Below are 51,037 nucleotides of genomic sequence, written 5' to 3' on the forward strand. Positions count from 1 at the left end.
GGGCGGAGGGGCATAAATGCCCCTAAAGGAATTGCCTTTCGGCAATTCCCGCAGGGAATTCCCCTTCGGGGAATTCGGGGTGGTGTATGCCAACCCCCTTCGGGGGTTTTGTTGGGCGGGTTCGAATTGCCTTTCGGCAATTCTTGGTTGGTGGGTTTTTGAAGCCTTTTCAGGCTTTTTCGGTTTCCCGCGTTGCGGGAATTGGTGGGGTGTTGGTTGTGGGGTGGGGCCCGCCTGCCGGCGGGTGGGGTGGTGGGTGGTGTGGGCCTCTTCGAGGCCTTGGGGGTGTGGGGGTGTTTTGTTGTGGGGGTGTGGCTAGGGTTTGGGGGTTGGTGTCATGTGTGGTGGCTGGTTGGTGGGTTGGTGGGGGCTGGGTGGGGGGTGTGGGCCCCTGTCGGGGCCTGTGGGGGTGGGAGGGGGTTGTGTGCGGGTGTCGGGTGGACGGGTGGGGGTGTTCGGGGGTGGGGGTGGTGGTGTCGTTTCCTGAGGGGGTTTCAGCGCCCTTCCGGGCGCCATGGCCGGGGTGGGCCGCCCTTACGGGCTTCCGAATTTATGAGGGCCGGGGCGTGCTCGAATTCAGGGGCGGTCTTACGGCCGGAATCGGCGGGCTTCGAATTCCATTTCCTTGACGCGTGCGACCCCGTTCCGGGATCCCTCGCACGCCTCACGGACGGGCCGTCACACCCTCAGAATCTGATGACACTTCAGAGAATACGTGCGAGAAATGCAGACCGCCCGGGAATCGAAAAGAACACCACCCCGGAAAAGAAGAAGAGGCCCTTCCGGGCCTCCCCCACACAGCAATCACACCGTCAAAACACCGTGCACCCCGGCCACTTCCGCCAGCCAGCGGGGCCCGGCTACCCCCAGTAGACCGGCAGTCCCCTCGCGCGCGCTTCCTCGGCCAGTCCCCGCAAGTCCTCCAGCCGCTCCTGGATGTACCCCGCCCTGCGTCCGCAGTCGACGAAGCGGCCTTCGGTCGTCGCCGGGCGTCCAGCATCCACCGGGACCAACGCGAGAGCCACCAGCACCCTTCCCAGGAAGTCGCCAGCCTCTGCATCACCCGCCAACTCGTCGTACCCAAGCACGCCCAGCACACGGGCCGCGTTGGCGTTGGCCATGTTGACTTCCTCGGAAGCGACGTCAGCAAAGAAGGTGACAGACATTCGGGGGCTCCATTCCTCTCGGATGCGGCATTGGCAGGTGGCTCGCCCAGGGGGAGCAGCGTTCCGGCTGCTCCCCCTGGGGGTGCCGTCAGAGGTCGGCCAGCGTCGCCAGCATGGCGAGCACCTTGTCCCTGTCGAGCGGCAGGGTCTCCCCCTCGTCGTCCGCTCCGCCGGTCAGCAGAACGGGGCCGTGGTAGTTCTGGTAGGTCCGGCCAAAGCGCCGTGCGAGCAGCGTGGCCATCGGGTTGACCGGCTGGGTGTAGAGGCCGTTGTCGTCCAGCCACATGTCCAGCTGGTCGGTCAGCGCCACCACATCCACCTGGTCACAGCGCATCAGGGAGTACATGACCGTAAGTCGGTCTCCGGAGTCGCCGGGCAGGTCGACCGGAATGACCTCGGCCTCGGGCGTGATGAGCAGGGCGGTCGGCGCGATCGTCATGATGGCTCCATCTGTCGCAGTGTGAGTTTTCGGTGTTGGCCGGTTGCCACCCCGACCAACAAGACAACTATAACACAGACTCATCACTTTGGGGGTGCCTGCTGCGCCCATTCCCTCGGAATCGGCCCCCTGTGTCACCGTCCGCAGGGCCCTCCCGTAACGGCCGGCCGAGCGGGGGGAGCCGGCGCCCCCTGTCCGCACACCGCGCAGGGGACCGCCAGACGGGGCCGGGCGGGAGCGGCTCCGGGGCCGGGCGTAGCGCCCGGCCCCGGAGCCCCCTGGTTCAGACCGTCAGGCGGGGTGCGGCCACGTACTCCACACCCCACTCCGGCGGGATCACTTCGCCGGTCTCCGCGTCCGTGCAATAGGCGTTGAAGATTTCCGATGCGCTGAGCGGCTTGGCATAGAACTCCATCAGCTTCCAGCCCATCACTTCGGAGGCCTGGTCGACGGTCGAGCGGATCACCGCGCCGCCGCCAACCATGGCGGCGAGGGTGAGCACCATCATCGCTTCAAGAGCGTCGTCCGGGTCCAGGTCGCTCGTCTCGCCGTCGTTGTGAAACGGCACGGAGACCGAGAGGGTGGCGCCGTTCGCGGATGCCGCGACGACGAGATGGTGACAGCCGTCCCCCACCGCATTGAGAAAGCCCATCAACAGCGCAGCGGAGCGCTCAACCTCGTACGGGGTCCGGTCCTGCGACGTGATTGCCATGCCGATTCCTCTCGGTCTGCTTCCGGTTTCCTGGTCGGCTGCCACCACCAACCAACAAGACAACTATAGCTTACATTCATCACTTTCGGGGGGCTTCGTGGATCTTTCCCGGAGGAATTTCCGCACGTGAGAGGCGCTGCGAACTCGCGGCACCCCACCTCTTGCCGGGTGGGGCGCCGCATTCGCCGGTCAGTCCTCGCCGGGCAGGGAGATCGTGAGCACGGGCTCCATCTCGTCGCCGGGCCCGCACGTGGCGAGCAGCCATGCCTGCTCGCTCTCGCAGCTCTCTCCGTCGCGGGGAACGCGGTAGAGCTCGACGGTGCAGGAACTCCCGTCGTTCGAGCGCCTGATGGCGTAGTGGGTCATTCGGAGCACGTCCCAGAGGCGTCCGGACTCGTCCTGGTAGGTCTGCCGGTTGTCCTCGTCGGTCCAGGCGACGCAGTCGGCCCACGCGGCCGCGGTGAGGGCCACGGGGACCGTGAACCCGGCCTCGCGGGCGATGTCGTCGCCGACGGCGACCAAGGCCCCGTCGGCAAGGGCGTTGGCGCGGCTGTACGCGTGGATGACTCCTCCGAAGAGGTCGGCCACGGAAACGGCCGGCCGCTCCGGCTCGGGGGCCGGGTTCGCGGTGCCGCTGATGAGGGTCCTGTCGGTCATGGTCTGCCCTTTCGTGAGCGGTGTTCTCGGCGGCGGCGGGGTGCCACTCCCCGCCGCCCGGGGCGGGGCGCAGCCGGTGGCTGCGCCCCGAGGGAGGGTCAGGCGTTGGCGGCCGAGCGGGTGACGGATGCGCGGCGCACGTGGTGCACCACGCAGGCGTCCGCGTCCTCGGCAAACGGGTCGGTGAGGTGGTAGCGGGTGTCGGCGCTCCCGAGGTGGTCCGCACGGCCGCAGTAGAAGCAGTCGCACGGCCGAGCCAGGTAGAGGCCGTGGTGCTCGGGCTTGCTGCCGTGGTAGAGAACCAGGTCGCCGGGCTCAACGAGGTCGAGGGTGCGGAGCAGGGTGTCGGACATCGGTGTCTCCTCACGGCTGTGCGTGGATTCGGTTTGTGATCGACTGCCACCGCCGACCAACAAGACAACTATAACACACTTCAATCACTTCCGGTGCCCCCATTAGCCCGCCCACCTGGGTGAATCGGCTCTCGCTCGCCTTCCGCCGGCAGTGAGGATCCGCCGGCACTTCTCACGTGGCCGGCACGGCGGGAGCATGCGGCGTCCAGCGCGCCGGGGTGCGGGAGGGAGTCCGCTGCGGGTGCGAGCGTCTCGGCCCGGTGCACCCACCGACCGGAACGCGAGTGCGCCCCCACCGTGCGACAGGGCACGGTGGGGGCGCGGGACGGGAGGGCGTCTAGCCGGTCGTGACGCTGGCGCGTACGGCCGCGACGGCGGCGGCGGTATCGGCGGCCAGGTCGGGGGTGTGGGAGTCGTACAGGACGGTGAACTCGACGCCGTCCTCGTCGTAGGCGCAGGCGAGCCAACCGGCGTGGTCGGTCAGCGGGTAGTCCGCCTCGGCCTCGTGCCGGTCCTGGCCTGTGAGCAGGACCTCGCCGCCGTCGGGGGTGGGGACGGCGATCCAGGAGCAGCCGGATCCCGGGTGCGCGCCCCTGGTGGCTTCAATGCCCGCCTCGGCCAGGACCCGCTGGAGGTACTCCCCTGCGGTGTCTTCCTCGGCGTAGCCGAAATCGCGGCAGAACGCGTAGGCCAGGTCCGCGGCAGTGTCCGGGCCGGGGGCGTTGAACTCCTCGGCCCACCGGGTGAAGTCCTCCTCGCTGGTGGCCATCAGCTCGACCTGGTCGGCGACCGCGCCCGCGACCACAGCCGCGATGAGCAGCTCCGTACGGTCGACGTCGAGGGTCAGGCCGATGACGGTGTACGTCTGCGTCTCGGTGGCGGTCATGCGATCAGCCGGAAGCTCGCGGCGTCGACCGTCTGGGCGCCGAGGTCTCCGAGGAAGGCCGCGACGACGTAGGCGCCGTTGTCGCCTCCCCAGAGGGTCTCGGGGGTTTCGCCGTCCTCCTCGGCGCGCCACGGGAAGGCTTCCAGCACCGCGGCGGCCGCGTTCGCCTTGGCCTCCTCGTAATCCGCGCCCTCGGCGACGACCGCAAACGAATCGGCGAGATCCCAGACTTCGTACCAGTCTCCGATGATGGTGTATTTCACGGGTTTTCCTTTCGTCGAATTCGAGGGCCCCGGAATTCAGTTCCGGGGCCCGGGGGTGACCTGCGTTTAGCGGCGCGGCCGAGGGACGTCGCGCTGACGGCTGAAGTAGCGGTCGACGAGCATGAGCGCCTGGTCCTCGGTGAGGCCGAGCAGCGCCCCGCCGCGCGTGGACCCGGTGAACACGGCCACGCCGCAGACGGGGTTGGGGTTGGCCTGGTAGGCGTGGAGGAGCTGGCGCGCGGGGGCGTTGGCGGGCAGGCCGAGCGGGACGGCCAGCTCGTCGGTCCACATGATCAGCTGGGTGGTCAGGTCGACGGATCGGACCTGCTCGGCGCCGAGCGCGTCCTGGGGGCAGGTGTCGGCGTCCCAGTCGAGCAGGCGGAATCCGCCGGTGGGCTCGACCCGCAGGGCGTAGCCGTTCTGGAGGAGGGTGGGCATGGGGGTCCCCTTTCCTGGGAGTTGGTTTTCGGTGCGGGTCGGCTGCCACCACCGGCCCACAACACAACTATACCCGCCACTCATCACTTTGGGAACGGCGTAGGCCCTCATTTCCCCTGTTCAGCGGCATGCCCGCGGGGCGCCGGCGGAGCCCGCGCACGTGCCGCCGGCCCGTCCCCTGCTCCAGGGCGCCGGCGTCCAGGCGGCCGGCTGCGCGGTCCGGCGGCGGCCGCGGCAAAGGTTCCCCGGCCGGCCGAGGGCGCGCCGGCCACGTCCACGGGCCTGGAGGGAACGCCCGGCCGCCCACGGCCGGCGGGATACACCCGGGCGGCCGGGCATGGCTGCGCCCCGGCGCGGCTGGTGGGCCGTGCCGAGGCGCGAGGAGGTGCGGGGGGGCTATGCGGTCAGGGTCCAGGGGCCGCTCAGTCGCGGCGGGCCCGGCTGGTGGGGGTTGAGGTCGACGACCACGTCACCGTCGTCCGTGTGGACGGTGAAGACCGTGGCCCAGGACGTGGGGTCGCGCTGGAGAGCCAGCGCCGCGAAGGCGGCGTGTACGGGCGTGTCGGCGTCGATCTCGACGTTCCAGCTGATGCTGTACTCCGGCATGTGCTTCGTGCCTTCCTGGGCGCCCTCAGCGCCCGTGTGGGCTCGTGGGAGGTCTAGGCGGCGAGGGTGAGTTCGATGTCGTCCAGGCTGCGCTCGTTGATGGTGACGCCGCTCAGGGGGTCGAGGTCGTCGAGCCAGAGGTCCTCGTTGTCTGCGAGGTAGTCGCGCAGGGTGTTCGGGTTGTTGACGATGTAGGCGGGGAGCTGGACCTCGACGGTGAACTCGTAGGTGACCTCCTCGCTCACGGTCAGGGCGAGGTGTGCGGTTACTTCCCGGTCGTGGCCCTCGGGCTCGGGCGCATCGGCGTTGACCACGAGGCACAGCAGGTCCGCCGTGTCCTCGTACGGGTCGGCATAGGCCTGCGCCGAGTCGGGGAGCCGGCCGAACGGGGCGCCGAGGCGGTCGAGGTCGCTAAGGACCTGGAGCAGGGCCTGGGGATCGCGCGGATCGGTCCCGCCCCAGGCCGTGCGCAGTTCGGGGTCGGTGAGCTCGGGGAGCGTGTCGAGGTCGCCGCAGACACCCTGTGCGCCGCCGGCGGTCCGGAGGCTGTCGAGGTGGAGTGCGCCGGAGCGGGGGTCGCGGCGCAGCACCAGGTAGGCGGCGTGGGGGTACATGTGGGCGAGGGTGGCTGCGAGGGTGCGGGCCAGGCCCTGCGCCTGGTCCTGAGCGGCTTCGAGTGCGTCCTGGCACTGCTGAAGGGTGGTATGCATCGTTCCTCCTGGGTGTGTGGAGGGCCGGCGGTACGGGCCGGCCGTCGGCTGGGAACCCCTCCCCCGGCGCCGGGCCGGGGAAGGGGGCGGGTCAGGCGGGAAGGAGCTGGTTGCCGGTGCGCTGCCAGTACCCGGCGGGGGCGCGGTCCGCGCGGCACTCGTAGGTGCCGTAGGCGGTCACCGTGAACTCGTCGTCGCAGACCAGGACGCGGGCGTCCGGGATGAACTCCAGCGTCTTGCTGTCGGCGGGGAAGTCCCTGAAGTGCTGGAAGCGGTGGGGGGTGTTCAGGAACCAGTAGACGTCGCCGCGTTCCAGGTCGGTGTAGCGGACGCTGACGGTGTCGCCGGGGTGGAGCTTGCACCAGGTGCGGACGCCGAGGTCGGCGCAGATGTCCTGGACCCTGCCGTACATGACGTCGAAGGCGTCCGGTGCGAGGCCCAGGGCGCGGTCGGTCTCGCCGCTCGGGCCGGTGAAGTGGACGGGGCCCCGGATGTCGAGGCCGTCGAAGCCGTAGCGGGCGGCGAGGTGCTGCGCCACGGTGTTGGTGGCTCCCGAGTCGCCGGGGAGGTAGTGCATGTCCGTCTCGGCGTCGAGCGGGACAGTGGTGTAGGTGCCGGGGCTGGAGAAGAGGCCGGTGAGCTCCCACTCGATGTGGGCGTCTCCGAAGGACCAGTTCACGAGCCGGTCGGGGTGGAGCGTGCCGAAGCAGCTGAATTCGTGCGGGTTGGTGAAGTCCAGGGGCATACGGGTCTCCAGGGTGTTCGCGTGTGTTTCCGGTAGTGGTCGACTGCCACCGTCGACCACAAGACAACTATACCACTCACTCATCACCTTCGGGAGAATCCTGGACCCTGTTTCCGCTGCTCAGGGGCTCATCTCCACCCGTGCCCATCACGCAGAACTGGCCTCGCCCCGTACGGGGCGAGGCCAGTGGATTGCCGGCGTTCAGGCCGTTGGTGCGGCCGCGGTGGCCAGCCGGTGGAGAACGTCCAGCGGCTGCTCGGATCGGATCAGCCGGGCGAGGCGGGCGCGCTGTTCACCGATGCCGCGGCAGCCGGCGAGCGGCTGCAGGGTGTCCGGGCGCAGCTGCGTGACGGCCTGGACGTAGGCGCGGCCGCCGAGGGCGACGACCGGGCGGGGGCCGGGGAGGATGCCGAGCTGCGCGGCCTGGGCGGCGAGCATCTCAGGCGCGGCGGAGCCGGGCTGGCCCATGCGGAGTTCGTACGGGAAGAGCGGTTCGTCGAGGGTGACGAAGCCGTTCCGCGCGGAGAGGACCACGACGTCGCCGGTGGCGCCGGCGAGGCGCTCGGCCGCTTGGCGGCACAGGAGGTGATAGCTGCCGGTGTAGAGCTGGCGGGCGGGCAGGGCCGTCCTGGTGGCCGACTTGGCGCCGCTGCACGGTACGACGACGACGGGCCCGAGCGGGCCGGGCGTCGTCGACTGGGCGGTCTCGCGGACGTCGAGAGCGGCGCCGGCGCTGCGGCTGCTGTTCACCGGTACGAGCCCCTCGTGCTCGGCCGGCTGCCAGGGGTAGGGGTCGCCGACGTGGCGGCGGGCCCAGGCCATCGTGCGGCCGGTGGCGGGGTCGACGACGTCCCAGCCCGCGGCGGCGTACGCACGCAGGGTGTCGTCCGTGCGGTCTGGCGCCGGGACGGCCCTGCGGTCGAGCCGTACGACCGCCTGGGCGACGGCCTCGGCGAGGGTGGGGGCGCAGCGCACGACGCCTTCCCGCGGTACGGGGGCGGTGCGGGGCATCAGCTGGTCGACGTGCCACTGCCGGCCGGTGCGGAAGGCCTCCAGGTGGGCGGCGGCATAGCGGAAGCGGTGGACGGTGCTGTAGGCGCGGTCGCGGTAGACGACTCGGCGGCGCGTACGGGGCAACGCCGGGGCGGAGATGAGGCCGGTGGACATGTGAGGTGCTCCTGAAGTCGGGCGGTGCCGGCGCGCGACGGCGCAGGCCGGTCGCGGACAGGGCGGCGGGGACAGGGGTGACGGCCGTTCCGTCGGCCGTCACCCCCGCTGCTGGTCGGTGCTCAGGCGTTGGGCGGGAGGAACTTCCGGTCCGGCTCGACGCTCCAGGTCAGGTCCGGGAACAGGCGGCGGACCTGCCGTTCGGCCCAGGGACGGACGGTGTCCCAGGCCTCTTGTGTCGGTTCGTTGGCCCAGTGGTGCCAGCCTTCGGCGCAGGCGGCGGTCTGCTCGCCGAGGTGGCCGAGGAGGGTCTCGGCGGTGATCTCGGCGGGGAGTTCCTCGCCGTTCTCGGTGGTCATGGCGTAGGCGTCGTAGAGGCGCTCGGCGAGGGTCTCGCCGTCGAGGTGGTGCACGGAGGTGACCTGCAGCACGGAGCCACGGCCGTCCGGGTCGACGACGAGGCAGGTGGAGGGCCGGGGCGCGATGTTGATGGGCACGGCGTCAGGCCGCCAGCTCGTACTCGGCGGGGCGTTCCCCGCCGCAGTTCGGGCAGGGGTCGGTCTCGTGGTCGTACCAGCTGCTGCACGCGCAGTCCCAGGTGGAGATGGACCACGTCCACTCCCAGCCGCCGATGCCGTAGAGGCCGTCCTCCTCCCGGGGGTTGATGATGGAGGTGACCTGGGCCGGTCCCTCGTCTTCGAGGTACATCCAGCGGATGTGGAGAACAACTGCTCGGGGCGCGCCGTCGCTGTCGGTTCCGCCGTCGATGACGTGGATGGTGTCGGAGCAGTCGTAGCCGTACTTGGTGGCCACGTCGAGGGTTTCGGCGGCGAGCGCGCGGACGGTGTCGAGGGTGAAGAACGGGCTGACGAAGCCGTTCCAGCGGTTGGCCGGGTCGAGGACGGCCGGGTAGTCGGGGGTGCCGTCGATCGTGACGCGGGTGCGGACGGAGCCGGATTTCGGGGAGGGCTGTCGGGTCATGACTCTCCTGGGTGTGTGTTCGGTTGGGTGGTCGGCTGCCACCACCGACCATGAAACAACTATACCACACACACATCACAATCGCAGGTGAGAACGCACGCCCGACCCGGGGACCGGCAGCTCAGCAGCGCCCCGGTGGAGGGCCACCGCATCCGGGCCACCACGGTGGTGGCGGTCCGGCCGCCGGCGGCGCCGCTCGACCCGGGCTGGACTACGCGGCCAGCGCCAGCAGGTCCGCCGGGGCGCGCAGGCCGCGCTGCTGTGGCACGCCGACCGGCGCCGGAAGCTCGGCGCCGCCGTAGACCCGGCCGAGGTAGTCCACGACTGGCCGGTGCCACGGGCGCCCGGTCAGGGCGCCCAGGACGACCGCGCCGACGGGAGGGCACACCACGTCGCCGATGCGCTGGAAGGCGCTTGTGCGCGAGTCCTTGCGGGCCGTCGGCTCCGAGGCGCGCCAGGGGTAGGTCGCAAGGAACCCGACCAGCTTTCCGGCCTCGGCCTCGGTCAGCCGGTAGCCGTCCGACTCCCGGTACCAGGTCCGGGCCTTGCCCGTGAGGCACCAGCCGGTCTTGTCTGCGGAGAAGGTGTTCCCGCCCTTGGGCCGTCCGTTCGCGTCGACTCCCCGGACGCCGCGGGTGTTGACGCGCTCTCCCGGGGCCCACCCGAGGGCGGCGGCCAGGGTCTGCTCGGCGAAGGGCATGTCGGGCCGGACGGATCCGGGGATGCGGCCGTAGCGCACCGCCATGAAGAACACGCGGCGCCGGTGCGTGGCCACCCCGTAGTCGGCGGCGTCCAGCTCGACCCACTGCTGCTGGGACCAGCCGGCCAGGGCCAGCTCGAACGAGACGGCTTCCCGCACGTCTTCGGGGAGGTTCGCGGACTGCTCCATGGCGACCCACCGCAGGGCCTCGCCGTGGAGCTGGAGGCCCAGTGCCCAGATCAGCACCTCGGCGACGAGTCCGGCTTCCGGGTCGGGCATGGCGGCCGCCATGGCGCGGACCTCGGCCCAGGTCGCCCCGGAGCGCTCGGCCCGTCCGCCGTGCCCGGAGGCCTTCCCGGCGGCGCGCAGCATGGCGGTGAGGACCTGGAGGGACTGCGCGGTGAGTCCGGCCCGCTTGCCTGCGGTCGACCAGGCCGGGCAGGGCGGGGAGAGGATGATGCCGACGGTCCAGCGCAGCGCGGGGTGTTCGGGGTCGAGCAGGGTGATGTCGATGACGATGCGGCGGTGCCCGGCGCGCTCGGCGGTGGCGCAGGCGTCGCCGGAGAGGTCGAGGCCGACGGCGTCGTAGCGGGCGCCGAGGGCGGTGAGGCCTTCGTCCCAGCCGCCGGGGCCGGCGAAGACGCCGACGACGCGCTCGCGGTCGCCCTCGCGGGGGCGCAGGAGCCAGCGGCCGGGCCAGGGTGCGGCCATCTCGTCCAGTTCGGCGAGGACGTCCGCGGGGATCTCGGCGCCGAGGTCGAGCGCGAGGTCGGCCAGGCACACCGGGCAGGTGCGCTCCTCGAACCAGTCGACGCAGGTGACGTAGCTGTGCCAGTCCGTGAAGCCGCAGCGGGCGGTGGTGTCGCCGTGGTCGGGCAGGAGGTGCACCAGGCCCTCGGCGTCGGTGCCGAAGCCGGTGTGACTCGGATGGGTTCGGCGCTGCGTTCGGCGGTCTGAGCGTCCGTCATGAGCTGCTCCCCTCGGTCGGCCGGTGCGGCGGCCGGGTGCTGTGCCTTCGGTCGCCGGTCGGGTGCCACCCCCGACCGGCAAAATAACTATAACTGCGATACATCACTTTCGGTAGTGAGGGAGCGCATTTTCCTCTCGCGTGTCGTGTCGACGGTCAGGCGGCCAGGACCAGGGCCAGCCGGCGGAGGTAGTCGGCCGCGGCCTCCTCGCCGACGTGGCGCCGCAGCGCGTCCCCCCGAGCCCAGAGCAGCGGGCCTTCTTCCGCCTCGGCGCGGGCGGCCTCGGCAACGATCTCGGCGACGCTGAGCTTCTCCCGGAACTTGTGGCCGATGTGCTCCTCCAGGGCGACGTACCGGGTGGGCAGGTCCAGGCTCAGGGCCCAGCACAGCCGTACGGCGCGCACCAGGACGTCCCGGCCGGCGAGCACGCAGAAGACGCAGGACAGCCGGGGGATGAGGGCGTCGTAGACGGGGTGGTACTCCAGGGCGGCGTCGGCGATCTGCTGCCAGACGTCGGCCTCGGAGAGCTCCAGGATCGGGTGCCAGGTCAGGACCATGCGCTGCCCGGTGCTCGCGCGCATGTCGATCGCGAGCGGGAGCTTCCGGGCCCGGGCCGGCGATTCGGCAGCCCGGATTCCCAGGGCGGAGAGGATCAGGGCCTGCTCGTCCAGGCCGAGGGCGTCGGTGATCTGCTTGAAGAGCGGGGCGATCTTGTCCCGCTTCAGGGTCGAGGTGCACAGCCGGCGCGCCGCGTCGGGCCACATGCCGCGCTTCTCGACGAGGCCGAGAAGGCCGCGGTCGGCCTTGACCACGATGAACTCCACGCCCCAGCGCTCGGCCTGGCGCTGCGCGAGCTCGCGCACGCCCGGCCATTCGGACTCCTCCCCCAGATCCGCGTGGACCATGACCACCTTGTCCAGGCAGCCGGCCTCGGCGGCCAGGGTGACCACGCGGTACGCGCAGACGAGCGAGTCCTTGCCGGCACTGGTCGAGACGAGGATTTTGTCCGCGGCGAGGACGAGCTCGCGGGGTGTCTGGGCCAGCTCGCCGAGGAGGGCGGCCGCGACGTCGGACCGGCGCCCGCCACCGGTTCCGCGGCCCGGGGCGTGCGGGGTGTAGAGCGCCGCGAGGGCGCGGTTGGCCGCGCGGGCCGCGGTGAAGGTCCGGCGAACCTTGGCCCGGGCCTCCTGCTCGCGGCGTACGAGGCTGGCGTGCGCGGCCTGGGCGGCCGCCAGCTCGTCAGCGTCGGCCTGCAGTTGCTGATCGTGGGCGATACGGGCGCGGTCGGCGGCGGTGGCCTTGGCGGCCCGGGTGCGGGCGCGGTCGGCGGCGGTGTTCGCGGCGTCGGCCTGGTGGGCGCGCCGGATTCCCTCCAGCAGCCGGCGGCGGGTGGGCATGTCCATGGGACTCCTCTGGGTGCGGGGTGGTGTGTTCGGCGCCGGGCGGCTGCCACTGCCGCCCGGCCAGGGGGTGGTTCAGAAGGTGCAGAACCGGCGTGCGACCGGCGGGAAGTTCCCGCGGCGGCGCCGGCCGAGCCGCTCGGTCACCTCACGGGCGCACCGGGCCGCGTCGGCGGCCGCGTCGAGCGGCGTGGGGGAACTGCCGACGAGGGTGGCGAGGTAGGTACCGTCGGCATCGTGCAGGTGCGCGGACCAGGACTCGCGATGGTCGGCAGCGGGCCGGTCGGCACGCTCGCCGGCGTACATCAGGACGTGCAGGACGCCGTAGACGGAGCCTTCGTCGTCTGGGGCGTCCGGGTCGGCGGCCATGATCAGGAAGGTCACGCCGCCCTCCTCGCCGGGGAAGGCGTGGCGGCCCAGGGCGGCCAGTTCCGCGCGCAGCAGGTCGCCTTCGGTGGGTTCCTTCTGGTTGGTCATCTCGTTCCTTCGCATCGAGCAGGTAGGGGCGTTGTGCCGTGCGGGCCGGTGTCGTGCGCCAGGGGGCCGGACCCCGGCGCCCGGCCTCGGGTGGGCCGGACGCCGGGTGCGGGGCGCTGTACGTCCCGCGAGGTCCTACTGAGCGACGGTCGGCCGGTTGCAGGGGCGGGCGTTGTCCACGGCTACGGCGGCGGCGAGGCGCCCCCACTTCAGGTGGAGGCTGAATGCGGCTTCCAGGTAGAGCGCCGCCGCCTCCGGGCTCTCACCGGCTCCCGTCAGGTGCCTCTCGTGCAGCAGTTGGAGGGCGTCGCGCAGCCTGGTCTCCTGGGAGGCGAGCTGGCTGCTGACGGGGTGCAGGGGCCGGGGCAGTTCGAGGGTGCCGAACACGGCGCTGGTGACGTACTGGCCGAGGCAGGCGGGGAGCCCGGTCGACCCGTTCTGGACGATGACGTCTTCGGCGATGGAGAGGAGCAGGGAGGCGTCGAAGGGGATCGTGTTGGTGATGACGACACCGTCCAGGACCGGGGGGAGGTCGGTCTCGAAGGCCAGCGCGACGTCGTCGAGGAGTTCGGCGACCGTGGTCAGCGCATACCAGGCCGGGTGGTTGAGCACGCTCCTGCGTCGGGCGATACCGGCGATGGCGCGGGCCCGGGCGGCGGCGTGCAGGGCGTTGGGGAGCGGCGTGCTGATGATCATGACTCTCCGAAGGGTCTGAGGATGCGTGCGTCCGGTGTGGTCGACTGCCACCGTCGACCACAAGACAACTATACTCACCATTCATCATCACGCAAGGGTTCGCCCTTGCCCCTCGACAGAAATCCGCAGTCGGCACCGGCGTTGCTGCGGGCGGCCATTGGCAGGGCGCCGCCTGGGCGCAGCGCTCCGGACGCGGGAGATGGCGGCGGAGGGGAAGGGGAGCTGCCCGGCCCCCTGGGGCCGGGCGGGGCCCGTCAGCAGGCAGCCTCGGGGTCCTCGGCCGTCGCCAGGGGCTCCCATTCCAGGGAGCGCGCGGTCTTGCGGGAGCGGCCGTCAACGGCGACGGTCACGCCGTCCCGGTACGCCCGGGCGCCGGTCATCCGTACGTCCACTGCTTCGACGGTGCCGGTCTGGCCGCTGGCCACGTGCCGGACCCGCTCGCCGACGGTGCGGGCCAGGTCTCCTCCCCTCAGGCGCCGCGCGGTGAGTCGGCGTCCGGCCTGGTGGACCAGGCGGCCGGCGCGGGTGGCCAGGGCGGTCGCGAAGGCCGCGTCGGAGTCCGGGGCCTCGACCCTCAGGAAGCAGCGCCCTTCGGGCAGGCCGGTGTGGGTGATGGTCCAGGTGTCGGTGATCGCGCCCCGGGCCTGGTCGGCGGCGGCGTCCTGCTTGGCCGCGGCCTCCAGGGTCGGCACGTGCCAGACGTGCAGGGAGGAGTGCTCACCGGGCTCGACGACCCAGCCTTCGGTGCGCTCGAACAGCTCCTTCGCAACGCTCAGCCGGGCCAGGGGCGGCCGCCCGTCGGCGCTGTTGGTCAGCCTGCCGCCCTCGACCCAGGCGACGGCCAGGCGGCCGCTGGTGCCGTCCGGCCGGACCCAGTAGCCGGCCACCTCGCCGAGGTCGTCGGGGCCGGTGACGTCGGCGAGCGGCTGCCCGAACAGGGTGGTCACCGCGGCGGCGGCCACCGGGTGTTCGGCGTCCTGGGGCAGTACGCCCGCACCGGCCGCCGGAGCGGCCTCGGCCGGGCCGGCGGCGGGCGGCGGGACGAGGGCGGCAGTCCAGGAGCCCGCGCCGTACTCGGTGAGCTCGATGAGGCCTGCGGCGTGCAGGCTCCGGACGGCGGTGAGGTTGTGGCCGTATCCGGCGCCGATCGAGCCGTCGCGCTTGACCACGGCGTACACCCGCCGCTGCGGTTCGGTCAGGGCGCCCTCGGCGCGCTTGTGCCTCTCCTGGGCGTTCAGGTGGTCGGCGCGCTCCTGGGCGCCGGCCTCGGTCTGCCAGTCGCCCGAGACGATCAGGCCCGAGGTGTTGACGACGTCGAAGCCTCCGCCCGCGGCCGGACGGACGGCGTAGAGGGTGAGCGGCTCGCGCTCGGCTGCCGGGGCCGGCTGGACGGCGGCGGGCGCCTGCTTCGGGGTGGCCTTGCGGGTGCGGGCCGGCTTCTCCTGGACGGCCACTTCCTCGACCGTGACGTTCTTCCAGCCCGCGCGCTCGGCGGTCCGGGCTGCCCGGGCGACGTTGGCCGCGGACATGGACCAGGTGTGCACGATGCGGCCCTCGCCGTCGCGGCGGTCGGCGATGACCGCGTGGGTGTAGTGGCGGGTCTCGCTGGTGCGGGTGCAGCCGGTGGAGGCGATGAAGGTGACACGGGCCATGACGGGACTCCTTGCGTATGGGGTGTGTTGTCGGTGCCGCTCGGCTGCCACGGCCGAACAGCGGGGTGGAGCGCCGGGGGCGGTTGTCCCGCCCCCGGCATCGGGCCTAGCGGCCCAGGCGCAGCGCGCGCCGCCGAAGGCCTGCCTTCTGGACGCGGTACCGCACCTTGCCGAACTGGTCGAGGTCCCGCAGCCACTGGTAGAGGCGGATCAGGGTGCGCTCGGACATGTCGTCGACCGTGCCGACCACGACGGGCTCGTTGACGAACGCCATGCCCAGCGTCCTCGGCGCGAACGAGGGTGCGCCGAGCGTGTAGAACCACACCCGGTACCCGTCCTTCGGCGCGTCCTCGTTCAGAAGACCCAGGACGATGGCCCGGCGGACACCGGTGTTCTTGCCCTCGTCGTAGCGGGGGGTGCGCACGACCGTGCCCGGCTCCAGAACGGTCTGGGTGGCGGAGGCGGTGGCGACGGTCATGTGGACTCCTTTGGAGAGGGGTGGGGGTGTCGGCGGGAATCCCCCGCCGACAAGAAAACTATACCCATCATTCATCACTTTCGCAAGGGGGCCCCTCCTCAGGCGCGCCGCAGGCGGGCCCAGACGCTCACCGGCGATCAGACCTGCGCCGCGCCGCCGCCGCAGCGGGGAGCCGGGGGCGGCCGTCAGAACAGGGCGTACTGCGCTCCAGCGTTGTCCGGAGGGCCTTGGCGCCGGCGGATGCCTGGCGAGGCTCCAGCCGCCCTCGCGGGCTCCTCCCGTACGGCCTCGTCCTCAACGGGCGCCGCAGGACCCTCCGGGGTCGGCTCGCTCTTCGGGCACGCGCACCGGCACCACCACACGCACGGCTCGCCACCGGGCCGCACGATGAACGGGGCGACGCACCGGCCCCGGATGTCGCGCACCCAGTCGATGTTGTCGTCCACGTGCGGGCCGCCCTCCTGGCGGTGGACGCACAGGTCGCAGCGGCGGGCCAGGCAGTTCCAGCAGGTGCCCCGTTCGCACATGGCCCATCGGGCGAATCCGAAGGGGTACTTGCGCTCGATCTTTTCGAGGTGGGCGGGCCACACCTGCTCGCGCACCCACGCGCCCTCGTCCTCCCCCATCGGCGAGGGGTTGGGGACCGGGTCCACGATGCCCATGATCAGGGCGCCCTGGAAGTTCAGGTTGGAGATTCCCCGTACGATCTCCCGCTCCTCGGGAGTGAGCGTGCGCTGCGGGCGGCGGATGACCGGGTGCGCGAGCAGCCCGGCTCCCGGCCGCGGGCCGGCAGCGCCTCGGGTCTCGTTCATGCAGATCCCTTCGATGCTGGGCGTTCGGCAGCCTTCGCGCTCGCGGGGCCGGGGGCGGAGGTCCCGCCCCCGGCCGCGTGCGGCGAAGGTCAGTGCTCGGTCCGGGCGTAGTTGTGGCGGTCGTCGGTGGCGGCGAACTCGACCAGCTCGGGGGCGTGCGCGCCCACCCAGGTGTCCAGCGGGCCGGGGCTGTCCTGCTGGCCCGTGAGCCAGCGGTAGACGTCCGGCTTGAGTTCGAAGAGCCTGCACTCCTCGTCCTCGGCGTAGAAGTCGGCGTTGCCGCCGAATCCGTAGTCGTCGGCGATGTCCCACACGCAGACCAGGTACGGGCCGCCCGCGTCGCTGATGCGCCCGAAGACGCGCCGGATGTCGTCGGCGCCGTATCCGTGCTCGAACGCCCCGTGCAGCTCGGCGAGCTCGGCCTCCAGCTCCTGGGCGGCCTCTCCGGCCGCGTCGCCCTCGGCGCTGGGCGCGGGGTCCTCGCCCTCCTGGTCCTCGTGTTCGCCGCCGTGCTCGGCGATCAGGTCGCGCAGCGCCTCGGTGGGCACGTCCAGGAACGTTCCGGTCTCCGCGCCGAGGTTCCCGCCGGTGAGCCATTCCTCCCACGAGTCCTCTTCGGCCCAGGCGTCGGTGTCCGGGGCGGTGAGGCCCGGGGAGAGGAGCACCTCGTCCGCGGCGCGGGCGCCGGGCCGGGCCTTGACGAGGAGGGCATGGCCGTCGGCCAGGCGGATGCGGGTGAAGCCGCGGTCGGTCCCTTCGGCGATGACGGCGTCGAGCCGGGTCGTGCTGAGGGTGTGGGTGCTCATGAGGTGCCTCCGAGTTGAGCGTTTCCGGGTGGTCGGCTGCCACTGCCGAACCATGAGACAACTATACACGCTATTCATCACTTTGCAAGGAGGTGCGGTCAGGCGATCAGGAGCACGTCCCCGATGACCCTGGCTCGGTGCAGCGGCGCCGGGCCGCCGGCGGACCTCTTGCGCGGGGCCGACTCGGGCAGGTCGCGCAGCGGCCGGAAGACCGGCCTCTTGCCGGTGTGGTTCTTCCAGCGCTTCTCGAACCCCGGCCGCTGTTTGTCCGCGACGCCCGCGGGTGCGGCGACGATGAACGCCTCGGCGTGCGGCAGGCCTTCGGGGTCGTCCAGGTAGTGGGCGCGCCGGATCCCGGAGGCCTCTCCGTCGACCAGGCGGACGCGGTGGGGGAAGCGCCCGGCGAACCGGGTGACGAGTTCCTCGGCCCGCTCGCGGGGGCCCTCGTACACGGTGCGCACCGATCGCCAGGTCGGGCCCTTCTGCTGCGCGCCGCGGCACCGCTCGTCGTCGCCGGGGCACTGCGGTTCGGTGTCGACCGGCGCGCCGTCCTGGTCGACGACCGCGTGGATGCGGCGGCAGCGGGGCTTGCGCAGCCGGCTGCACCACCACTTCGGCTCCGCGCAGTCCTTGCCGTGCCAGCGCCGGCAGTCCTTGGTCCGGCCCAAGCCGGTGAGGCGGCGCACCTCGTACACGGCGTACGGCGTCTGCTCCAGGTCGGCCTGGAAGGCGTCCAGGACAGGCTGGTTGCGGCCATCCTCGGCCAGGCGCTGGTGGAGCGATCCGCCGGGCCCGTAGAGGGACATCCGCTCGTTCAGTGCCAGCGAGATGTACTCCATGCGCAGGACCTGCGCGGCCTCGGCCGGGTGGGCGCGCAGCCGCTCCTCGTAGAGGTCGCGGGAGGAGCAGACCCCGGTGAACGGACACATGGTGCAGTGGCTCTTCAAGATCATTTCGCCGAGGTTGTCCAGGACGTACTGCTCGACGGTGGCCCTGGCCATACCTGCGCGGATCAGGGGGTAGTCCGGTTCGCAGATGATCCGGCCGGCGTCGGTGTTCAGCTGGTCCTGGATGGCGGAGTCCTTCTGGGCGCGGCCGGTTTCGTCGGCGTGGTAGCCGATCACGCGGCGGAAGGGCTCGGTGCCGAACTCGTGGGCGGCCCAGGTGTCCAGCACCCAGCCCTTGAACCGGATGCTGCAGCGTCGCTGGCCCGAGGCGAGCATCGGGACGGTGCCGGCGGTGCGCAGCTCGTCCGACAGGCGCCAGGGGCCGGCCGCGTGGATGCGTCGTGGAGCGCGGGAGTCGTCGAGGACCAGGACGCCGTCGGCGTCGCGGGGGCCGCCGCGGCAGACCTGGACCAGACGGATCCGCCAGGCGCGCAGGAGCGGCAGGACCAGGCGGTCGGCGTAGGACAGGGAGTCGCTGAACTCGTCGCCCGTGACAGCGTGCACGATCACGAGGTCGGACAGGTCCGGCTCCAGGCCGTGGGCGATCGGGTCGTTGAGGAACATGAGGATCTCGGCCGTCGAATCCGCACCCAAACCCCACGTGAGGACCGTCCTGCGCTTGCGGGCGGAGCGGGGGCCGGAGTCACGGTGTCGGGCGGGGAAGTGCGGGTGATGCGCGGGAGGGTGCAACACGGTCTCCTTCAGGGGTGCGTGTTCGGTGGTGCGGCTGCCACTGCCGCGAGGTGCTGGGGCGCGCCCGGGCCCGGGTGGACGTGCTGCGGGGCCGGGGCGCGGGACGCGCGGGCGGGGCGGCGCTGCCGAAGGACTCCGCCCGGGGGGCGCCCCCGCTGGAGGGCCGGGCGCGCGTGGATCAGCGGCCCGGCCGGAGAGGAGCGGCTATCGGGTGATGGCGCCAGCCGCGACCCAGGCGGCGCGGGGGCTCACCGGGTTGTGCTTGACGATGGAGCGGGCAAGGGCGAAGAGGCGGTATCCCTTCGGGGCTCCGGTGGCCAGCTCCAGGTTCCGGACCGACACGTCGTACTGGAATCCGAAGAATTCGCGCATGAGCTCGGAGCGGCCCATCTCGCGGCGGTAGTCGAGGACGTCGTGTGCTGCCTGGATGGCCTGCTCGCCGATGCCGGTCCAGACGCGGCCGTTGAAGACGTGGTCCCCGGCGGTGCGGTCGGCGTCGGTGACGTCGAGGGGCCCGGTGTGGGTGATGGTGAAGTGCTGGGGCCAGGCGGATCGGGGGCCGAAGGCCCGCGCCGCGTACGCCTCGGCGGCGCCGTCCAGGGCCGCACGGACGGAGCGGACGGTGAAGCCCGGGAGCGTCCGGTCGCGCTCGGTGTCTGCCTTGAAGGCGTCCAGGTGGGTGGTCCCGCCGTAGTTGTAGACGTGCACGGTCGCGGCCCCGGGGTACAGGCGGCGGGCGGTGTCGAGGACGGCGTACGCGGCGCGGGAGGTGTTCACGAGGATCTCCTTGGGGTGGTGCGTTTTCGGTGTGCGGCTGCCACTGCCGCCTCGGGACCCCGTCCCGATGAGAAAACTATACCCACGTTTCATCACTCGCGCAACTCTGCCCCCTCCCCTGATCACTCGTCAGATTCCTGGGCCAGGAACGGCCGGCGGCCACTTCCGGGCCCGCCGGCCCCGAGGGCCGACGCCACCCGGAACAACCGCTCCGCAACCGTCCGCCGCACCCGGCACGCAGAGGCGCGCCACCAGTTGACGGACGGCACGCGACCCGGCGGCACAGACCCCGGACGCACTGCGCCCATGCGGGTGGACTGTGGCGCGAAGGATCCTCCCCGAGCGGGCGCCCACCTCCATCCACCCCCAGGCGCCCCGGGGGTGGCGCGGCCAGGATCGCGCAGTGGCGGCCGGATAAGGGGGCCGGGCGGCGCGGCGCCCGGCCCGGGGCGTTCAGATACCGGCGCTGTTGCAGTAGTGCGCGATGAGGGACTGACCGACGGCGGTGACGGCATCCTTGGGCGTGGCACCCTGGGCGATGCGGCGGCTGTAGGCCGTGCGGATCGTCCGCAGGACCGTGTCTGAGGTGATGATCTGGCCGACGGCTTCCAGGCCGTGGCCCGGGTGACCGGCAGCGGCGATCACGCGGGTGGTGTGGGCGGCAATCACGGCCACGGCGTCTTCGGTGTTGCGGATGCGGATGATGCGGCTCATGACTGGGCTCCATCTCGGGTCGGTGGTGCGTTTTCGGTGTGCGGCTGCCACTGCCGCCTCGGGACCCCGTCCCGATGAGAAAACTATACCCACGTTTCACCACTCGCGCAACTCTGCCCCCTTCCCTGATCACTCGTCAGATTCCTGGGCCGGGAACGGCCGGCGGCCGCGAGGGGCGACGTCGCCCGGGGATGTCAGCGAGAAGCCGCCGCAGCGTCCGGAACAACCGCTCCGCAATCGTCCGCCGCACCCGGGACGCAGAGGCGCGCCACCAGTTGACGGACGGCACGCGGCCCGACGGCGCGGATCCCAGACGCACTGCGCCCGTGCGGGTGGACGGTAGCGCGCAGGATCTTCCCGGAGCGGGCGCCCACCTCCATCCACCCCCACCCGCCCTCGGGGCCGGGCGCAGCCAGGGTCACGTGGTGGCGCCGGATGGAGGGGCGCCACACAGGCAGGAGCCCGCGCTCCGTGGCCAGCGCCACGACCGAGCGCGTGTACGCGTTGAGGCCGTGCGGTACGGCGGGGACGCCGATGCGCAGCGCCCCGCCGCGCATGGCGAGCAGGACGCCGAACGGGAGGCGCGCGCGGATGTCGGCGGGGTCGCGGTACGGAAGCCGCCCATTCGCGGGGCAGCGGGTGCACAGCCGGATGTCGGCGCGGTCGCTGTCACCGGGCACGAGGCGGGCAGCGGGATCCGCACACTCGGGGCAAGGCGCGGTTCGCCATTCGTACGAGTCGGCAGCGGGCATGGGGACTCCAGGGTGGAGAGGGTGGATCGCCCCGGGGAGGGGCGCGGGTGGGCCGGGTGGCGTGGCATGGGGCGCAGCGGGAGAGGTGTCGGGGCCGGGCGGGCGGGGCGGTTCCGCCCGCCCGGCCCGCCGGGGCTAGAGGGGGATCCTGGGGGATTCCGCGTCCAGGCGCGCCATGTGGCAGTCGGGGCAGAGGTTGGCGGTCCCGGCGGTCTCGTTGCCGCAGGGCTCGCCCCATCCGGGGCAGACGGGCGTCTCGGGCTGCGTGTCGCGCTGGGTCATCCTCGGCTCTTTCGTGCGGGTGGGTGACCGGGGCCCGGGCTCGGCCCCCGGTGGGGCGCGGTGACGGTGGGCCCGCCCAGAGGGGCGGGCCCCGCTCGCCTATGCGGCGAGCTTCAGCTTGGGCGCCGGGTAGTCACGCTCCAGCTCGATGTCGATCATCTGCTCAGGGGTGAAGACGAAGTGCGCCATCGGGACCACCTCGGCCGCCTTCTCCTCCGGGACGGCGAGCACGAAGCGCATGCGGTGGATGGTGTACGCCTTGATCTGCTCCAGGGTGAAGGTGCGCATCTCGCCCCGGGCGCGGCACATCGCGCGGACGATGATGCCGCCCTTGCTGGTGGTGAGGATGTCGTGGATCTCGATGGTGCGCACCGACTCCTCACCCTTGCTGTCGACGTAGGTGATGGTCGTGGCGCGCTGGCCGTCCATGGCGCGGATCAGGTCGGTCAGGGTGCGGGTGGTGGTCTGACCGGCGGTGATCTTCATGGAGTTCGACACGGGTTTCTCCCTGGAGCGTGTGAGTTCGGTGGGGGTGTTGGCCGGGTGCCACTCCCGACCAACAAGACAACTATAACTCACACACATCACTTTCGGGAAGCCGGAACGGCCTTTTTCTCGCCCCGATTTCGCGTTCACCCATTCGGTCGCCCGCATCGCGCCGTGCGGCGACGCCGCAACACCCCCACTTGACTAGAGTGATGAGTGATGGTTATAGTTGTCTCAGTTGATCGGCGGTGGCAGCCGGTCAGCGACCGCGAAACGCGCACTACGACAAATCCACAGCGAGGAGCCCCGAGATGGCCCGTACCTACAACGACCGCCCCGCGCATCTGCAGTCCCAGGAGCGGCCGTGGATCTCCCACCTGAAGGACGGGAGCAGGAAGTGGCACCAGCAGGCGGCACACAAGCGGGACCGCGCGGCGGTCCGGCTGGCTCTGCGCCTCGGCGTCGAGCCGCCGCTCCCCCAGCGCCGCTGCGTCGACTGGGAGATGCACTGATCAAGCTCCAGACGAAGCGGCCCCGCCTTCCGGCGGGGCCGCTTCGGCATGTCCGGGCACAGTCTTCGCGCCGGAGCGCACGCGGCGTTCCAGGCCGGGGCGGGCGGCGGCGGGTGCAGAGCGGGCGCCGGCGAGCGGGGCCGGGCTGCGGAGCGAGCCGGGGGCCGGACCCGTGCTGGCCTGAGCTGGGCTGGGCTGGGCTGGGCTGGACCGTGGTGGTCGAGGCCGGCCCGGCCCCGAGAAGAATCAGGCCTCTTCCTCCGGCTATCGCGGAGAAAGAGGTGTCGTCGTGGCGAGGGGGCTTGCCCACGGGGCCTGACCAGGCACGATGCTCAAGATCAAAAAAGTGGGGGTCCCACTCACGGTCACACCTCCGGTGCAACTCCTAGTGCACCTCTGCAAGCAACCCTCCAGCCCCCTTCCGGTGCAACTGCCGCGGAGGCACCGCGGCATGGGCTTGCCCACCACTGCAGCGCACCGGTCGGGCCGGCTCCTTCCTACCTCTGGCGGTGGTAGCGGAGGTCGTGGCGGCCGGGCTCGCCGGACATCACGTCGTAGCAGTCGGGGCACGACAGCCCGAGGGAGGCGATCATCCAGCCGCCGATCGCGACGGTCGTCCCGCAGTTGCCGCAGTGGTCGACGTCGGGGGTGGGGCAGGTTGCCGGGAGCGGCGCGGAGGTCCTGGTGCTGGGGTAGGCCGGGAGGTCCGCGGTCCAGCTGTGCCGCTGGTACTCGGCTCGGGCGTCCTCCAGGAGGTAGAACCGTCCGGGGGCGTCCGCGAATTCGTCGGCCTGGGGACCCTGCACCTCGACGTCCCACGCGGTGACCGACTGCCCGTCGCCGAGGGCCAGGGCGCGTTCCACGATCCGCATGCGGGTCGCCGTCGGCCCGGATCCGCGGACGCCCTTGTCGTACGGGGTCTGCACGTCCACGGCCGAGATGACGCCGTGCTCCTCCACCGCCCGCGCGTTCGCGGCGGCGGCTTCCCTGGCCGCGGCCGCCCTCGCGGCCTTCCTCTCGTCGGCCCGGGCCTTCCGCTGCGCCGCTGCGGCCTTCCTCTTGGCCTCCTGTTCCTGCTCGGCGGCCCGCTGTCCGGCCAGGGCGGCCCGACGCTGTTCGTACTGCTCCCGGGTGGGCTGCTGGTCGCAGGTCCCGACGTGCTGCACCTCCCAGCGGCCGGGGCCGGGGGCCTGCCGGATCTGCACGTAGTGGGCCGTCTGCGGGGCCGTGGCCGCCTGGCACAGCGCGCAGGGCGTGCCGGCGGTCACCGGGCCCGGGGCGGGGCAGCTGCCTCGCCGGTGTTCGACCACGGCGTCCGGGCCCCGGCCGAGAAGCCGGCCTGCCCGGACGGCCACGGTTGTCGCGCACCAGACGCACGGCTCCGCCTTGATGTTCGGCCGGCCGGGCCCGGGGGTGATCTCCTCGACCTCGAAGTCCGCGGGCTGCGGGTGTGCGGTCAGGTGCTTGTCGAGCATCTTCCGGGCGGCGGCGCCGAACATCGACTTGGCCTGGGCGAACCGCCGCTGCCACAGCGGCTGGAGGGTGCCGTCGGTGTGGACCAGGTGGAGGGCGACGGCGGCGTCCATGACCGGGTAGGGGCGGCCGAGGCGGGTCTCGGCCCAGCCGGTGCGGCGTTCGTCGACGACGAGCAGCAGGGTGCCGGTGGGCACCTCGACCACGGCACCGTGGCCCACCTCCGGGCCGGCCAGGACCCGGTGGCCCTCGGCCGCGGTGTCCAGGTCGGTCAGCAGCTGGCGCCAGGACCGGTAGATGTCGGCGTCGTCGGGAACCGTGGGAACCGTGATGCGGGACAAGGAAGATCACCTCTCGATCACCCCACCAGCGCGGGGAGAACGGCGCTACGCCGTGGGTCAGAAGGGGAGGCCCCGCGCGGGCAGGGCAACAGGGAGAACTGGACCGTGAGCCCCGCGACCGCGGGGACGAGCTTCCGTCGGGAAGCCGTGCCGTCCTTCGACACACCCCCGCGCCGGCGGGGAGCAGCGTGCACACAGACCGTCCTGGCTGATCGTCAGTGGCCCACCTCCGCTTGCGCGGAGAGCACCGGGCAAGTCTACCGACGGGCGGCCAGCTTGGCGGGGGCTCCCGCCCGGTTGCCGGGCTCTCGCCGGGTGATCGGCGGTCCGGCGCCGGTGTCACCTGCTGGCACTAGGCTCTGGGCGCATGACCGTCCACTTCACGACCGTCGTCATTCCGGGCGCCATGATGGGCCGCGACGAGGACAACGCGATGCTGCTGCTCGCGGCCGACTCCGCTGAGGACATCGCGAGCCTGCCGGTCCCGGCCGCCCTGCACGTGGTGGACAACAGCCTCGGGCTCTTCGTCCACGGCCAGATGATCGGCGACCCGATTCCGGTCTCCGACACCTGGGTCCGCGCGGCCGCGGCCGTCGGCGACTTCGACGCCCAGGCCAAGGTCGCGCTGCTCCTGGAGCCCCTGCCCGGCGACATCGCCAGCAGCTTCGCCCCCGTCCGGGAGGGCGTCGCGGAGCCGGACCTGCCGGTGTGGGTCGGCGATGTGCTCGCCGGCCGGTACAGGATGGCGCTGCGGGACATGCGCGTGTCCACCGGGTTCCTCGGCAACGTCGACATGGGGTTCGGCGTACCGGAGGACGTGGCCGGCTGGGCGACGATCCTGCACGACCCGCACAGCATCTGACCGTCTCGCCCGCCACCGGATACGGTCCGGTCCGAGCTGGCCTGTGCGGTCGTCGGCGCCTGACTGGCCCGCCCCTGCGGAGGGGTGGGCAAGCGGCTTGAGCTGGTGTTTTGCTGCCGTGGGCAAGCCTGGCCATCTCCTGGGCAAGCCCTGGGTGCACGAGTTGGGCAAGCCTGCTGGCGCGGTGGGCAAGCCGGGTTGGGCGAGCTGGGCAAGCCGGTCGGCTCCGAGTGCGGAGGCCTGCTCGGCGGGAACGGGAACGCCCGGCCATCGGGGCCGGGCACCGGCCGGTTGTCGGAGCAGGGAGCCGGTGGGGATGCCGGCCTCGGCGGAGGTGAGCCGGCCGCGCGGCGGTGTCAGGGATCGGTGATGCCGAGTTCTTGGGCGGCGGGGCAGATCGAGCAGGTTTCGACCTGGGGCTGGCGGAGGGCGTCGAGTGCCTGCTCGCGGGTGGTGGGCCGCGTACGGCCTGAGGCGAGGCGGCAGTCGGCGGTGTGGACGAGCATGCGCCCTCCTCTGCCGATGGGGTGCTCCAGCTTCCACTCGGTGAGCGGGGTGACGATCGGCCCGTTACGGGCGGCTTCGGCGACGCGGTCCCCGCGCTCGATCTCCGCGATGCGGCCGCGGATCAGCTCCAGCAGCACCAGGCACCAGCGCTCCAGCGTCCGCAGTCGCTCGACGTCGGGCGGGAGCAGCCAGTCGAGGTCGCGTCCGGAGGCCATCGCCTACGCCTTCCTGCGGGGCCGGCGGTCGTCTGCCGCGGTGACGGTCTCCCTGGCCGACTGCACCGGGCGGCCCGGTGTGGGGCCGGGGCGGCGCGTTCGAGGCAGGAGTCTGTAGATCACCTCGATATCGTACCTCTGTTCGAATCTCCGGTTCCGGTTTCCGGCGTGCTTGTTCGAATAAGTTTTCGATACGGTGGCTTCGGGAGGTGTCGCCGTGGACGACGAGCAGCGGGATCCGGTGGGCACCGGCTCCCCGATCCTGCATCTGCGCTGCCCCGTGGACGTGGACCCGGTGCTGTACCGGCTGCTCCTCGGCCTGGTGGCGGACGTGACCCCGGTGGTCCAGGCGGTCCCGCCGTCGGTCCTGGTGGCCGACGTGTCGGGGAGCATCCGGTTCTTCGACCGGGACCCGGCCGAGCTCGGGTTGATGATCAGGGCCCGGGCGATGGCGCTGTACGGGCTGCCCGTGGTGATCGGGGTCGGGCCGACGTGGTCGGTGGCCGCGATGGCCTCCCGCGATGCCGCGCGCAGCGGCCTGGTCGCCGTCGGCTCCACGCCGGAGCAGGTGGCCCGCTTCCTGTACCACCGGCCGGTCGGGGAGCTCTACGGCATCGGGCGCGCCCAGGAGCAGCGCCTGGTCCGGTTCGGGGTGCACACGATCGGTCTGCTGGCGCAGCTGCCGGAGGCGACCGTGCAGCGAGTCCTCGGCGGGCGCGCGGGCCGGCAACTGCGCGAGGTGGCCCGCGGCATCGACCGCCGGGTGGTGGTGCCCACGGAGCTTCCGCACAGCACGGCCGCGCAGCAGCGGTTCGCCCTCGACACCCTCTCCCCCGAGGCCGTGCATGCCGCGCTGCTGTCGCTGGCGGTGGAGCTCGGGGACCGGCTGCGGACCCGGCGGCAGGCTGCGAGGGCGATCACGATGACCGTCACCCTGGCCGACCGCTCCCAGGTCCACCGCAGCCGTCAGCTGCCCGGCGGCCCGAGCGCGCACACCGAGGACCTCCGCGACACCGCGTACGAGATGTATCGGGCGTTGGGCTTCCAGCGGGCGAGGGTGCGCGGCATCGCGCTTCGCTGTGAGCAGCTGGTCGACGCGGCTGCGGTTGCCGAGCAGTTGTCCTTCGACCAGGGCCGGGAGCGGCGGCTTCGGGCGGAGAAGGCGATCGACCTGCTCAACGCCCGGTTCGGTTCCGGCACGGTGGGGCCGGCGGCCAGCTACCGGCAGGCCGGCTGACTTCCTCGGAGCGGGCGGCTGGAGGTCCGGCCGGGACCCGCTCGGGGCGGGCGGTCAGCACCTGAAGTCGTCGAGGACCTTCCGCGTCGCGGCGTCCGCCGGCCGGAGCGGGTGGGTGCTGCCGTCTTCGGCGGGTCCCAGGCGCAGGGTCGTTCCCTGGTCGAGGGGGGTGACGAGGAGTACGCCGTGTTCGATGCGGGTCTGTACGGCGTCGCTGCGGTAGGGGCTGGCGGCCAGGCACCCGTGGGCGAGTTCGCGTTCGTAGCGCTCGTAGGGGCTGGCGAAGAAGTGGTCGGCCACGGGGCCTTGCCCCTGCCACACCGCGAGTGCGAGGAGTCCGGCGGCGATGCCGGGGACCGCGGCCTTGAAGCCGGGGGCCTGGATGAGCCGGGGCCCGGTCCGGTGAATGATCGCCGCCCCCGCGAGCGTGACGGTCCCGGATGCCCCGAGCAGCAGGGCGAAGTGGGACAGGAGGTCGGCCTGGTTGCCGAAGGTCAGCGGAAGCGCCGCGCAGGCCAGGACCAGCAGGTACAGCCCGGCCAGGGTCACCGCCTGGAAGCCGCCCAGTTTGGCAGGCCACTGCGCACGGGCCGGGACCAGGTCCTCTTCCCGGCCGACCCACTGTCCCGCGCCGCGCAGTCGTCCCGCCTGCGGGAGGGCGCCGTCGAGGCGGGCCTCGACGAGCAGGTCCAGGACCGCGTCGCCGAAGGCGAGGGCGCGGTGGTGCACCGCGAACTCGTCGTCCTTCAGCCGGCTGGCCTCCTCGGCGCGGGCCGGCTGGATACGCAGCCCCGTTCCTCCGGCGAAGTTCAGGTTCACCGGATGCCCGGGGTCGGGGAATCCCGGCACGGTGGGGGCCGGTCGTCCACGCCCGTCCAGGCGCACACCGCTGTCGCGCTCGGGGAAGTACTTCTCGTACATCCGCGGGTGCCGGCGGCGGCCGTTGAGGCTGGCCTGGAGCGCCTGGGCCCGCTCGATCACCGCGTCCAGCAACGGCGATGCCGGGGCGCTGCGCATCTGGTCGACCGCCGAGGCCCCCGGAACCGTCCGCCACAGGCCGCCGGTCCGTTCCAGGACCCGGTCCTTCCACAGGTCGCGGACGGACCGGGGCCATACCCGGGCGACCGGCAGGCGCCGCGGAGGCCGCCCGTCGGCGAGGTGCGCACGCAGCAGTGCGAGGGCGCTGCGCAGGTAGTCGGTCTCGGCCGCGTAGTGGACCGCGACCGCCGTGGTCCGCTGCACGCGATCGGACCCGGTCTCGTCGACCCGGTCGGCTGAGGCCCGGGCCGCGAGACCCTGTGCGCGCAGCTCGGCGATTGCTCGTTCCCAGCTCCGGCTCATCTGCCATCCCCCTCCAGGTCGGCGTGCGTCGTCGTGAGGTTATCCGCCCCCGGAGCCACGCACTCCCGCGTGCGGAGGACTGCGGCATCAGGGCACGGATGATGTTCGCTGCGGGGTTGCGCGGGCATGGCCGCCACAGCATGGTCGCTGCGGGTCGTCAGCCGGTGCCGAGCGGCTGGCGCAGCACGACGTCGACCGCCGGCCCGCGGCTCTCCACGATCTCCAGGAGCTGGAGGAGGCCCGGGCTGTCGGCGTGCCGGCGGCGCAGCAGCTGCGGGTCCGCGTAGAGCACGTACTGTGCGCGTGCGACCAGTGCGGGGTCCTGCTCGCGCGTCTCGATCTCCCGTACGGTGCGGCGCAGGTGGCCCGCCCATTCGGCGATGCCGGCGTCTTCCGGGAGCGGATTCTTGCCCGTGGACGGGCGCCCTACGACGAGGCTCGACAGGTGGTCCATGTCTGCGTTCTCCTTCTGTCTCGGCTGTGCGGGGGGGGGTCGGGCTCAGAGATGCGGCTGCGCCCCTGCCCGTCGGTTCCGTTCAGTCGTCGTAGGCCGGTTCGACTTCTCCGTCGGGGCAGCACTCGTCAGCCTCGTCGACCTCGTCACCGCACGAGTTGCAGAACCAGTAGACGGGCTCGGGTTCTTCTTCGTGTGCCATGTCTCGTCCTCAGTCCTCGCTGCCGGTGTGCTCCGTGCCGGCCTTGGGGCGCTTGGTGCCCTTGCGGCCGTCGCGCAGGGCGGCGAGGAGCTCTTCGGGCTCGGGCCGCAGCCCGCTGCCCAGGTAGCGGATCCCCTCACCCTCGGGCGCGGTGTCGGTGTCCTTGCCGATGGGGTGCCGGCGGCTGGTCGAGGTCCGCCATCCGAAGCGGGAGTCCCAGACCGCGGCGGCGGCCGGCTGGTCGGTGTCGAGCAGCACTGCGGCGGCCACGGCGCCTCCGTCGAGCTGGCGCATCTCCACCTGGGCCTGCTGGGCGATGCCGGCCGCGGCCAGGACATCGGCGGTGTGCTGCAGGTAGGGCTGGGCGCCGCGGGCACGGAGCTCCCGCTCGGCGAAGGCGACAGCGGCGCGGTGGGTGATGGCGGGGTAGCCGAGCTGGAGAGCGGCGTCCTTCAGGTCGAGGCCGGGCTGCTTCTCGACGAGGTCGGCGATCCGCCGGCCGCGCAGGGTGGCCAGGCCGGACTGCGCGGTGGGGAACTTGGTGATGCCGAGGGTGTCGGAGACGGTCTCGACAGTGACGGCGGGGTCGGCGTCCAGGAGCTCGGCGATCCGCGGCAGGATCTCGTCGCGGGGGATCATGTCGCCGCTTCCCTCGCGGCGGCCGCCGCCGGCGCCGCGGCCCGGCCGGCTGTCCTTGTACGCCTTGATCACCCGGCGGGGCCAGTGCTCGGTGCCCTTGGGGCCGGCGGGCACGAGGACGACGGCGGCGGCCAGGTCCGGGTTCTTCTTGTAGGTGTTCCAGGTCACGGGGGCGATGTCGAGCAGTTCGGCGGCCTCGTGGCGGTCCAGGAGGTCCTCGTCGTCGTCGGCCTGGGGCAGCTCGGGGATGGGCTCGCCGGCGTAGTAGGCCGCGGTCTGCTCCGCGTCCCAGAGCTGGTTGCGGGCGTCAGGCGAGCTGATCGGCGCCGGGTGGCCGTCCGCGGCATAGGGCTTCTGGTTGCGGATCGTGGTGAGTTTCTTGCCGAGGGCGTCGGCCAGGTCGGACATGGTCTGGACGTGCTGCAGGCGTCCGGCGCGGATCACGTTCTTCTCCTTCATCACGGTGCGGGGCGCGCGGGGCGCCCCGCCGGCGGGGGGTGTCAGTCGGTCGAGGGGTCGGGCAGGCAGCCCGGGTTGCACGGCTTGGAGGCCTCGGCACCGCATCCGTCGCAGGGGCCGGCGGCCGCCTCGATGAGCGGGTGGAGGTGGGCGAAGGCGCTGTCGGCGCCGGCGTGGGGGGTGATGCTGCCGGCGGCGATGACGTACAGGGCGTGCGGCGGGTTGCTGGTGGTGCGGACCCGGATGCCGGCGGTGTCGCCCGGGCCGGCGGCGAGGCCGGGGACCTCCAGGACGCCCGCGGCGGGGAGGACGGTGACGCCGGCCTCGGCAAGGAGCTCGGCGAGGCGGGCGAGTTCGGCATCGGCGACCGCGGCGGTGGCCGGCCAGGCGGATACGGCGGTCTCGGCCTGCGGCGCGATGCCGGCGGGGTGGGTGAGGGAGAAGGACACGGGGCCTCCAGGGTGTCGGTGTGCATTCGGCTCCGCGGGCTGCCACCGCCCGCGAACAAGACAACATTACCTAGCTTACATCACCGTTGGCAAGTCGAAGGGGTCCGCAACACCGCGGTGTACGGATACACTCAGCGGTGAGATACGCCTCTCGGGTTTCCCGGAGTGTGTGTTTTCGGTTGGCCGGCGCCCTTGCCACCCGCCTCGGCGGAAGTGGGCGCCGGCCGCTTTCGTTTCCGCTGTGCCACAGGGCGAGCCTGCGCACCGGGTGCTCGGGCACCTCTTCACCTTCCGGGTTCCGGTGAACCGCTCCTGCGCTAGCCTCGTTGCAGCATCTACGACTTGGAGGCCGCGATGCACCTCGTCTTCGACCCGGCCGAGCAGGAGGCCCTGCGGGCCGACGCGCGGGAGCTGGCTGACAGCGACCCGCGGATCGCCTACGTCCTGGAGCGCCTGGCCGGCGAGGGAGTCGACCTGGACGGCATCACCTCGTGGGAGGACCTGCGCGAGAACCTCGGGCAGCCCCCGCTCGACGACTCCGCCCCCACCTCCAACGTCGCCTGATGGGGCGGCACGGCGGCCCGAAGCGCGCCCGCATCGTCTTCTACGACGTGGCGCAGGAGCAGATCGAGCGGATGACGGAGGCCGAGCGCCTCCGGCTGGACCCCGCTCTGGTGACCATCTCCAGGAACCCCGAGATCGGCGTCCCCTCAAAGCACGGCTCGATCCGTGAGCACCGCGAGGACGGCGTTCGCATCGTGTACGTGCCCACCGCCTTGGGCACGTTGATCCTGGTCGCGTACGTCGAGGCGGACTGAGCGCCCACCACCTGCCCCCACCAGTTCCCGCAGCGGAGCCCCGGACTCCTGAAGTCCGGGGCTCCGCTCTTGGGGCAGGACACGGCCGACGGCCGGTCACAGGCCGTCGCCCGCACAGGGTGCGCTAGCCGTCGGTGACGGTGACGCTGACCACGTGGCCCACCTGGAAGGGGAGTTCCTCGTATTCGCGAGCGGTCGCGTCGTCGCTGACGGTGGTCTCGATGACGCTGCCGTCGGACTCTGTGATCGTGATCAGCTTGGCCATGGCGTGCTCCGTTCTCGATTGCAGGGCTACTGGATGAGGTAGTCGAGGGCGCGCTGCAGGAGGGGCCGGTGCGCGGTGTAGAGGGTGCGTCCGGCGGCCGTGATCTCGGTGTCGAGCTGGTCGAGGGAGCTGAAGGGCCACCAGTTGGCGTCGAGGGCGTCGTCGGCGGCGATGGCGGTCACCGTGGCGGGCAGCAGGTAGAGCGCGCTGGTGGACGCGACCCAGGCCTGGTCCGAGGCTCGCCAGTCGTCCACGAGGTCCTGGCCGAGGATGACCGGCCGGTGGCCGGACAGGTCGACGCCGGTCTCCTCGCGCAGTTCCCGGACCAGGGCGGCCGGTGCGGTCTCACCCGGGTCCACCATGCCGCCCGGGATCGCCTCCACCTGGATGTCGTCCCGGGTGATCAGCAGGACACGGCGGTACTGGCCGGTGCCCGCGACCACGATCGGGTCCGCCGCCGCGTTCTCGCCCCACCGGCCCAGGTTCCTGCCGGTGCGGCCGGTGCGGCCCTGCGGGTGCAGCGGCCAGCCACGCGCGTCCAGCTCGAACGGCACGAGCGCGGCGGCCCGCCGGCGGTCCCAGTCGGTAACGTCAGTCGGGGAGAGGGCTCCCTCGGCCCAGTCGGGTACGTGCTGGGCGAGGGCCGCGGGCTGCAGCTCGGGCGGCGTGACGTCCGTCGGGGCGTACTCCGGCCATGGCACCGACCAGCAGCGGCGTCCGGCGGGGATGGTCTCGGTGATCTCACTCATGAATCTCTCCGGTCACGTGGTGGGTTCAGGAACAGGGCGGTCAGGTACCACTGGGCTTCGCCTCGGTGCCGCGCTCGCGGCCGAAGCGGTGGTGCGCGGTGGCCAGGATCTCGACCAGCTCCCGCATGGAGGGCGACGTCGGCTCGCCGAGCTCGGTGAGCAGTTCGGCGGTCTCCGCTTCGTCGAGCTCGATGTGGATGCGGCGCTCACCGATGCGGTTGTTGAGGTACACGCGTTCCATCAGGAAGTCCTTCTTGGGTGGCTGGGTCGGTGCGGCGGGATCAGCGGCCGCTGGTGACGAGCGCGAGGGCGGCCGCGACGGTGTCGGTCAGGGTGGTGCACACCGGCACGCCGTGGCGGCGGGCCACGTAGATCAGGTATCGGTTGCGCTCGGGGTTGGCGCAGTCGGGCGGGCAGCCGAGAACCGCCCGGCCCGTCGGCACGTCAAGGCCGAACTCCACGTTGGTGGTCATCGCCGGCATCGTCTTCAGGTCGCGGGGGATCCAGAAGAGGATCGCGCTGGCCGCGGCGCGGGCGTCGGTCTCCCAGTCGACCTGCGTCTCGTAGCGGTCGGCGCGCCGGCCGTGCCGGGATTCGGGGCTCAGGACGGTCAGCGGCTGGGCCCCGGCCCACTGCGCGGCCAGGGCGTCGGCGGCGCCGGGCCGCCAGGACGGGACCGGTGCGCTCTTGTCGGGGGTGGGTCCGGCGAGGAAGACGGACGGGCCGGCCGGGATGGGTTCGCGGGCCATGACCAGGTTGACGCTCATGAGGAGGCTCCGTTCTGCGCGGCGGCGCGGGCGGCGTGCTGCGGGGTCCAGGGCAGGGGCAGGTTGTCGCCGTCCTGGCGGGGGACGACGTGGACGTGCAGGTGGAAGACGGACTGGGTCGCCTCGGTGCCCTTGGAGGTGATGAGGTTGGCGGCGGGGAGCTCGGCCATCAGCTCGGCGGCGCGGCGGTACACCGCGGCGGTCACCTCCGGGTCGGTTCCGGCGTCGGCGACGTGGACGCGCGGCAGGACCATGACGTGGCCGTCGGTCACGCCACCGGTGCGCGGGCGGATCGCGAGGGCGTCGGGCCATTCCCGGACGATGACGGCCGGAGCCTGGCCGGCGGCGATGGAGCAGAAGACGCAGGTCTTCACGGTGGGCCTCTCCTGGTGGGTGTCGTTGGGGGTGACCGGGGCTCGTGCGGGGTGGTGGGTCAGATCCAGCGGAAGATGTCGCGGACCTGGCTGGCCGCGCTGCTGAGGTTGTCGGCGGGGAGGCTGTAGTCGATGTCGTACGGGTCGTCGGTCTCGTTCATCACGGCGGTGGAGGCGGCGGCCAGGACGTCGGCGAAGGCCTCGTGGACGTTCGCGTCCTGGAGGGCCTGGACGATGTCGTCCTGGTGGGCGCTGCCGCGGGTGATGGCGTCGGCGAGGAGCCGGAGCGCGGCGGCTGCGGCGGGGGCGAGGTCGGCGAGGTCTCCCCCGTCGCTGGTCAGGCTGGTTCGGGCCGGGGTCTCGATGCCGGTGATCGTGGCGAGGTGCTTCGGGGCCTTGGTCACTTCGGTCACTTCGACTCCTCGGTGTGGTGGGCGGTGCTGAGCTGCGGGGTGCCGGGCGCTGCGGACGGGGCGTCGGGGTTGAAGGCCGGGGCGCCTTCCAGGAAGACGACGGCGCGGGCCTGTCCGAGCAGGGCGTGGAAGCGGTTGAGCAGCAGGCGGCCTTCGCGGGCGGTCTCGGCATTTCCTCGGTGGGTGTCGATGTCGCGGATCGCGTAGCTGAGCCAGTTGAAGTCGCTCTTCTGGATGGGGATCCGGACGCGGGCGGGGTCGGGCTGGGTGATGGAGGCGATGCCGGCGCTCTCGTACAGGCGGCCGATCAGCTCGGTGGTGTGGGTGCCGTTGCCGGAGTACGGGCGGGCGCGGCGGTTGCACTCGTCGGCGTGTAACAGCACGCGCTCGAAGGTCTTCATCTCGTCGGGGCTGATCCCGATGCACTGGACGGGCGGGGCTTTGGCGGGCTGCGGGGCTGCCGGGCGGTAGACGGTGTGGGGCGGCTCGGGGCGGCTCCGGCGGGCGAGCGTGGCTCCGGCCAGAGCGCCGATCAGTACGGCGATGGCGATGAGGGCCCACTGGTCCATGCGTTTTCCCTTCCTGATGTGCGAGCCGTGGCGGCCCGACTCCTCAAGAATGCCAACTTTGAGTTGGCCTGTCAACGTGAACTTGGCCAACTAAATATTGGCCACTGGAGTTTTGGGGTACGCCGACGCCCCCGACCTGCGGCAACGGGGTCAGGGGCGTCGGGACGGGCGGCCGCGGCTGGCCAGGACGGACGGGCAACGACGGACTGCCGTGCCCCGCCTGGGCCGTGCGCGACACCCGGATACCTGCTGGTGCCTCAGGAGTTGGGCGTCATGGCCGCGCTGATGATGTCGGCGTGGTCGAACGCCAGGTCCGGCAGATCCTTCGCGGGCCACCAGCGAGCGGTGCGGGCGTCGTCCCCGGCGGTAGCCGGCGTGCCGTCCGGGACGATGACCATGTACGCGAAGGTGACGTAGGTGCCGCGCGGGTCGCGGCCGACCTGGTCCCAAACGCCGATCTGGTGGAGATTGCCGACGGCCACGTGGACACCGGTCTCCTCGGCGAGCTCGCGGGCGGCGGCCACGAACGGCGCTTCTCCGGCGCCCACACGACCTCCTGGGAGTGCCCAGGCGGCTTCGAAGGGCGGCCGGTCGCGTTCGATCAGCAGGACCTCGCCGCCGGGGGTCAGGGCGACGATGTCGGCGGTGTAGACGGTCTCGTTCTCGGTCTCGGGCATGTTCGCCTCTCGGTTGAAGTGGGCGAGCGCCGGCCGGACCAGGCGGACGGCGCCCGGACGGGAGACCGGCTTGCCTCCGGGCCGGGCGGCCGTCCGCGCGGGGCCGGGCGCTCGGGGTGCTGGCACTACCGGCCGAGGCCGGCCAGGATCCGGGCCAGGAGTCGGCGCAGGAGGCTGCGCCAGGTGTCCGGCCCCGGCGGGGGTGCGGGTGCGGCGGGTGGCGGCACCGGGTCGGGGGCGGGCAGGTCGTGGTGGCGGACCTGTTGCATCGCGGTGGGCCAGGTGTCCGGCGCGAACCCGGCGGCGGTCAGGGTTTCGGTGAGGAACGCCCAGCCGGCGGCGCGTTCCTGGGTCTCGGTGCTGGTGTAGGTGACGCCGGGCTGGAGGCCGATGGCCAGGTGCCAGCGGTCGGCGGTCAGGTCGCGTTCGGCGGCCCAGGCTCCGCCGTCCCAGCTCTGCAGGGTGCCGCCGCCGTGGGAGGACCCTGCCTCGTCGCGCAGCCAGTACGCGGCGAGTTGGTGGGTCCAGCTGCGGGCGGCGGCCGGGGAGCGGTGCTGGACCCAGGTGGAGGCGGTCGGGCTGAACCACTCCTCCCAGAGCACCGCGTAGGCGATGCCGTCGATGGTGTGGACGGTCAGGTGCTCGCCGCGGAAGCGGATGTCGTCCTCGGCCGGGGCGGCCTCGATGCGGGCGGCGAGTTCGGGTGCCTGGTGGAAGTGGCCGTGGCGCAGGCCCGCCAGGTGAGGCCGGTCGGACCAGCCGTCGCACATTGCGGGCAGGCTGTCCTCGTGGCCGGCGGCGGTCACGGCGTTCCCAGCGCGAGGAGAGCCACGCGGGCCCGCTCCAGGCGCTGGCCGGCGGAGTCCTGCACGTACCCGGCCGCTTCGTCGATGACCTCGGTGATGTCCTCGCCGACCTGGTCTTCGATCCGGACGCCGATGTCGGTCAGCAGGTCGGAGATCATCCCCAGCACGCTGCCGGACTGGTTGCGGTCGTCGTAGAGGGCCTGGAGGACAGCGGCCTGGTCCTCGTGGTCGGCGGTGTCGCCGAGCGCGTTCTCGCGCAGGGCGTGCAGGCCGAGACGGATGGCGGCGACGGCCGTCGTGATGTCGGCGCTCACCGGTGGGACGCCTTCACCGTGGCGAGCAGCGCGGCGAGCGTCTCCCAGGAGTGGTGCCAGCTCTGGTCGAGGCAGTACCGGCCGTTCATGCCGAAGTCGGCGAGGTTGAAGAAGTTCTTCTTGCCGGTGGCCTCGGCGAGCCGCTGGAGGAGGCCCTGGGGCACCCTGCGGTCGGCGGCGAAGTGGGTTGCCCCCGAGACCGCGAGGGCGGCGGCCAGGGCGGCCGGGTGCAGGCGGATCCCGAGGGCGCGGGTGCCGGCGAAGAGGACCATGCCCTGGGTGGCGGTGTACTGGATGACGTGGTGGAGGCAGGCGCGGCGGCCGACGTCGGTGCCGACGGTGGTGACCGTGCCGTCCTCGTGCTTGTACGTCACCGGGGCGGCGTCGGTGGCGCCCTTGGCCTGGGAGTCGAAATCGGACTGGCCCCAGTGGTCCGCGTGATCCGCAGCGGCGCGCAGTAAGGCGTAGGCGGCGGCGAAGGTGGCGGCGCGGTGGTTCATCATGAGTGTTCTCCTCGGTTCTGCTCTGGACGGGGAGCCCCGGGGGCGGCCGTACCTCTTGGCCGATGCTGCGGCCGCCCCTGGGACCTGGTGCCGGCCTACTGGTCGGCGGTGTCGGTGTAGCGCTTGAGCTGCTGGCGGACGTGCTCGCGGGAGAAGTCGAGGTGTTCCGCGGTCGCGCCCTGGGTGAGGTTCTTCGCCTCGATCTCGGCCTTGACCGCGGCCCAGTAGGTGCGCCGGGCGGTCTCGATGGCCTGGTCCCGGGCCGTGGCGGCCTTGTCGAGGCGGGCCTTGGCGGCGGTGGCCTCGGGGGTGTCGGGTCTGGTGGGGGTCATGGTGATCAGCTCCGTGACGGTTGAGGGACGATGTATCTGCCCCCTGCTCCGGTTGAGAGCGGGTTGGGCTGGCCCGGGGCGGGCGGCGCTTGGTTGGTAGCCGGTGGTGCCGCCCGTCCCGGGGGTCAGAGGGTCTTGGTCTTGGTCTTGCAGGCGTGCGTGAGGGCGACGTCGAGGAGGGGTTCGATCCGGTCGGGGTAGTTGGTGATCTTCATCGAGAGCCCGCACTTGTGGCACTCGAACGTCGCGGTCTTCATCGGGGTGGTCAGGCGGGAGAGCGCCTGGCGGATCATCTCGGCGAGCATGCGGTTCTCCTTCGGTCGGTCAGCCGGCGAGGGTGATGATCCCGGCGAGGACCAGCAGGGCGACGGCACCGGCGGTGATGTCGATGGCGAGCCGGAGCGCGCGGAACTTGCGGGCGGCGATGCGGGAGAGGATCACGATCCGCTCGGCACTGCGGTCGGACGCGATGTCGGCGGCGGCCTGCTCGGGCGTGCAGGTCGCCCAGTGGAGGTAGGAGCCGCTGACGTCGCCGCCGAGGCGGGGGCGGACGATCAGCAGGACCAGGAGCATCGCGGCGGCCAGGGCGGCCGCGCCGATGCCGGCGGCCACGGTGGCGGCGCCCGGGAGGTCGTGGCCGGGGACGAGGGCGATCAGGACGGCGAGGGGGAGGCTGAGGACGGTCAGGAGCGCGGACGCCTTGGCGTCGGTCCTGCCCATCTCGGCGATCACCTCGGTGCGGGCCTGAGCCAGGCGCGCCTCGGTGGGGGCGGCCTGCGATAACTGCCGGGTCTGCTCCATGATTCATCGCCTCCGTTGGTCGGGTGCGGGCCCCTGCCCACACCCCAAGGATGCCAAGTTCGAGTTGGCATGTCAATACGGACTTGGCCAACTCAGAATTGCATTCCGAGGGGCCGCCTGCCCCACGGGAAGGGCAGGCGGCACCCGCGGCTACTCGTCCTCGGGAGCGGCGTGCATGGAGTCGTAGGCCCAGCAGGCCCTCTTCCACAGGTCGCTCGCGTACGCCTCCGGCTCCTGGGCGCACAGGCGGGCGTACAGGTCGGGGAAGTTGCGGCCGGTGCCGTCGCCGTCGGGGTCGTTGTCCATCGCCTCGGCCAGCGCGTACGGGTCCCTCGGGACCTGGGGGCCGAGGTGGTCGAGGTCCGGACGGAAGGCGCCGGTGGTGATGACGGTGCCCTCGACGTGCGTGGTGTGGTGCAGCTGCCTGCGCAGGCCCGCGGCGACCTCCTCGGCGCGGCCCTCGTGCTCGTACGGGCCGATCCGTACCGGGTCCAGGCCGGGGCGGTCGAGGATGACGGCGTGCCCGACGGGGTCGGTGTAGCGGACGGGGCGGCCGAGCTGGTGGGCGTAGGCGATCTCGGCGCGGGTGGAGTCGCCGATGTAGCCGCCGGTGTTGACGACCAGGACCTCGTCGCAGGCCCGGATCTTCCAGCGGTGCAGCGCGTCCAGCGCGAGCTTGAGCTTCGCGGCGGCCGCGGGTTCCGCCCACAGGGGATGGGCCTTCTTCATGTCGATGCCGGGCGCCAGGACTGCCCGGCCGGCGGCCGTCTCACGGAAGTTGGCCTCGGCGAGCTCCTCCCAGAAGGCGGTGGATCCGCAGAGGGTGACGACCTTGGGCCGGTCGGTGGAGGTGTCGGACGGGTTGAGTAGCTGCTCGGAGGTGGCGGGGGCGGCGGCCGCGATGAGGCCGACGGCCTGGAGGTCGCGGTGGTGGTGCTCGGGGTTCATCGGCATTTCTGTTCCTTCGGGATCGGCGGGCGCGGCCGGCGCCGGGCGGATGGGACGCCGGACTCCGTGGTGCGCGCCCGGAGTTCAAGGGGGCGGTCCGGGAGCGGCTGGGGTTCGGTCTGGGCGGCTCGTGCCTGGGCCTGGCGCCAGGCCTTGGCCAGGTGCAGCACGGCCTTCTCGTACGTCGGCGGGTCGGTGGTCTCGGCGTCGTCGGCGGCGGCGAGCGCCTGGACGAGGGCGACGGCTTCGGGGACCGTCAGGTCGTCGAGGACGGCGAGCTCGTCGCCGCGGAACGGGTCGATGCGGAGCCGACCGTACTCATCCTTGATGCGGTCGTGGTCTCGCTGGATCACCCGTCGGCGCACGACGGCGCGGTGGGATTCCGGACTCGGCCGGCTGGGCGTGGGGCGGAGCACGTAGATGGCCGTGGCGAGGAGGCGGGGCGCTGTGCAGACGATGCCGACAAGCACCACGGCGCCTCCGCCCAAGAGCAGGGCCAGCAGCAGGGAGTGGATCCACTGCCGGGCGGTGTCCGCGAAGGTCATCGGCCCGTGGCACGCAGCTCGTGCGGGTGGCACAGGACGGGGCCGATGAAGATGCTGATCTTGTTCACCGTCCACCGCCCTTCGGTGAGCGGGCCGGGCGGGACCTCGTCGACGATCCTGCCCGTCTTGCCCTTGGCCCGGGGGTCGTCCGCGCAGTCGATGATCTCTACCTCGGCACCGGCGTTGAACATGTGCTTCTCCTTCGGTGGTTGGCGTGCTGGGGGTCTGTCTGCGGGGTGGCGGTCGGCGCCGCGATCCGGGGCGGCCGGCCGGGATGGCGGCCGCCCCGGGGCGGGTCAGCCGGACTGGCGGATCGGCATGATCAGGTAGCGCAGCGCGGTGGGGTTCGCTTCGGCGGGGACCAGGAGCGCCGGCTTGACCGGGTTGACGATCTGGAGGCGGATCCGGTCCGTCTTCAGCGCGGTGACGCCGTCGAGGAGGTAGCCCGGGTTGAAGGCGATGGTGACGGCGGCGCCGGTGAGCAGGTCGGTGGCGGCGGTGACCTGGTCGCGGGCGGAGGCGTCGTCGGCGGTGCCGGCGCTCAGGGCCAGGGCGCCGTCGGTGAGGTGGAGCTTGACGGGGTGACCGCGTTCGGCGACGAGGGCCATGCGCTTGACGGCGTCGGCGAGCTCGGCGGCGTCGAGGTCGGCGGTGGCGGTGAAGTCGGTGGGCCACAGGCTCTTGTGGTCGGGGAGCTGGCCGTCCATGGCGCGCAGGGTGAGGGTGCGCGTGCGGCCAGCCAGGCCGAGGACGCCGTGGGAGGCGGGGAGGGTGAGGTGGACCTGGTCGTCGGTGGCGAGGATCTTGGCTGCTTCGGCGAGGGACTTGGCCGGGATGGTGGTCTGGGTGGTGGTGCCGGTGGCCTTGGCGGGGGTCCAGGGGATGGGGCGGAGCGCGAAGCGGTAGCGGTCGGTGGCGGCGAAGGTGATCGTGTCGTCGGTGATCTCGGCCTGGATGCCGGTGAGGATCGGGAGGGCGTCGTCGCGGCCGGCGGCGGTGGCGACCTGGTGGATGGCCTCGGCGAGCGCGGGCCCGGCCACGGTGCCGCTGGCGGCCGCGGGCCGGGGCAGGGTGGGGTACTCCTCCAGCGGGAGGGTGTGCAGGGTGTAGCGGGTGCGGCCGGAGGTCAGGACCAGGCGGGTGCCGTCGAGTTCGAGGTCGACCGGGTGGGTGCCCTTGACCGTGCGGGTGATGTCGGCGAGGAGGCGGCCGGAGACCAAGACGGTGCCGGGGGTGGTGACCTCGGCGTCCACGGTGGCCTGGGCGCTGGTCTCGTAGTCGAAGGCGGCGACGGCCAGGGTGCCGGCGGTGGCCTCCAGCCGGATCGCGGCGAGGACGGGGACGGGGGGCCGGGCGGGCAGGGCCCGGGCGGCGTCGGTGACGGCGGCCGCGAGCGGGGCGAGGTCCGTTCGGATCTTCATCGGTGCTCCCTTCCGAGCGGGCGGGCGGCTTCCGGCCGGGGTCCGGCGTACGCCCGGAGTGCGTGTGAGGTCCGAGTGCCGCCCGTCCGGTACGGGAGAGGCCGTACCGGACGGGCGGGTGAGCAGGGTGGCTGTCAGGCCGCGGCGGCGTCGCGGCGCTCGGCGCGCAGGCGGCGGCGGTCGCTGTAGGTGGTGCCGGCCCAGATCGCGGATCCGGCCCAGGTCGGGTGGTCCAGGGCCCAGGCCAGGCACTGCGCGCGGACGGCCTCGGGGCACTTGCTGAGGCAGGCCTCCTGGCCGTTCCTGCGCTGCTTCGGCGTCCCGGTCCAGTCCTCGGGGTCGGCCCCGGGCGCCTTGCACGGCTCGTCGCCGGTCAGCTGCGGCCAGGGGGCGAGGTCGGTGGCGGTCACTCCCCCACCCCCGTGGTGCCGGCGGCCGGGACGGCGGCGGTGGGCAGCAGGTGCTCGAAGGGCTCCCAGTCCGCGAGCTCGAAGGACATCTCCAGGAGTTCGAAGGGGTACTCGACGCCCTGCGAGTGGTCGTTCTGGGCGATCCACTTCGGCTGGAGGTTGGCGCGGTCGCCGTCGTCGGCGTCGTCGGCGGCCTGGTCGAGGTCGATGTACGCGACGACGACGTGGGTAGCGGTGCGCTCCAGGACGTACAGGCTGCGGACCGGCATCTCGTCGGGGTTGACATCGGGCCGGCGGACCCAGGTCTGACGGGTGGCGGCGATGGCCCAGGCCTCGCTGGCGTCGGCGGCGTCGGTGACCTTGGCGCAGGCCGTCGCGTACCCGGTGCCGGACTCGACGAGTTCGTTGACGCGGGCGGTGATGTGGTCGCTGAGGGCCTGGGTGCCGATCAGCCAGGTCAGGGAGGCAAGGCCGGTCACGACGCCGCTCCCGTCGGGACGAGGGTGTGGGAGATCTTGGTGGGGGCGAGGAGGTGGTGGAGCGCGGAGCCGTGGTGGTGGGAGCCGAAGGTGGCGGGCAGGCCGCAGGTCCAGCAGTCGGCCTCGTCGCCCTGCCAGGAGACGTCGCAGCGGCTGCAGACGAACGCGCGGCCGGCGAGCAGGGGGTTGGCCTTGGCCAGGGACTTCAGGATCCGGCTGGCGGTGCTCAGCCGGCGGGTGGTGGAGGTGTGGTGCTGCTTGTGGCGGGTGGAGTGCATGATGGTGGTCTCTCTCTCGTGTTTGGCGGGTGAGGGGCCCGGGGCGGCCGGCGGTTTCTGAGGCCTTGACGGCCGTCCCGGGGCGGAGCTAAGGGTCGATGCCCTTGTGCGTGGCCTGGTCCCAGCGAAGGTTCCAGCCGGGGCGCAGTCCGCGGGCGGACCAGTCGGTGCGGTGGGCGGCGGCGGGAATGTCGTCGTCGGCCATGGCGTGGAGGAGGGCCGTCTCCCAGGCGCGGCGTGCGGCCTGGCGGGCCTCATGGCCGGTCTCTGCAAGGCCGGTGAAGACATGCACGCCGTACTCGTCGGTGCCGACGCGCTCTATCGGTACGTCGACCTGCCACAGGAACTGGTGCATGGTCAGTCCTCGGCTTCCGCGTCGTATTCGACGAGGAGCCGCAGCACGATGATGCGGATGCTGGTGACGGACTCGTCGTCCGGGCCCGGGCCGAACATCACGAGGTCCTCGTCGGCGTGCTCGTCGCCGTTGTCCGGCACCCACCCGGTGGAGGCTCCTTCCGGGAGGGGGCGCTTCAGCCAGGCCTCGCCCTTGGCGCGCGCCGCCTTCCGGGTGGTGAAGGTGGCGTACGGGATGTTGCCGCGTGTGACGCGGTAGACGAGGAGAGCGGTCGGCCTCTCGCCGGTGAGGCGGGTGATGCCGGGGAAGGCGGCCTCGGCGGCGGCCAGGCGGGCCTCGCTCTCCGCGGCGGTGCCGAGCAGCTGGAGGATGCCGGTGGTGAGCGGCAGCGCGCTGGCGGCGTAGCGGCGCAGGTTGTCGGTGAGGACGGCGTCGAAGTCGGTATCGGAGTGCGGGACGTTGGTGGTCATGGGTTCTCCGTCTCGTGGCGGGCCGGGCTGTTCCGGTCCTCGGCGGTGCCCGGTCTGGTGTGGGCCGGGCACCGCGGGGGGCCGTCAGCGGCCGGCCGTGCTCGGCAGGCGCAGGGCTTCGTCCAGGGCGGTCCAGAGGATGTCGCCGGGTTCGAAGGCGGGGGCGGTGATGGTGACCTGGGCGGCGCGGGCGACGGCGTCGAAGGCGGTGTCGCTGATGAGGCGGCTGGGCCAGGCGTTGCGGAGCTCGGGGAGGGTGGGGGTCCGGCCGTACCAGGTGTAGTCCAGGCCGTTGACGCGGGAGACGAGCAGGCCCAGGTGGTGGTCGTCGCCCTGGAACCGGACGAGCAGGAGCAGGTCGGCCTGCTCAGCGGAGTCGACGAGGCGGGTGAGGATCTCAGTGTCCGCGACGAATCCGGTGACGGCGGCGCGCTGCTCCCACAGGTTGCCGTCATAGTCGGGGGCGTCGTGTCCGGGCTGGAAGGAGTCGGTGAGGAATCCGGCTCGGTTCGCGGCCGCCATCTGCGCACTCAGGGGCTGCATCTCGTCGTCGGGACCATGGTTCGGCATGCGCCCGGGGTGCGAGCGGATGTCGCCTTCGAGCCAGCTGGCGGTCAGTTCGGTCAGGTCGGCGAAGGTGACGGCTGCCCGCCAGCGGCGGCGGTCGGCACGGTTCGCCCATCGGATCGGCATGACGGTTCTCCTGTCGTTTCAGAGCTGGGCGGCCAGGGCCTCGGCCTCGTAGGCCTGGGTCTCGCGCTGCTCGATCAGCAGCTCGTAGGCGGTGAGGGTGTTGGGCTTCATGGGCTGCTGGCCCCAGACGTGCTTGAGGTACTTGAGGTGGAGGTCGCGGGCGGCGCGGTCGCCGAGCTGGTGGGCGTGGACGAGCTCGTGCACGAGGGTCTCGGCGACGTCGCGCTCGCGGCGCATGTTGGGGATCTGGAGGACGATCAGCACGCCGTCGCGGTCGATGGTCGTCTGGCCGAAGGCCCGGCGGGAGTGGCGGTCGGGGCGGCTGACGGCGTTGACCGGCGTGGCGTTGATGCCGGTCAGGAGCCGTGCCTCCGCGGTGTTCACCAGGCGGTCCATCTGGCTGGTGTCCCCGTTGAGGACCAGCCGGACGGCCGGCAGGGAGCCGAACTTGTCGCGGACGAGCTTCTCGGCGTCGGGGGCGATGGCCTTGGCGTACTTGCTGTAGCGGCCGCCTCCGAAGATGAAGCACTCGGTGGAGATGCGCATGCTGCTGCCTTCCGAATGGTGTGCGGACGGAACGGAGTGGGGGTCAGTCGCCGGCGTTCTCGGCGAGGGTGGCCGCGCGGTCGAGGAGGTCGAGGACGGCGCCGACGGTCGGGGCGGCCAGGTTGTTGTGGACGGCGATGTCGAACTGGCGGCCAAGGGCCTGCGGGTCGCGGCCCTCCTGGCGCCATTGCGCCTCCAGGCGGGCGCGGTAGGCGGGCGTCGGCTGGGCGTACGCGGCCGGTTCGGCCATCGCGGAGCGGATGTAGATGTGGGACCGGCTGGTGGTGTCGGCGTCGGCCGGGGCAGCCATGAGGGCGCCGAGGATGCAGTGGCGGCCGGTGGTGTCGCGGAGTTCTCCGCGGCACCAGCCGCCGGTGGCCAGCGCGGCGGCCGCGCGGCGGATGTGCACGCTGGCCCGGGTCGCGGGGCGCTGGTGGCGGCGGGTGATCCGGTCGAGCAGGGAGGGGCGGGCGGCGGCCTGGGCGGCGGCGGTGGCCCGTTCGCTGCGCTCGACCTCGGCGAGGCCGGCGGCCACCAGGGCGGGGATGTCGAACCCGGCCGCGGGCGCGGGCTGCTTGGGGGCCGGGGCGGGCGCGGCGGGCGGGGTGATCTTCTTGAGCCAGGCTTCGACCTCGTCGGCCAGGAGGCGCGTGCTCGCGTCGGGAACCTGGGTGCCGAAGGCGGCGGGTGCTGCAGATGCGGGCATGGCGAAGCCTTCCTGCCTGCTGCGGGACGGTGGGGTTGGGAGCTCCGGGGGCGGTCGGCTGAGTGGTTGGCGACCTGGCGGCCGCCCCGGGAGGTGAGTGGGGTCAGCGGGGGCGGTTCGAAGACTCCTTGTTGACCTTGGACAGCTTCTTCGACAGAGCCGCCTTCTCCTCGTCGGTCATGCGCGGGATGTACATGCAGGGCTCCCTGGGTGTTCGGGCGGGTGGGAGGCTCGGGGGCGGCCGGCTGAGTGGTTGGCGACCTGGCGGTCGGCCCCGAGGTAGTGGGGGTCAGGCTTCGGTGTGCTTGCGGACGTTCTTGTAGATGTTGTCGCGCTCGACGTTCAGCGCGGCGGCGATGTCCTTCTGGGCGCCGCGGCGGCTCTTGCTGAGTTCGCCGATCCGCTGCCAGAACTTCCTCTCTGCCTCGGAGACGGTCTTCGCGGCTTCGGAGACGACGTGGTCGAGTTCGGTCTTGGCCGCCAGCGCTGCGGCCACGATCTCGTCGGTGGTGCTGGCCTGCGTGTCGGGGCGGGGGGGCATTTGGGCTCCTCGCGGTCGTGAGGGACGATGGTTCCGGCCCTCCTGCTCCGGTTGGAGCGGGTTGGGAGACCCGGGGACGGCGGGCTGAGTTTGGCGACCTGGCCGCCGTCCCCGGGGCGCCTCTACTGCAGATCCTCGCGGGCGTCGTCGGCCGGCTCGTCACCGGTCTGGCCGTGCCCGAGCGCCGCGTCGGCCTTGCGCAGGTGGAGGGTGGCCGCGTACAGGCGCTGGGCCTGGTCCTCCTCGCCCTGCTTGGCGAAGGCCACGGCGAGCCTGCGCGTGAGCGCGCCGGTCGTCGCCAGCAGTCCGCTGGTGTTCAGGCTGTGCTGGATCTCCTCCGGGTCGGCGCCGGAGTCGATGTCACCGCGGATCTGGCCGAGCTCCTCCGCCAGGGCGTAGGTGCTGTCACCGTCCCAGCGGTCCGGGTTGATCCAGTCGATGAGCTCGTTGGCGGCGGTGTCGATGACGTAGAGGGCGCCGATGAGGGCGAGCGCGGCGAAAGCGACTCCCGGGGTGCTCAGGTTCGCGAGCGGGCCTTCGTGGTTGACGATCGCGTCAAGGCTGACGGTGGCGGTGCCCGCGGTGATCACGATGCCGTCGTAGCGGATGACGGCGGACAGGGCCTTGACACTGGCGCGTCGGGCGCGGGCGGCCCGGACCGGGCGGTTCTCCAGGGACTTCGGGCGGGCGGTCTCGACGGGGTGGACCAGGACGTGGGTCACGAAGAGCTCCTTCGGGCTGGTGGTGCTGGGCGGTTGGGAGATCCCGGGGCGGCCGGCTGAGTTGGCGACCTGGCGGCCGCCCCGGGAGGAAGTGGTGCGGAGTGGTCAGGCCGGGTCGCGGTCACCGGAGAGGGAGGCGACGGTCCGCAGGTGCTCGCGCTGCGCGTCGATCCGCTTCCGGACCTCGCGGGTGACCGGGCCACCGCGGAATGCCTCGTAGTCGTAGGAGTCGCCGATAACCCACTGGCTGGCGTCGATCCCGGCGGCCTCGTACATCTCGGCGCGGGAGAAGGAGCCGTAGCGGAAGTCGTCGTGCACCGTGACGATGGCCCGGCCGATGTGATCCCAGGTGATCGCGGCGTCGAGCGCCGTCTTCTGGGCGGTGAGCAGCTGGGAGACGGTGGCCCGCCAGTACGTGTCGGGCTTGGTGTCCATGGAGGTGAAGATCTCCTCCATGGCGGCGAGGGCCTGGGCGTAGGCGTCCCACAGGGCTTTGGCGCCGTTGGTGGCCTGCTTGAGGGCGGCGGTGAACGCGGCCTTGTCCCAGAGGAGGATCGCCTCGTCGTACTGGGCGTCGATGAACGCGCGGGACTCGGGCGTGAGGCTCTCGTCCTTCCAGGTGTAGAGCGGCCGCTGGGGCTCCTCCTCGGCGCCGGTGAAGGGCCGGAAGGTGAAGACGAGCCGGTTGAAGCGGTCGGCCGAGGCGCCGGTGAAGTGCGGGTGCTGGTAGGCGCGGGCCTCCGTGACGACCCTGTCGAGGTCTCCGGCGCTGATGGTGGTCATGTTCTCTCCGTCGTGTCGGGCCGGGTGTTCCCGGCCGGGTACGGGCATGGAGGAGCGGGCTTTCTCGCTGGCCCGGGGCCTTGCGATGACTCAAGTATGCATCTCCAGTGAATGCATTTCAAGTGAATGCATTCATGGGTTTATGGAGCTCCCCCGCTGCCCGTCGGCGCCGGCCTTGGCGCCGTCGGGGCGGGGGCTGCCCGCTGCGGACCCTCCGGCGCGGGCACGGGCCGCCTTGCGCTCGGCGGCGGCCAGGGCCGCCGCGGCCGGCCCCTCGCACTCGGTGCACGTGACGTCCAGGCCCGGCGCAACGATCCGCCCCTTGTCCTCGCATACCAGGCACGCCGGCCCCTTGACCGGTGCGGGCATGCCGTACGCGGCGCGGTACTTGGCGACGGAGGGGATCTTCGGCCCCGGGGCCTGCTTGCCCTTCGTCCGTACCGGGGCGGGCGTCTCCTGCGGGATGCCGGCCTGTATGGCCCAGGCGGTGCGGATCAGGGCCGCAACCGGGGAGTAGGCGACGTTGCGGGCTTTCTTCTTCACCTTGCGGACGCGGCGGCGGGCGCGCTTCTTCGCCTCGCGGGCGAGGGTCCTGGTGATGATCCGCGCGGCTTGGGGGATCTCTTCGACCAGGTCGAGGGGCGGGGGCGGCTCCTCGCCGAACCCGGCCTCCAGGATCCAGTACATGTCCCAGTTCGGGGTGGTCCAGCGCATATCGGCCCAGGCGGTGAAGTGGCCGGGGTCGATGAGGTGCTCGGGCCACTCGTGCCGGGCCGGGCAGAGCACCTCGATCACGGGCTGCGCGGCGCGCTCCATGACGAGGGTCAGGCCGGTGTCGGCGCCGCACATCGGGCAGGTGACGGGCAGGGCCTGCCAGACGAGGCGGATGGTGTGGTCGGGGTCGAGCTGAAGGTAGTTGAAGCGGCGCTCGGCGGTGATGCGGTAGTAGCCGGCGTCCGGGTCGTGGATGCGGGTCGGGTCGATCATTACGGACTCCTGGGGATCTTTCGGGCGGGGAACAGCCGGGAACGGGGAGGAACGTGCAGGTCAGGGGGCCGGAACGCGGCGGGAACAGGTTCGGGGAGTGGAACAGTGCCACCGGTCCTGTGCGGTGTTCCGTCCCTGTTCTCGGCCTGTTCCGGCGCGCTGACCTGCGTGTTCCTGGGGTGTTCCTGCGCTCAGAAGGCGCTTGCGTCCTCGCCGGTGATCTTCTTGAGGTGGCGCAGGCAGTAGCCCTTGACCGTGCTCTTCTCGCCCGGGCGCCGGTAGCTGTCGGTCGTCCAGGACTTGCCGCCGGGGGCGAGCACCGCCTTGATCGCAGCCTTCAGCGCGACGACGCGGGCGGCCTCCTGGTCCGCGGTGTCCTCCCCGTCGAACGCCTCCAGGTCCCAGCGGTCGGCGTCGGCCTGGGCGAGGCCGGCCGCGATCTCCTCCAGCTGGAGGCCGCTCGGGTCCCCGGCCGCCCGGAAGACCTCTCGGATGGAGGCGATCAGCTGGGGGACGGCTCCCTGCCCCTGCCCCCCGGCGGCGTACTTCTGGGCGCTCGTCTCCATCAGGCTCCGCAGCGAGATCCGGCTGAGCTTCGCGGACTCGGGATCGATGTCGACCAGCCCGGCCTGGGCCCGGGCCCGGCCGCGGCGCAGCAGCTCGTCGGGGTCGGCGTAGCAGCCGCGGTACGGAATGGGCTCGCAGTAGGCGTTGCCGGCCATCACGTACACCACGGAGGCGTCGTTGAGCTGGTCGCCCATGGCGGGCACCAGCCGGTCGGCGCGCCACCCCTGGGCGAGCATGCCGTCGCCGAGGATCTGGACGACGTCGTCCTTGTCGCAGGCCGCCAGGACCTGGACGGCCAGCTCCACCACCCAGGTGTTGTCCTTGATCTTCTCCTTGGTGACGCCCTGTCCGGCGAGGACCATGGTGTCGTCGCTCTTGGCGCAGGTGATCGCCATCTCGGCGAGCATGCCGTCGAGGTCCCAGGGGACCTGCCGCTTGAGGTCCTCGTCGTAGTAGCCCTTGCGGCTTTCGCGGACCAGCGCGGGGAACTCGTCCACGATGACCTTGATGCCGGGCCGCTTGCGGGAAGTGACCCAGTTCTCGCCCATGCCGAGGCGGTCGAAGAGCGCGGGGCGGCCCTTGCCGATGTCCAGCGCCCACTGGAGCGCGGCCCTGGCCTCCGCCGGGGTGGTGGCCACCACGTGCATGGCGTGCCTGAGTCCGCCGAAGCCGCTGCCGGCGCTGCCCAGGTCGATGCCGATGATGATCTGGTCCTCGGTCGCGGTGAGCACGTCCAGGATGGCCCGCAGGATCGTGGACTTCCCCGACCGGCTCTTGCCGACGATGTTCACGTTGGTGCGGCACATCGGCAGGGCCAGGGGCCGCCCCGCCATGTCGGCTCCGATCAGCGCATTGTGGAGTTCGGCCGTGGAAACGGACTGCGGTTCCCGGACAGGCAGTTCGGGGACGGCCTGCCACGGGTTGGGGCCCGGTACGCGGATCACGCAGTAGTTCCGGGACTGCGCGGACTGCTGCATCAGCACGCTTCCGGTACGTACGCCGGGAAGGCACGCCTCCAGCATGTCCAGCCCGTTGGAAATCTTGTCCGGGGTCATCCGCTCCAGCCAGACGTGGATCTCGAAACCCCACGCGTGGGGGTCGACCCGCAGGGCCGACAGGGTGAGCTTCAGGTCCTCGGTGAGGGCCTGGCGCATCATCTGCTCGAACATCCGCGGCGTCATGCCCACGCTGACCTGCTGCGGGGCGCCGGCCTCGATCCGCTCCAGCCGCTCCAGCTCCTCTTCGCTGACCTCGACGTCGCGGCCCAGCAGGGAGACCCCGGCGAGGTTGAGCACCAGAGCACCGAGGAACCCCCAGACGTCGGCGAAGCCGTAGGCGGCAGCATCGGCCAGGACCAGCGGGCCGTAGGTGACGCCGGCGCGGACCGCGACGGACCGCTTCGCGGTCTTCCTGGCGTTCTGCGCGACGGCCAGCTGCTTGCCGGCCTCCAGCTGGAGCTTGGCCGCCTTGGTCTGCTTCTCCTCGCGCTTGAGGATCGCGAACTGCGCGCGGCGAGCACTGTCGGCGGCGGTCTTGACCGCGGCCAGCGCCAGACGCTCGTCGGCCGCGGCCTTGTGTCCCTCCATGCCGATGACCCAGGCACGCATCCGCCGCTCCCCGCGCAGGGCCCGGGGAACGATTCCGTGCACGGTGAGCTGGCGGGCGACGGCCTTCCGCACGCGGCGGCGTGCCTGCCGGCGCAGGTAGGCGTAGCGGGCCTTGCGGCCGTCCTTGGTGCGCAGCTGCGGGTTGATCCAGGGGCGGTCGCCCTCCGGGTCCTCGCGCAGCTCCCACTCCTGGGGGGTGTAGACGGTGCCCTCCACCGGCCGGCTGTGCTCCGGCGCCGGCTCGTTGTCCGCGTCCTCGTCTTCGTCGTCCGGGAGGTCCGTCGGCTGGGCCGGGATGGCGGCGGGCGCCTCGGGGTCCGTGTGCAGCAGCGCCGTGAAGTCGGAGGCGGGGCCGTCGCCGTAGAGAGCCTCGAAGACAGGCTCCAGGTCCTCGACCAGCCTGATCTTCACCTCTCGGGCCTGAGCTCCCCGCTGCCCGCCGACGACGCCGAGGGCCTGCATCACGTCCATGATCCTGCCCGCCCCGTACTCGCTGATGAGCAGCTTCTGCTGAAGCATGTCCAAGGAGCCGAACTGGGTGGTCACGAGCAGCTCGGCGGCGTCCCAGAGCAGCTTGCGGTCGAGGGCATCCGTCCCGACTTTCGCGGTGGTGTCGATCTCGGTCATGCTGTTCACGCCTCCTGTGCTGGGGGTGAGCGCGGGGCGGGGAAGCCGGCCGTCGCTTTGGTCGGTTGAGACCGGCAGGCCCCGCCCCGCGCTCTGAGGGAAGGTGTTCGGGTCAGGCGGCGTTCGCGCCGCCGGGGCAGTCGTTGCAGACCCCGTAGCGCTTGGGGATCTCGTAGTCCTTCTCGGAGTTGCACTCGGGGCAGACCCTGCGGGCCGCCACCGCCTTGCGGATCGAGACCCATCGCGCCTCCGTCATCGGCCGCTTCGGCTTGGCCAGCGCGACCAGGTAGAGGGCGGCGAACATCGGGGATCCCTGGCGGGTCCACCCAAGCTGGCCGGCCACGGGCTGGCCTCCGGGGCGCAGCCCGCGGACCCGCAGCTGTCGGTAGGTGGCCATGACGTCGGGGTCAGGGCCGAGCTTCCAGGGCCAGGTCGGGAGGCCGAACTGCTCGCCCTCCGGGTCGTCGTAGCGGGCACTGGACCGGGGCATCACTGGCTCCTGTGGTCGGC

At 72.1% G+C, this 51,037-nt stretch carries 72 protein-coding genes (1 of these 72 cut by a window edge); 5 read left to right on the forward strand and 67 right to left on the reverse strand.

The features are described from left to right. Positions 1–860 precede the first annotated feature (860 nt). The 28 genes from ACGFQ9_RS34375 to ACGFQ9_RS34510 form a co-directional block, all read right to left on the reverse strand. Positions 861–1,166: a hypothetical protein gene (locus ACGFQ9_RS34375; RefSeq protein WP_393579411.1), complete on the reverse strand. Its 306-nt coding sequence runs from the start codon at positions 1,164–1,166 to the stop codon at positions 861–863. Between the two features lie 88 nt (positions 1,167–1,254). Beyond that, complete coding sequence (locus tag ACGFQ9_RS34380) at positions 1,255–1,605, reverse strand: DUF3846 domain-containing protein (protein WP_393579412.1); 351 nt, start codon at positions 1,603–1,605, stop codon at positions 1,255–1,257. Between the two features lie 283 nt (positions 1,606–1,888). After that, on the reverse strand, positions 1,889–2,317 hold the full coding sequence (locus ACGFQ9_RS34385; RefSeq protein WP_393579414.1) for a hypothetical protein: 429 nt from the start codon (positions 2,315–2,317) through the stop codon (positions 1,889–1,891). A gap of 189 nt (positions 2,318–2,506) precedes the next feature. Then, positions 2,507–2,974: a DUF6573 family protein gene (locus tag ACGFQ9_RS34390; protein WP_393579415.1), complete on the reverse strand. Its 468-nt coding sequence runs from the start codon at positions 2,972–2,974 to the stop codon at positions 2,507–2,509. A 98-nt stretch (positions 2,975–3,072) separates the two neighbouring features. After that, positions 3,073–3,327 carry a hypothetical protein gene (locus ACGFQ9_RS34395; protein WP_393579417.1) on the reverse strand — a complete coding sequence of 85 codons (255 nt, stop codon included), beginning with the start codon at positions 3,325–3,327 and terminating at the stop codon, positions 3,073–3,075. A gap of 337 nt (positions 3,328–3,664) precedes the next feature. Further along, entirely contained in the window at positions 3,665–4,213 is a 549-nt protein-coding gene (locus tag ACGFQ9_RS34400; RefSeq protein ID WP_393579418.1) for a hypothetical protein, read from the reverse strand. After that, a complete protein-coding gene (locus ACGFQ9_RS34405) occupies positions 4,210–4,476 on the reverse strand; it encodes a hypothetical protein (protein ID WP_041134959.1) in 267 nt (88 codons plus the stop codon). Before ACGFQ9_RS34405 ends, ACGFQ9_RS34400 begins: the two co-directional genes overlap by 4 nt. A 66-nt stretch (positions 4,477–4,542) precedes the next feature. Further along, a complete protein-coding gene (locus tag ACGFQ9_RS34410) occupies positions 4,543–4,914 on the reverse strand; it encodes a DUF3846 domain-containing protein (protein ID WP_393579419.1) in 372 nt (123 codons plus the stop codon). Between the two features lie 396 nt (positions 4,915–5,310). Then, a complete protein-coding gene (locus tag ACGFQ9_RS34415) occupies positions 5,311–5,520 on the reverse strand; it encodes a hypothetical protein (RefSeq protein WP_041134957.1) in 210 nt (69 codons plus the stop codon). 53 nt (positions 5,521–5,573) lie between these two features. Continuing rightward, on the reverse strand, positions 5,574–6,230 hold the full coding sequence (locus ACGFQ9_RS34420) for a hypothetical protein (RefSeq protein WP_393579420.1): 657 nt from the start codon (positions 6,228–6,230) through the stop codon (positions 5,574–5,576). A gap of 91 nt (positions 6,231–6,321) precedes the next feature. Further along, positions 6,322–6,975 carry a hypothetical protein gene (locus ACGFQ9_RS34425; RefSeq protein ID WP_393579422.1) on the reverse strand — a complete coding sequence of 218 codons (654 nt, stop codon included), beginning with the start codon at positions 6,973–6,975 and terminating at the stop codon, positions 6,322–6,324. A 201-nt stretch (positions 6,976–7,176) separates the two neighbouring features. Beyond that, positions 7,177–8,142, reverse strand: coding sequence for a DUF6884 domain-containing protein (locus ACGFQ9_RS34430; protein ID WP_393579424.1), 966 nt, complete (start codon positions 8,140–8,142; stop codon positions 7,177–7,179). A gap of 122 nt (positions 8,143–8,264) precedes the next feature. Further along, complete coding sequence (locus ACGFQ9_RS34435; protein WP_393579425.1) at positions 8,265–8,639, reverse strand: hypothetical protein; 375 nt, start codon at positions 8,637–8,639, stop codon at positions 8,265–8,267. A 4-nt stretch (positions 8,640–8,643) separates the two neighbouring features. Further along, positions 8,644–9,123, reverse strand: a complete 480-nt coding sequence (locus tag ACGFQ9_RS34440) for a hypothetical protein (protein ID WP_393579427.1) — start codon at positions 9,121–9,123, stop codon at positions 8,644–8,646. A gap of 211 nt (positions 9,124–9,334) precedes the next feature. Next, on the reverse strand, positions 9,335–10,711 hold the full coding sequence (locus tag ACGFQ9_RS34445) for a DNA cytosine methyltransferase (protein ID WP_393579428.1): 1,377 nt from the start codon (positions 10,709–10,711) through the stop codon (positions 9,335–9,337). Between the two features lie 235 nt (positions 10,712–10,946). Then, complete coding sequence (locus tag ACGFQ9_RS34450; protein WP_393579429.1) at positions 10,947–12,194, reverse strand: phosphoadenosine phosphosulfate reductase family protein; 1,248 nt, start codon at positions 12,192–12,194, stop codon at positions 10,947–10,949. A 72-nt stretch (positions 12,195–12,266) separates the two neighbouring features. Next, on the reverse strand, positions 12,267–12,668 hold the full coding sequence (locus ACGFQ9_RS34455) for a hypothetical protein (protein WP_393579430.1): 402 nt from the start codon (positions 12,666–12,668) through the stop codon (positions 12,267–12,269). Between the two features lie 135 nt (positions 12,669–12,803). Continuing rightward, positions 12,804–13,364, reverse strand: a complete 561-nt coding sequence (locus tag ACGFQ9_RS34460; protein ID WP_393579432.1) for a hypothetical protein — start codon at positions 13,362–13,364, stop codon at positions 12,804–12,806. Positions 13,365–13,618: 254 nt separating this feature from the next. After that, positions 13,619–15,016, reverse strand: a complete 1,398-nt coding sequence (locus ACGFQ9_RS34465) for a hypothetical protein (RefSeq protein WP_393579434.1) — start codon at positions 15,014–15,016, stop codon at positions 13,619–13,621. Positions 15,017–15,122: 106 nt separating this feature from the next. Further along, positions 15,123–15,494 (reverse strand): DUF6409 family protein, encoded by a 372-nt coding sequence (locus tag ACGFQ9_RS34470; RefSeq protein ID WP_393579435.1) that lies wholly within the window; start codon positions 15,492–15,494, stop codon positions 15,123–15,125. Between the two features lie 185 nt (positions 15,495–15,679). Further along, a complete protein-coding gene (locus tag ACGFQ9_RS34475; RefSeq protein ID WP_393579437.1) occupies positions 15,680–16,306 on the reverse strand; it encodes a DUF6248 family natural product biosynthesis protein in 627 nt (208 codons plus the stop codon). Between the two features lie 89 nt (positions 16,307–16,395). After that, positions 16,396–17,112 carry a hypothetical protein gene (locus tag ACGFQ9_RS34480; protein WP_393579439.1) on the reverse strand — a complete coding sequence of 239 codons (717 nt, stop codon included), beginning with the start codon at positions 17,110–17,112 and terminating at the stop codon, positions 16,396–16,398. A gap of 98 nt (positions 17,113–17,210) precedes the next feature. Then, positions 17,211–18,653 (reverse strand): hypothetical protein, encoded by a 1,443-nt coding sequence (locus ACGFQ9_RS34485; RefSeq protein ID WP_393579440.1) that lies wholly within the window; start codon positions 18,651–18,653, stop codon positions 17,211–17,213. Between the two features lie 303 nt (positions 18,654–18,956). Continuing rightward, positions 18,957–19,529, reverse strand: coding sequence for a hypothetical protein (locus ACGFQ9_RS34490; RefSeq protein WP_393579441.1), 573 nt, complete (start codon positions 19,527–19,529; stop codon positions 18,957–18,959). A gap of 453 nt (positions 19,530–19,982) precedes the next feature. Further along, positions 19,983–20,243: a hypothetical protein gene (locus ACGFQ9_RS34495; protein WP_393579442.1), complete on the reverse strand. Its 261-nt coding sequence runs from the start codon at positions 20,241–20,243 to the stop codon at positions 19,983–19,985. A gap of 194 nt (positions 20,244–20,437) precedes the next feature. Beyond that, complete coding sequence (locus ACGFQ9_RS34500) at positions 20,438–20,923, reverse strand: hypothetical protein (RefSeq protein WP_393579443.1); 486 nt, start codon at positions 20,921–20,923, stop codon at positions 20,438–20,440. Positions 20,924–21,130: 207 nt separating this feature from the next. Continuing rightward, complete coding sequence (locus tag ACGFQ9_RS34505; protein WP_393579445.1) at positions 21,131–21,277, reverse strand: hypothetical protein; 147 nt, start codon at positions 21,275–21,277, stop codon at positions 21,131–21,133. Positions 21,278–21,376: 99 nt separating this feature from the next. Next, positions 21,377–21,775 carry a WYL domain-containing protein gene (locus ACGFQ9_RS34510; RefSeq protein ID WP_393579446.1) on the reverse strand — a complete coding sequence of 133 codons (399 nt, stop codon included), beginning with the start codon at positions 21,773–21,775 and terminating at the stop codon, positions 21,377–21,379. 299 nt (positions 21,776–22,074) lie between these two features. Here ACGFQ9_RS34510 and ACGFQ9_RS34515 point away from each other — a divergent pair, with 299 nt between their 5' ends. Then, a complete protein-coding gene (locus ACGFQ9_RS34515; protein WP_393579447.1) occupies positions 22,075–22,275 on the forward strand; it encodes a hypothetical protein in 201 nt (66 codons plus the stop codon). Between the two features lie 497 nt (positions 22,276–22,772). Here ACGFQ9_RS34515 and ACGFQ9_RS34520 read toward each other — a convergent pair whose 3' ends face one another. Further along, the gene (locus ACGFQ9_RS34520) at positions 22,773–24,089 is read right to left on the reverse strand and encodes a hypothetical protein (protein ID WP_393579449.1); all 1,317 of its coding nucleotides are present in this window, start codon (positions 24,087–24,089) and stop codon (positions 22,773–22,775) included. Between the two features lie 367 nt (positions 24,090–24,456). Here ACGFQ9_RS34520 and ACGFQ9_RS34525 point away from each other — a divergent pair, with 367 nt between their 5' ends. Next, positions 24,457–24,951: a hypothetical protein gene (locus ACGFQ9_RS34525; protein WP_393579450.1), complete on the forward strand. Its 495-nt coding sequence runs from the start codon at positions 24,457–24,459 to the stop codon at positions 24,949–24,951. A gap of 356 nt (positions 24,952–25,307) precedes the next feature. On the opposite strand, the gene ACGFQ9_RS34530 is transcribed toward ACGFQ9_RS34525, so the two are convergent. Further along, positions 25,308–25,673, reverse strand: coding sequence for a DUF6233 domain-containing protein (locus tag ACGFQ9_RS34530; protein WP_393579451.1), 366 nt, complete (start codon positions 25,671–25,673; stop codon positions 25,308–25,310). 217 nt (positions 25,674–25,890) lie between these two features. On the opposite strand from ACGFQ9_RS34530, the gene ACGFQ9_RS34535 reads away from it, so the two are divergent. Then, on the forward strand, positions 25,891–26,910 hold the full coding sequence (locus ACGFQ9_RS34535) for a hypothetical protein (RefSeq protein ID WP_393579452.1): 1,020 nt from the start codon (positions 25,891–25,893) through the stop codon (positions 26,908–26,910). 54 nt (positions 26,911–26,964) lie between these two features. Here the strand turns inward: ACGFQ9_RS34535 and ACGFQ9_RS34540 are convergent, their stop codons facing one another. The 4 genes from ACGFQ9_RS34540 to ACGFQ9_RS34555 form a co-directional block, all read right to left on the reverse strand. After that, positions 26,965–28,251 (reverse strand): hypothetical protein, encoded by a 1,287-nt coding sequence (locus ACGFQ9_RS34540; RefSeq protein ID WP_393579453.1) that lies wholly within the window; start codon positions 28,249–28,251, stop codon positions 26,965–26,967. A 157-nt stretch (positions 28,252–28,408) separates the two neighbouring features. After that, positions 28,409–28,705 (reverse strand): hypothetical protein, encoded by a 297-nt coding sequence (locus ACGFQ9_RS34545; protein WP_393579455.1) that lies wholly within the window; start codon positions 28,703–28,705, stop codon positions 28,409–28,411. A 211-nt stretch (positions 28,706–28,916) separates the two neighbouring features. Next, entirely contained in the window at positions 28,917–29,990 is a 1,074-nt protein-coding gene (locus ACGFQ9_RS34550; RefSeq protein WP_393579456.1) for a hypothetical protein, read from the reverse strand. 56 nt (positions 29,991–30,046) lie between these two features. Further along, entirely contained in the window at positions 30,047–30,454 is a 408-nt protein-coding gene (locus ACGFQ9_RS34555) for a hypothetical protein (RefSeq protein WP_393579457.1), read from the reverse strand. A 342-nt stretch (positions 30,455–30,796) separates the two neighbouring features. Between ACGFQ9_RS34555 and ACGFQ9_RS34560 the strand changes: the two genes are divergently transcribed. Next, positions 30,797–31,018: a hypothetical protein gene (locus tag ACGFQ9_RS34560; protein ID WP_393579458.1), complete on the forward strand. Its 222-nt coding sequence runs from the start codon at positions 30,797–30,799 to the stop codon at positions 31,016–31,018. Continuing rightward, the gene (locus ACGFQ9_RS34565) at positions 31,018–31,272 is read left to right on the forward strand and encodes a hypothetical protein (protein ID WP_393579459.1); all 255 of its coding nucleotides are present in this window, start codon (positions 31,018–31,020) and stop codon (positions 31,270–31,272) included. Before ACGFQ9_RS34560 ends, ACGFQ9_RS34565 begins: the two co-directional genes overlap by 1 nt. A 124-nt stretch (positions 31,273–31,396) precedes the next feature. Here ACGFQ9_RS34565 and ACGFQ9_RS34570 read toward each other — a convergent pair whose 3' ends face one another. The 33 genes from ACGFQ9_RS34570 to ACGFQ9_RS34730 all read right to left on the reverse strand — a co-directional run. Continuing rightward, the gene (locus ACGFQ9_RS34570; protein WP_393579460.1) at positions 31,397–31,537 is read right to left on the reverse strand and encodes a hypothetical protein; all 141 of its coding nucleotides are present in this window, start codon (positions 31,535–31,537) and stop codon (positions 31,397–31,399) included. A 26-nt stretch (positions 31,538–31,563) separates the two neighbouring features. Beyond that, positions 31,564–32,286: an NUDIX domain-containing protein gene (locus ACGFQ9_RS34575; RefSeq protein WP_393579461.1), complete on the reverse strand. Its 723-nt coding sequence runs from the start codon at positions 32,284–32,286 to the stop codon at positions 31,564–31,566. Positions 32,287–32,326: 40 nt separating this feature from the next. Next, positions 32,327–32,527 carry a hypothetical protein gene (locus tag ACGFQ9_RS34580; protein WP_393579463.1) on the reverse strand — a complete coding sequence of 67 codons (201 nt, stop codon included), beginning with the start codon at positions 32,525–32,527 and terminating at the stop codon, positions 32,327–32,329. A gap of 40 nt (positions 32,528–32,567) precedes the next feature. After that, a complete protein-coding gene (locus ACGFQ9_RS34585) occupies positions 32,568–33,053 on the reverse strand; it encodes a nucleoside 2-deoxyribosyltransferase domain-containing protein (protein WP_393579465.1) in 486 nt (161 codons plus the stop codon). Beyond that, positions 33,050–33,427, reverse strand: coding sequence for an HIT family protein (locus ACGFQ9_RS34590; RefSeq protein WP_393579466.1), 378 nt, complete (start codon positions 33,425–33,427; stop codon positions 33,050–33,052). The genes ACGFQ9_RS34585 and ACGFQ9_RS34590 overlap by 4 nt, the downstream gene beginning before the upstream one ends. Before the next feature lie 59 nt (positions 33,428–33,486). Beyond that, positions 33,487–33,840 (reverse strand): hypothetical protein, encoded by a 354-nt coding sequence (locus ACGFQ9_RS34595; protein WP_393579468.1) that lies wholly within the window; start codon positions 33,838–33,840, stop codon positions 33,487–33,489. Beyond that, positions 33,837–34,409, reverse strand: a complete 573-nt coding sequence (locus tag ACGFQ9_RS34600) for a hypothetical protein (RefSeq protein ID WP_393579470.1) — start codon at positions 34,407–34,409, stop codon at positions 33,837–33,839. Before ACGFQ9_RS34600 ends, ACGFQ9_RS34595 begins: the two co-directional genes overlap by 4 nt. A 257-nt stretch (positions 34,410–34,666) precedes the next feature. Next, the gene (locus ACGFQ9_RS34605; protein WP_393579471.1) at positions 34,667–35,086 is read right to left on the reverse strand and encodes an NUDIX domain-containing protein; all 420 of its coding nucleotides are present in this window, start codon (positions 35,084–35,086) and stop codon (positions 34,667–34,669) included. 125 nt (positions 35,087–35,211) lie between these two features. After that, positions 35,212–35,892, reverse strand: coding sequence for a hypothetical protein (locus tag ACGFQ9_RS34610; protein ID WP_393579473.1), 681 nt, complete (start codon positions 35,890–35,892; stop codon positions 35,212–35,214). Then, positions 35,889–36,206 carry a hypothetical protein gene (locus ACGFQ9_RS34615; RefSeq protein WP_393579475.1) on the reverse strand — a complete coding sequence of 106 codons (318 nt, stop codon included), beginning with the start codon at positions 36,204–36,206 and terminating at the stop codon, positions 35,889–35,891. The genes ACGFQ9_RS34610 and ACGFQ9_RS34615 overlap by 4 nt, the downstream gene beginning before the upstream one ends. Next, complete coding sequence (locus ACGFQ9_RS34620; RefSeq protein WP_393579477.1) at positions 36,203–36,709, reverse strand: hypothetical protein; 507 nt, start codon at positions 36,707–36,709, stop codon at positions 36,203–36,205. The genes ACGFQ9_RS34615 and ACGFQ9_RS34620 overlap by 4 nt, the downstream gene beginning before the upstream one ends. Before the next feature lie 95 nt (positions 36,710–36,804). Next, on the reverse strand, positions 36,805–37,041 hold the full coding sequence (locus ACGFQ9_RS34625) for a hypothetical protein (protein ID WP_393579478.1): 237 nt from the start codon (positions 37,039–37,041) through the stop codon (positions 36,805–36,807). Positions 37,042–37,166: 125 nt separating this feature from the next. Then, positions 37,167–37,346, reverse strand: a complete 180-nt coding sequence (locus ACGFQ9_RS34630) for a hypothetical protein (protein WP_393579480.1) — start codon at positions 37,344–37,346, stop codon at positions 37,167–37,169. Between the two features lie 19 nt (positions 37,347–37,365). Then, complete coding sequence (locus ACGFQ9_RS34635) at positions 37,366–37,842, reverse strand: Pycsar system effector family protein (RefSeq protein WP_393579482.1); 477 nt, start codon at positions 37,840–37,842, stop codon at positions 37,366–37,368. A 150-nt stretch (positions 37,843–37,992) separates the two neighbouring features. Next, entirely contained in the window at positions 37,993–38,796 is an 804-nt protein-coding gene (locus tag ACGFQ9_RS34640; protein ID WP_393579483.1) for a hypothetical protein, read from the reverse strand. Next, on the reverse strand, positions 38,787–39,335 hold the full coding sequence (locus ACGFQ9_RS34645; protein WP_393579485.1) for a hypothetical protein: 549 nt from the start codon (positions 39,333–39,335) through the stop codon (positions 38,787–38,789). Before ACGFQ9_RS34645 ends, ACGFQ9_RS34640 begins: the two co-directional genes overlap by 10 nt. Further along, a complete protein-coding gene (locus ACGFQ9_RS34650; protein ID WP_393579487.1) occupies positions 39,332–39,526 on the reverse strand; it encodes a hypothetical protein in 195 nt (64 codons plus the stop codon). Before ACGFQ9_RS34650 ends, ACGFQ9_RS34645 begins: the two co-directional genes overlap by 4 nt. A 105-nt stretch (positions 39,527–39,631) precedes the next feature. Beyond that, complete coding sequence (gene dnaN, locus ACGFQ9_RS34655) at positions 39,632–40,756, reverse strand: DNA polymerase III subunit beta (protein ID WP_393579488.1); 1,125 nt, start codon at positions 40,754–40,756, stop codon at positions 39,632–39,634. Between the two features lie 134 nt (positions 40,757–40,890). Continuing rightward, on the reverse strand, positions 40,891–41,166 hold the full coding sequence (locus tag ACGFQ9_RS34660; protein ID WP_393579490.1) for a WhiB family transcriptional regulator: 276 nt from the start codon (positions 41,164–41,166) through the stop codon (positions 40,891–40,893). Then, a complete protein-coding gene (locus ACGFQ9_RS34665) occupies positions 41,163–41,645 on the reverse strand; it encodes a hypothetical protein (protein WP_393579491.1) in 483 nt (160 codons plus the stop codon). The genes ACGFQ9_RS34660 and ACGFQ9_RS34665 overlap by 4 nt, the downstream gene beginning before the upstream one ends. Next, the gene (locus tag ACGFQ9_RS34670; protein WP_393579493.1) at positions 41,642–41,923 is read right to left on the reverse strand and encodes a hypothetical protein; all 282 of its coding nucleotides are present in this window, start codon (positions 41,921–41,923) and stop codon (positions 41,642–41,644) included. Before ACGFQ9_RS34670 ends, ACGFQ9_RS34665 begins: the two co-directional genes overlap by 4 nt. 88 nt (positions 41,924–42,011) lie before the next feature. Continuing rightward, positions 42,012–42,278: a hypothetical protein gene (locus ACGFQ9_RS34675; protein ID WP_393579494.1), complete on the reverse strand. Its 267-nt coding sequence runs from the start codon at positions 42,276–42,278 to the stop codon at positions 42,012–42,014. Positions 42,279–42,280: 2 nt separating this feature from the next. Next, on the reverse strand, positions 42,281–42,748 hold the full coding sequence (locus ACGFQ9_RS34680; protein WP_393579496.1) for a hypothetical protein: 468 nt from the start codon (positions 42,746–42,748) through the stop codon (positions 42,281–42,283). Positions 42,749–42,832: 84 nt separating this feature from the next. Further along, positions 42,833–43,441 (reverse strand): DUF6919 domain-containing protein, encoded by a 609-nt coding sequence (locus ACGFQ9_RS34685; protein WP_393579498.1) that lies wholly within the window; start codon positions 43,439–43,441, stop codon positions 42,833–42,835. An 18-nt stretch (positions 43,442–43,459) separates the two neighbouring features. Further along, positions 43,460–43,987: a hypothetical protein gene (locus ACGFQ9_RS34690; RefSeq protein WP_393579499.1), complete on the reverse strand. Its 528-nt coding sequence runs from the start codon at positions 43,985–43,987 to the stop codon at positions 43,460–43,462. 43 nt (positions 43,988–44,030) lie between these two features. Beyond that, positions 44,031–44,693 carry a hypothetical protein gene (locus ACGFQ9_RS34695; protein WP_393579501.1) on the reverse strand — a complete coding sequence of 221 codons (663 nt, stop codon included), beginning with the start codon at positions 44,691–44,693 and terminating at the stop codon, positions 44,031–44,033. Positions 44,694–44,982: 289 nt separating this feature from the next. Further along, positions 44,983–45,234: a hypothetical protein gene (locus tag ACGFQ9_RS34700; protein ID WP_393579502.1), complete on the reverse strand. Its 252-nt coding sequence runs from the start codon at positions 45,232–45,234 to the stop codon at positions 44,983–44,985. A 122-nt stretch (positions 45,235–45,356) separates the two neighbouring features. Next, a complete protein-coding gene (locus ACGFQ9_RS34705) occupies positions 45,357–45,956 on the reverse strand; it encodes a hypothetical protein (protein WP_393579504.1) in 600 nt (199 codons plus the stop codon). A gap of 105 nt (positions 45,957–46,061) precedes the next feature. Further along, on the reverse strand, positions 46,062–46,739 hold the full coding sequence (locus tag ACGFQ9_RS34710) for a hypothetical protein (protein ID WP_393579505.1): 678 nt from the start codon (positions 46,737–46,739) through the stop codon (positions 46,062–46,064). A 132-nt stretch (positions 46,740–46,871) separates the two neighbouring features. Next, a complete protein-coding gene (locus tag ACGFQ9_RS34715; RefSeq protein ID WP_393579507.1) occupies positions 46,872–47,726 on the reverse strand; it encodes a hypothetical protein in 855 nt (284 codons plus the stop codon). A 191-nt stretch (positions 47,727–47,917) separates the two neighbouring features. Further along, positions 47,918–50,527 (reverse strand): DNA translocase FtsK, encoded by a 2,610-nt coding sequence (locus ACGFQ9_RS34720; protein ID WP_393579508.1) that lies wholly within the window; start codon positions 50,525–50,527, stop codon positions 47,918–47,920. 112 nt (positions 50,528–50,639) lie between these two features. After that, complete coding sequence (locus ACGFQ9_RS34725; protein WP_393579509.1) at positions 50,640–51,017, reverse strand: RRQRL motif-containing zinc-binding protein; 378 nt, start codon at positions 51,015–51,017, stop codon at positions 50,640–50,642. Continuing rightward, positions 51,017–51,037, reverse strand: partial view of a hypothetical protein gene (locus ACGFQ9_RS34730; RefSeq protein ID WP_393579511.1) — the end only. It continues 1,584 nt past the right edge of the window; only the last 21 of its 1,605 coding nucleotides appear in the window; the start codon falls outside the window, past its right edge; its stop codon occupies positions 51,017–51,019. Before ACGFQ9_RS34730 ends, ACGFQ9_RS34725 begins: the two co-directional genes overlap by 1 nt.

Origin of the sequence: Streptomyces sp. NPDC048603 (assembly GCF_043199475.1) — a bacterium.
Classification (GTDB): domain Bacteria; phylum Actinomycetota; class Actinomycetes; order Streptomycetales; family Streptomycetaceae; genus Streptomyces.

What these genes read in the sequence shown, in the direction of transcription:
- ACGFQ9_RS34580 (WP_393579463.1), bottom strand. Translation starts at nt 32,527, where the DNA reads ATGGAACGCGTGTACCTCAACAACCGCATCGGTGAGCGCCGCATCCAC.
- ACGFQ9_RS34400 (WP_393579418.1), bottom strand. Translation starts at nt 4,213, where the DNA reads ATGACCGCCACCGAGACGCAGACGTACACCGTCATCGGCCTGACCCTC.
- ACGFQ9_RS34470 (WP_393579435.1), bottom strand. Translation starts at nt 15,494, where the DNA reads ATGACCGTCGCCACCGCCTCCGCCACCCAGACCGTTCTGGAGCCGGGC.
- ACGFQ9_RS34675 (WP_393579494.1), bottom strand. Translation starts at nt 42,278, where the DNA reads ATGCACCAGTTCCTGTGGCAGGTCGACGTACCGATAGAGCGCGTCGGC.
- ACGFQ9_RS34480 (WP_393579439.1), bottom strand. Translation starts at nt 17,112, where the DNA reads ATGAGCACCCACACCCTCAGCACGACCCGGCTCGACGCCGTCATCGCC.
- ACGFQ9_RS34710 (WP_393579505.1), bottom strand. Translation starts at nt 46,739, where the DNA reads ATGACCACCATCAGCGCCGGAGACCTCGACAGGGTCGTCACGGAGGCC.
- ACGFQ9_RS34525 (WP_393579450.1), top strand. Translation starts at nt 24,457, where the DNA reads ATGACCGTCCACTTCACGACCGTCGTCATTCCGGGCGCCATGATGGGC.
- ACGFQ9_RS34695 (WP_393579501.1), bottom strand. Translation starts at nt 44,693, where the DNA reads ATGCCCGCATCTGCAGCACCCGCCGCCTTCGGCACCCAGGTTCCCGAC.
- ACGFQ9_RS34570 (WP_393579460.1), bottom strand. Translation starts at nt 31,537, where the DNA reads ATGGCCAAGCTGATCACGATCACAGAGTCCGACGGCAGCGTCATCGAG.
- ACGFQ9_RS34495 (WP_393579442.1), bottom strand. Translation starts at nt 20,243, where the DNA reads ATGAGCCGCATCATCCGCATCCGCAACACCGAAGACGCCGTGGCCGTG.
- ACGFQ9_RS34430 (WP_393579424.1), bottom strand. Translation starts at nt 8,142, where the DNA reads ATGTCCACCGGCCTCATCTCCGCCCCGGCGTTGCCCCGTACGCGCCGC.
- ACGFQ9_RS34380 (WP_393579412.1), bottom strand. Translation starts at nt 1,605, where the DNA reads ATGACGATCGCGCCGACCGCCCTGCTCATCACGCCCGAGGCCGAGGTC.
- ACGFQ9_RS34420 (WP_393579420.1), bottom strand. Translation starts at nt 6,230, where the DNA reads ATGCATACCACCCTTCAGCAGTGCCAGGACGCACTCGAAGCCGCTCAG.
- dnaN (WP_393579488.1), bottom strand. Translation starts at nt 40,756, where the DNA reads ATGAAGATCCGAACGGACCTCGCCCCGCTCGCGGCCGCCGTCACCGAC.
- ACGFQ9_RS34680 (WP_393579496.1), bottom strand. Translation starts at nt 42,748, where the DNA reads ATGACCACCAACGTCCCGCACTCCGATACCGACTTCGACGCCGTCCTC.
- ACGFQ9_RS34625 (WP_393579478.1), bottom strand. Translation starts at nt 37,041, where the DNA reads ATGACCCCCACCAGACCCGACACCCCCGAGGCCACCGCCGCCAAGGCC.
- ACGFQ9_RS34455 (WP_393579430.1), bottom strand. Translation starts at nt 12,668, where the DNA reads ATGACCAACCAGAAGGAACCCACCGAAGGCGACCTGCTGCGCGCGGAA.
- ACGFQ9_RS34515 (WP_393579447.1), top strand. Translation starts at nt 22,075, where the DNA reads ATGGCCCGTACCTACAACGACCGCCCCGCGCATCTGCAGTCCCAGGAG.
- ACGFQ9_RS34475 (WP_393579437.1), bottom strand. Translation starts at nt 16,306, where the DNA reads ATGAACGAGACCCGAGGCGCTGCCGGCCCGCGGCCGGGAGCCGGGCTG.
- ACGFQ9_RS34715 (WP_393579507.1), bottom strand. Translation starts at nt 47,726, where the DNA reads ATGATCGACCCGACCCGCATCCACGACCCGGACGCCGGCTACTACCGC.
- ACGFQ9_RS34375 (WP_393579411.1), bottom strand. Translation starts at nt 1,166, where the DNA reads ATGTCTGTCACCTTCTTTGCTGACGTCGCTTCCGAGGAAGTCAACATG.
- ACGFQ9_RS34545 (WP_393579455.1), bottom strand. Translation starts at nt 28,705, where the DNA reads ATGGACCACCTGTCGAGCCTCGTCGTAGGGCGCCCGTCCACGGGCAAG.
- ACGFQ9_RS34670 (WP_393579493.1), bottom strand. Translation starts at nt 41,923, where the DNA reads ATGCACTCCACCCGCCACAAGCAGCACCACACCTCCACCACCCGCCGG.
- ACGFQ9_RS34605 (WP_393579471.1), bottom strand. Translation starts at nt 35,086, where the DNA reads ATGCCCGAGACCGAGAACGAGACCGTCTACACCGCCGACATCGTCGCC.
- ACGFQ9_RS34410 (WP_393579419.1), bottom strand. Translation starts at nt 4,914, where the DNA reads ATGCCCACCCTCCTCCAGAACGGCTACGCCCTGCGGGTCGAGCCCACC.
- ACGFQ9_RS34640 (WP_393579483.1), bottom strand. Translation starts at nt 38,796, where the DNA reads ATGCCGATGAACCCCGAGCACCACCACCGCGACCTCCAGGCCGTCGGC.
- ACGFQ9_RS34650 (WP_393579487.1), bottom strand. Translation starts at nt 39,526, where the DNA reads ATGTTCAACGCCGGTGCCGAGGTAGAGATCATCGACTGCGCGGACGAC.
- ACGFQ9_RS34585 (WP_393579465.1), bottom strand. Translation starts at nt 33,053, where the DNA reads ATGAGCGTCAACCTGGTCATGGCCCGCGAACCCATCCCGGCCGGCCCG.
- ACGFQ9_RS34690 (WP_393579499.1), bottom strand. Translation starts at nt 43,987, where the DNA reads ATGCGCATCTCCACCGAGTGCTTCATCTTCGGAGGCGGCCGCTACAGC.
- ACGFQ9_RS34600 (WP_393579470.1), bottom strand. Translation starts at nt 34,409, where the DNA reads ATGGACCAGTGGGCCCTCATCGCCATCGCCGTACTGATCGGCGCTCTG.
- ACGFQ9_RS34630 (WP_393579480.1), bottom strand. Translation starts at nt 37,346, where the DNA reads ATGCTCGCCGAGATGATCCGCCAGGCGCTCTCCCGCCTGACCACCCCG.
- ACGFQ9_RS34390 (WP_393579415.1), bottom strand. Translation starts at nt 2,974, where the DNA reads ATGACCGACAGGACCCTCATCAGCGGCACCGCGAACCCGGCCCCCGAG.
- ACGFQ9_RS34725 (WP_393579509.1), bottom strand. Translation starts at nt 51,017, where the DNA reads ATGCCCCGGTCCAGTGCCCGCTACGACGACCCGGAGGGCGAGCAGTTC.
- ACGFQ9_RS34440 (WP_393579427.1), bottom strand. Translation starts at nt 9,123, where the DNA reads ATGACCCGACAGCCCTCCCCGAAATCCGGCTCCGTCCGCACCCGCGTC.
- ACGFQ9_RS34385 (WP_393579414.1), bottom strand. Translation starts at nt 2,317, where the DNA reads ATGGCAATCACGTCGCAGGACCGGACCCCGTACGAGGTTGAGCGCTCC.
- ACGFQ9_RS34720 (WP_393579508.1), bottom strand. Translation starts at nt 50,527, where the DNA reads ATGACCGAGATCGACACCACCGCGAAAGTCGGGACGGATGCCCTCGAC.
- ACGFQ9_RS34530 (WP_393579451.1), bottom strand. Translation starts at nt 25,673, where the DNA reads ATGGCCTCCGGACGCGACCTCGACTGGCTGCTCCCGCCCGACGTCGAG.
- ACGFQ9_RS34460 (WP_393579432.1), bottom strand. Translation starts at nt 13,364, where the DNA reads ATGATCATCAGCACGCCGCTCCCCAACGCCCTGCACGCCGCCGCCCGG.
- ACGFQ9_RS34620 (WP_393579477.1), bottom strand. Translation starts at nt 36,709, where the DNA reads ATGATGAACCACCGCGCCGCCACCTTCGCCGCCGCCTACGCCTTACTG.
- ACGFQ9_RS34540 (WP_393579453.1), bottom strand. Translation starts at nt 28,251, where the DNA reads ATGAGCCGGAGCTGGGAACGAGCAATCGCCGAGCTGCGCGCACAGGGT.
- ACGFQ9_RS34645 (WP_393579485.1), bottom strand. Translation starts at nt 39,335, where the DNA reads ATGACCTTCGCGGACACCGCCCGGCAGTGGATCCACTCCCTGCTGCTG.
- ACGFQ9_RS34635 (WP_393579482.1), bottom strand. Translation starts at nt 37,842, where the DNA reads ATGGAGCAGACCCGGCAGTTATCGCAGGCCGCCCCCACCGAGGCGCGC.
- ACGFQ9_RS34685 (WP_393579498.1), bottom strand. Translation starts at nt 43,441, where the DNA reads ATGCCGATCCGATGGGCGAACCGTGCCGACCGCCGCCGCTGGCGGGCA.
- ACGFQ9_RS34700 (WP_393579502.1), bottom strand. Translation starts at nt 45,234, where the DNA reads ATGCCCCCCCGCCCCGACACGCAGGCCAGCACCACCGACGAGATCGTG.
- ACGFQ9_RS34565 (WP_393579459.1), top strand. Translation starts at nt 31,018, where the DNA reads ATGGGGCGGCACGGCGGCCCGAAGCGCGCCCGCATCGTCTTCTACGAC.
- ACGFQ9_RS34465 (WP_393579434.1), bottom strand. Translation starts at nt 15,016, where the DNA reads ATGGCCCGTGTCACCTTCATCGCCTCCACCGGCTGCACCCGCACCAGC.
- ACGFQ9_RS34425 (WP_393579422.1), bottom strand. Translation starts at nt 6,975, where the DNA reads ATGCCCCTGGACTTCACCAACCCGCACGAATTCAGCTGCTTCGGCACG.
- ACGFQ9_RS34575 (WP_393579461.1), bottom strand. Translation starts at nt 32,286, where the DNA reads ATGAGTGAGATCACCGAGACCATCCCCGCCGGACGCCGCTGCTGGTCG.
- ACGFQ9_RS34395 (WP_393579417.1), bottom strand. Translation starts at nt 3,327, where the DNA reads ATGTCCGACACCCTGCTCCGCACCCTCGACCTCGTTGAGCCCGGCGAC.
- ACGFQ9_RS34450 (WP_393579429.1), bottom strand. Translation starts at nt 12,194, where the DNA reads ATGGACATGCCCACCCGCCGCCGGCTGCTGGAGGGAATCCGGCGCGCC.
- ACGFQ9_RS34505 (WP_393579445.1), bottom strand. Translation starts at nt 21,277, where the DNA reads ATGACCCAGCGCGACACGCAGCCCGAGACGCCCGTCTGCCCCGGATGG.
- ACGFQ9_RS34415 (WP_041134957.1), bottom strand. Translation starts at nt 5,520, where the DNA reads ATGCCGGAGTACAGCATCAGCTGGAACGTCGAGATCGACGCCGACACG.